Origin of the sequence: Rhizobium sp. CFBP 13644, from assembly GCF_014842165.1 — a bacterium.
Classification (GTDB): Bacteria; Pseudomonadota; Alphaproteobacteria; order Rhizobiales; family Rhizobiaceae; genus Agrobacterium; species Agrobacterium tumefaciens_C.
On the sequence record NZ_JACYVF010000002.1, the window covers coordinates 340,959 to 398,118 of the forward strand.

The 57,160-nt window shown below is 56.5% G+C and carries 53 protein-coding genes and 1 tRNA gene (2 of these 54 only partly in view); 26 read left to right on the plus strand and 28 right to left on the minus strand.

Features of this window, described 5'->3' with window-relative positions:
• Both IFT53_RS06760 and ureG read left to right on the plus strand, forming a co-directional pair.
• A protein-coding gene (locus IFT53_RS06760) for an urease accessory protein UreF (RefSeq protein ID WP_192064301.1) crosses the window boundary here: on the plus strand, positions 1-41 show its final stretch. The gene continues 631 nt to the left of window position 1, outside the view; only the last 41 of its 672 coding nucleotides appear in the window; its start codon lies off the left edge, out of view; the stop codon is at positions 39-41.
• 64 nt (positions 42-105) lie between these two features.
• Positions 106-717, plus strand: coding sequence for an urease accessory protein UreG (gene ureG, locus IFT53_RS06765; protein WP_042617430.1), 612 nt, complete (start codon positions 106-108; stop codon positions 715-717).
• Between the two features lie 24 nt (positions 718-741).
• Here the strand turns inward: ureG and IFT53_RS06770 are convergent, their stop codons facing one another.
• From IFT53_RS06770 to IFT53_RS06810, 9 genes are all read right to left on the minus strand, one after another.
• Positions 742-1,479 (minus strand): Crp/Fnr family transcriptional regulator, encoded by a 738-nt coding sequence (locus IFT53_RS06770; protein WP_236727930.1) that lies wholly within the window; start codon positions 1,477-1,479, stop codon positions 742-744.
• Positions 1,480-1,668: 189 nt separating this feature from the next.
• On the minus strand, positions 1,669-4,995 hold the full coding sequence (locus IFT53_RS06775; protein WP_192064300.1) for an efflux RND transporter permease subunit: 3,327 nt from the start codon (positions 4,993-4,995) through the stop codon (positions 1,669-1,671).
• 13 nt (positions 4,996-5,008) lie between these two features.
• Positions 5,009-6,124 (minus strand): efflux RND transporter periplasmic adaptor subunit, encoded by a 1,116-nt coding sequence (locus tag IFT53_RS06780; protein WP_446737663.1) that lies wholly within the window; start codon positions 6,122-6,124, stop codon positions 5,009-5,011.
• A 392-nt stretch (positions 6,125-6,516) separates the two neighbouring features.
• Positions 6,517-7,509, minus strand: coding sequence for an ABC transporter substrate-binding protein (locus IFT53_RS06785; protein WP_192064298.1), 993 nt, complete (start codon positions 7,507-7,509; stop codon positions 6,517-6,519).
• Positions 7,510-7,532: 23 nt separating this feature from the next.
• Positions 7,533-8,405 (minus strand): ABC transporter permease, encoded by an 873-nt coding sequence (locus IFT53_RS06790; RefSeq protein ID WP_192064297.1) that lies wholly within the window; start codon positions 8,403-8,405, stop codon positions 7,533-7,535.
• A complete protein-coding gene (locus tag IFT53_RS06795; protein WP_446737664.1) occupies positions 8,402-9,271 on the minus strand; it encodes an ABC transporter permease in 870 nt (289 codons plus the stop codon). The genes IFT53_RS06790 and IFT53_RS06795 overlap by 4 nt, the downstream gene beginning before the upstream one ends.
• Position 9,272: 1 nt before the next feature.
• Positions 9,273-10,067, minus strand: coding sequence for an ABC transporter ATP-binding protein (locus tag IFT53_RS06800; protein ID WP_192064295.1), 795 nt, complete (start codon positions 10,065-10,067; stop codon positions 9,273-9,275).
• Position 10,068: 1 nt separating this feature from the next.
• Positions 10,069-11,523, minus strand: a complete 1,455-nt coding sequence (gene hydA / locus IFT53_RS06805) for a dihydropyrimidinase (RefSeq protein ID WP_192064294.1) — start codon at positions 11,521-11,523, stop codon at positions 10,069-10,071.
• The gene (locus IFT53_RS06810) at positions 11,520-12,773 is read right to left on the minus strand and encodes a Zn-dependent hydrolase (protein ID WP_192064293.1); all 1,254 of its coding nucleotides are present in this window, start codon (positions 12,771-12,773) and stop codon (positions 11,520-11,522) included. Before IFT53_RS06810 ends, hydA begins: the two co-directional genes overlap by 4 nt.
• Positions 12,774-13,036: 263 nt before the next feature.
• Between IFT53_RS06810 and IFT53_RS06815 the strand changes: the two genes are divergently transcribed.
• Both IFT53_RS06815 and IFT53_RS06820 read left to right on the plus strand, forming a co-directional pair.
• A complete protein-coding gene (locus IFT53_RS06815) occupies positions 13,037-13,696 on the plus strand; it encodes a TetR family transcriptional regulator C-terminal domain-containing protein (protein ID WP_192064292.1) in 660 nt (219 codons plus the stop codon).
• A 96-nt stretch (positions 13,697-13,792) separates the two neighbouring features.
• On the plus strand, positions 13,793-14,206 hold the full coding sequence (locus IFT53_RS06820; RefSeq protein WP_192064291.1) for a DUF2325 domain-containing protein: 414 nt from the start codon (positions 13,793-13,795) through the stop codon (positions 14,204-14,206).
• Between the two features lie 3 nt (positions 14,207-14,209).
• Here the strand turns inward: IFT53_RS06820 and IFT53_RS06825 are convergent, their stop codons facing one another.
• The 3 genes from IFT53_RS06825 to IFT53_RS06835 all read right to left on the minus strand — a co-directional run bounded on the left by IFT53_RS06825 (position 14,210) and on the right by IFT53_RS06835 (position 16,493).
• Positions 14,210-14,578 carry a DUF423 domain-containing protein gene (locus IFT53_RS06825; protein WP_042617420.1) on the minus strand — a complete coding sequence of 123 codons (369 nt, stop codon included), beginning with the start codon at positions 14,576-14,578 and terminating at the stop codon, positions 14,210-14,212.
• The gene (locus IFT53_RS06830) at positions 14,575-14,976 is read right to left on the minus strand and encodes a group II truncated hemoglobin (RefSeq protein ID WP_192064290.1); all 402 of its coding nucleotides are present in this window, start codon (positions 14,974-14,976) and stop codon (positions 14,575-14,577) included. Before IFT53_RS06830 ends, IFT53_RS06825 begins: the two co-directional genes overlap by 4 nt.
• Positions 14,977-15,077: 101 nt before the next feature.
• Positions 15,078-16,493, minus strand: a complete 1,416-nt coding sequence (locus IFT53_RS06835) for a phosphomannomutase (protein ID WP_192064289.1) — start codon at positions 16,491-16,493, stop codon at positions 15,078-15,080.
• Between the two features lie 210 nt (positions 16,494-16,703).
• Between IFT53_RS06835 and IFT53_RS06840 the strand changes: the two genes are divergently transcribed.
• The gene (locus IFT53_RS06840; RefSeq protein ID WP_192064288.1) at positions 16,704-16,913 is read left to right on the plus strand and encodes a hypothetical protein; all 210 of its coding nucleotides are present in this window, start codon (positions 16,704-16,706) and stop codon (positions 16,911-16,913) included.
• Here the strand turns inward: IFT53_RS06840 and IFT53_RS06845 are convergent.
• The 3 genes from IFT53_RS06845 to IFT53_RS06855 are packed head-to-tail and all read right to left on the minus strand — an operon-like array spanning position 16,886 to position 19,259.
• Entirely contained in the window at positions 16,886-17,434 is a 549-nt protein-coding gene (locus IFT53_RS06845) for a hypothetical protein (RefSeq protein ID WP_192064287.1), read from the minus strand. The genes IFT53_RS06840 and IFT53_RS06845 overlap by 28 nt on opposite strands.
• A gap of 3 nt (positions 17,435-17,437) precedes the next feature.
• Entirely contained in the window at positions 17,438-18,469 is a 1,032-nt protein-coding gene (locus IFT53_RS06850) for an SAM-dependent methyltransferase (RefSeq protein WP_192064286.1), read from the minus strand.
• A gap of 1 nt (position 18,470) precedes the next feature.
• Positions 18,471-19,259, minus strand: a complete 789-nt coding sequence (locus IFT53_RS06855; protein ID WP_192064285.1) for a DUF1295 domain-containing protein — start codon at positions 19,257-19,259, stop codon at positions 18,471-18,473.
• A gap of 207 nt (positions 19,260-19,466) precedes the next feature.
• Between IFT53_RS06855 and IFT53_RS06860 the strand changes: the two genes are divergently transcribed.
• Genes IFT53_RS06860 through IFT53_RS06870 form a run of 3 tightly spaced genes read left to right on the plus strand, consistent with a single transcriptional unit; the run spans position 19,467 to position 21,300 of the window.
• Positions 19,467-19,811, plus strand: coding sequence for a DUF2147 domain-containing protein (locus tag IFT53_RS06860; protein ID WP_244656272.1), 345 nt, complete (start codon positions 19,467-19,469; stop codon positions 19,809-19,811).
• A 23-nt stretch (positions 19,812-19,834) separates the two neighbouring features.
• Positions 19,835-20,251 carry a DUF2177 family protein gene (locus tag IFT53_RS06865; RefSeq protein ID WP_042617413.1) on the plus strand — a complete coding sequence of 139 codons (417 nt, stop codon included), beginning with the start codon at positions 19,835-19,837 and terminating at the stop codon, positions 20,249-20,251.
• A 32-nt stretch (positions 20,252-20,283) separates the two neighbouring features.
• A complete protein-coding gene (locus tag IFT53_RS06870) occupies positions 20,284-21,300 on the plus strand; it encodes an alpha/beta fold hydrolase (protein ID WP_244656251.1) in 1,017 nt (338 codons plus the stop codon).
• Between the two features lie 46 nt (positions 21,301-21,346).
• On the opposite strand, the gene IFT53_RS06875 is transcribed toward IFT53_RS06870, so the two are convergent.
• Positions 21,347-22,135, minus strand: coding sequence for a DUF4394 domain-containing protein (locus IFT53_RS06875; RefSeq protein WP_192064283.1), 789 nt, complete (start codon positions 22,133-22,135; stop codon positions 21,347-21,349).
• Between the two features lie 201 nt (positions 22,136-22,336).
• Between IFT53_RS06875 and IFT53_RS06880 the strand changes: the two genes are divergently transcribed.
• Positions 22,337-22,879 carry a sigma-70 family RNA polymerase sigma factor gene (locus tag IFT53_RS06880; protein WP_244656250.1) on the plus strand — a complete coding sequence of 181 codons (543 nt, stop codon included), beginning with the start codon at positions 22,337-22,339 and terminating at the stop codon, positions 22,877-22,879.
• Positions 22,876-23,589, plus strand: coding sequence for an anti-sigma factor (locus tag IFT53_RS06885; protein ID WP_192064281.1), 714 nt, complete (start codon positions 22,876-22,878; stop codon positions 23,587-23,589). The genes IFT53_RS06880 and IFT53_RS06885 overlap by 4 nt, the downstream gene beginning before the upstream one ends.
• 20 nt (positions 23,590-23,609) lie before the next feature.
• Here the strand turns inward: IFT53_RS06885 and IFT53_RS06890 are convergent.
• Positions 23,610-23,686, minus strand: a tRNA-Arg gene (locus IFT53_RS06890).
• Between the two features lie 415 nt (positions 23,687-24,101).
• On the opposite strand from IFT53_RS06890, the gene IFT53_RS06895 reads away from it, so the two are divergent.
• Positions 24,102-24,611 (plus strand): MarR family winged helix-turn-helix transcriptional regulator, encoded by a 510-nt coding sequence (locus tag IFT53_RS06895; protein WP_244656249.1) that lies wholly within the window; start codon positions 24,102-24,104, stop codon positions 24,609-24,611.
• 73 nt (positions 24,612-24,684) lie between these two features.
• Here IFT53_RS06895 and IFT53_RS06900 read toward each other — a convergent pair whose 3' ends face one another.
• From IFT53_RS06900 to xylF, 3 genes are all read right to left on the minus strand, one after another.
• On the minus strand, positions 24,685-25,467 hold the full coding sequence (locus tag IFT53_RS06900; RefSeq protein ID WP_192064280.1) for an ATP-binding cassette domain-containing protein: 783 nt from the start codon (positions 25,465-25,467) through the stop codon (positions 24,685-24,687).
• Positions 25,468-25,487: 20 nt separating this feature from the next.
• Positions 25,488-26,801, minus strand: a complete 1,314-nt coding sequence (locus IFT53_RS06905; RefSeq protein WP_192064279.1) for a sugar ABC transporter permease — start codon at positions 26,799-26,801, stop codon at positions 25,488-25,490.
• A 136-nt stretch (positions 26,802-26,937) separates the two neighbouring features.
• Entirely contained in the window at positions 26,938-27,978 is a 1,041-nt protein-coding gene (gene xylF / locus IFT53_RS06910) for a D-xylose ABC transporter substrate-binding protein (RefSeq protein WP_042617407.1), read from the minus strand.
• 227 nt (positions 27,979-28,205) lie between these two features.
• Between xylF and IFT53_RS06915 the strand changes: the two genes are divergently transcribed.
• A complete protein-coding gene (locus tag IFT53_RS06915) occupies positions 28,206-29,423 on the plus strand; it encodes an ROK family transcriptional regulator (RefSeq protein ID WP_192064278.1) in 1,218 nt (405 codons plus the stop codon).
• A gap of 32 nt (positions 29,424-29,455) precedes the next feature.
• Positions 29,456-29,686, plus strand: a complete 231-nt coding sequence (locus IFT53_RS06920) for a hypothetical protein (protein WP_192064277.1) — start codon at positions 29,456-29,458, stop codon at positions 29,684-29,686.
• An 11-nt stretch (positions 29,687-29,697) separates the two neighbouring features.
• Here the strand turns inward: IFT53_RS06920 and IFT53_RS06925 are convergent, their stop codons facing one another.
• Together IFT53_RS06925 and IFT53_RS06930 are read right to left on the minus strand one after the other, a co-directional pair.
• The gene (locus tag IFT53_RS06925) at positions 29,698-30,150 is read right to left on the minus strand and encodes a hypothetical protein (RefSeq protein WP_192064276.1); all 453 of its coding nucleotides are present in this window, start codon (positions 30,148-30,150) and stop codon (positions 29,698-29,700) included.
• A gap of 96 nt (positions 30,151-30,246) precedes the next feature.
• Complete coding sequence (locus tag IFT53_RS06930; protein ID WP_244656248.1) at positions 30,247-31,221, minus strand: LysR family transcriptional regulator; 975 nt, start codon at positions 31,219-31,221, stop codon at positions 30,247-30,249.
• 282 nt (positions 31,222-31,503) lie between these two features.
• On the opposite strand from IFT53_RS06930, the gene chvE reads away from it, so the two are divergent.
• The 4 genes from chvE to araD1 all read left to right on the plus strand — a co-directional run bounded on the left by chvE (position 31,504) and on the right by araD1 (position 36,475).
• Positions 31,504-32,568: a sugar ABC transporter substrate-binding protein ChvE gene (gene chvE / locus IFT53_RS06935; RefSeq protein ID WP_192064274.1), complete on the plus strand. Its 1,065-nt coding sequence runs from the start codon at positions 31,504-31,506 to the stop codon at positions 32,566-32,568.
• Between the two features lie 85 nt (positions 32,569-32,653).
• Complete coding sequence (gene gguA / locus IFT53_RS06940) at positions 32,654-34,189, plus strand: sugar ABC transporter ATP-binding protein GguA (RefSeq protein ID WP_042617767.1); 1,536 nt, start codon at positions 32,654-32,656, stop codon at positions 34,187-34,189.
• Positions 34,189-35,385, plus strand: coding sequence for a multiple monosaccharide ABC transporter permease (mmsB, locus tag IFT53_RS06945; protein ID WP_192064273.1), 1,197 nt, complete (start codon positions 34,189-34,191; stop codon positions 35,383-35,385). Before gguA ends, mmsB begins: the two co-directional genes overlap by 1 nt.
• Positions 35,386-35,482: 97 nt before the next feature.
• Positions 35,483-36,475, plus strand: a complete 993-nt coding sequence (araD1, locus tag IFT53_RS06950; RefSeq protein WP_192064272.1) for an AraD1 family protein — start codon at positions 35,483-35,485, stop codon at positions 36,473-36,475.
• Positions 36,476-37,213: 738 nt separating this feature from the next.
• Here the strand turns inward: araD1 and IFT53_RS06955 are convergent.
• From IFT53_RS06955 to IFT53_RS06970, 4 genes are all read right to left on the minus strand, one after another.
• Positions 37,214-41,461 carry a beta strand repeat-containing protein gene (locus IFT53_RS06955; RefSeq protein ID WP_192096930.1) on the minus strand — a complete coding sequence of 1,416 codons (4,248 nt, stop codon included), beginning with the start codon at positions 41,459-41,461 and terminating at the stop codon, positions 37,214-37,216.
• Positions 41,462-42,286: 825 nt separating this feature from the next.
• Positions 42,287-43,102 carry a transglutaminase family protein gene (locus tag IFT53_RS06960; protein ID WP_192064269.1) on the minus strand — a complete coding sequence of 272 codons (816 nt, stop codon included), beginning with the start codon at positions 43,100-43,102 and terminating at the stop codon, positions 42,287-42,289.
• A gap of 24 nt (positions 43,103-43,126) precedes the next feature.
• Positions 43,127-44,068 (minus strand): alpha-E domain-containing protein, encoded by a 942-nt coding sequence (locus IFT53_RS06965; RefSeq protein WP_042617399.1) that lies wholly within the window; start codon positions 44,066-44,068, stop codon positions 43,127-43,129.
• Positions 44,069-44,071: 3 nt separating this feature from the next.
• Positions 44,072-45,481, minus strand: a complete 1,410-nt coding sequence (locus IFT53_RS06970; protein ID WP_042617764.1) for a circularly permuted type 2 ATP-grasp protein — start codon at positions 45,479-45,481, stop codon at positions 44,072-44,074.
• A 372-nt stretch (positions 45,482-45,853) separates the two neighbouring features.
• Here IFT53_RS06970 and IFT53_RS06975 point away from each other — a divergent pair, with 372 nt between their 5' ends.
• From IFT53_RS06975 to IFT53_RS06990, 4 genes are all read left to right on the plus strand, one after another.
• Positions 45,854-46,474 carry a L,D-transpeptidase gene (locus tag IFT53_RS06975; RefSeq protein WP_192064268.1) on the plus strand — a complete coding sequence of 207 codons (621 nt, stop codon included), beginning with the start codon at positions 45,854-45,856 and terminating at the stop codon, positions 46,472-46,474.
• 68 nt (positions 46,475-46,542) lie between these two features.
• Complete coding sequence (locus IFT53_RS06980) at positions 46,543-47,340, plus strand: class II glutamine amidotransferase (RefSeq protein WP_192064267.1); 798 nt, start codon at positions 46,543-46,545, stop codon at positions 47,338-47,340.
• 27 nt (positions 47,341-47,367) lie between these two features.
• Positions 47,368-48,576: an MFS transporter gene (locus tag IFT53_RS06985; RefSeq protein WP_192064266.1), complete on the plus strand. Its 1,209-nt coding sequence runs from the start codon at positions 47,368-47,370 to the stop codon at positions 48,574-48,576.
• A gap of 169 nt (positions 48,577-48,745) precedes the next feature.
• Positions 48,746-49,135, plus strand: coding sequence for a DoxX family protein (locus IFT53_RS06990; RefSeq protein WP_192064265.1), 390 nt, complete (start codon positions 48,746-48,748; stop codon positions 49,133-49,135).
• Positions 49,136-49,192: 57 nt separating this feature from the next.
• Here IFT53_RS06990 and IFT53_RS06995 read toward each other — a convergent pair whose 3' ends face one another.
• Positions 49,193-50,986 carry a response regulator gene (locus tag IFT53_RS06995; protein WP_192064264.1) on the minus strand — a complete coding sequence of 598 codons (1,794 nt, stop codon included), beginning with the start codon at positions 50,984-50,986 and terminating at the stop codon, positions 49,193-49,195.
• A 466-nt stretch (positions 50,987-51,452) separates the two neighbouring features.
• Here IFT53_RS06995 and IFT53_RS07000 point away from each other — a divergent pair, with 466 nt between their 5' ends.
• Positions 51,453-52,994 (plus strand): DEAD/DEAH box helicase, encoded by a 1,542-nt coding sequence (locus tag IFT53_RS07000; protein ID WP_192064263.1) that lies wholly within the window; start codon positions 51,453-51,455, stop codon positions 52,992-52,994.
• 50 nt (positions 52,995-53,044) lie between these two features.
• On the opposite strand, the gene mnmD is transcribed toward IFT53_RS07000, so the two are convergent.
• Positions 53,045-53,773, minus strand: coding sequence for a tRNA (5-methylaminomethyl-2-thiouridine)(34)-methyltransferase MnmD (gene mnmD / locus IFT53_RS07005; RefSeq protein WP_192064262.1), 729 nt, complete (start codon positions 53,771-53,773; stop codon positions 53,045-53,047).
• On the opposite strand from mnmD, the gene IFT53_RS07010 reads away from it, so the two are divergent.
• From IFT53_RS07010 to uraD, 4 genes are all read left to right on the plus strand, one after another.
• Complete coding sequence (locus IFT53_RS07010; RefSeq protein WP_192064261.1) at positions 53,772-54,965, plus strand: NAD(P)/FAD-dependent oxidoreductase; 1,194 nt, start codon at positions 53,772-53,774, stop codon at positions 54,963-54,965. The two genes, mnmD and IFT53_RS07010, sit on opposite strands and share 2 nt — an antisense overlap.
• Before the next feature lie 104 nt (positions 54,966-55,069).
• A complete protein-coding gene (locus tag IFT53_RS07015) occupies positions 55,070-55,777 on the plus strand; it encodes a DUF1045 domain-containing protein (protein ID WP_192064260.1) in 708 nt (235 codons plus the stop codon).
• Positions 55,778-55,852: 75 nt separating this feature from the next.
• Positions 55,853-56,776, plus strand: coding sequence for an allantoinase PuuE (puuE, locus tag IFT53_RS07020; protein WP_192064259.1), 924 nt, complete (start codon positions 55,853-55,855; stop codon positions 56,774-56,776).
• A protein-coding gene (gene uraD, locus IFT53_RS07025; protein ID WP_192064258.1) for a 2-oxo-4-hydroxy-4-carboxy-5-ureidoimidazoline decarboxylase crosses the window boundary here: on the plus strand, positions 56,776-57,160 show its 5' portion. It continues 149 nt past the right edge of the window; only the first 385 of its 534 coding nucleotides appear in the window; its start codon is at positions 56,776-56,778; its stop codon lies off the right edge, out of view. The genes puuE and uraD overlap by 1 nt, the downstream gene beginning before the upstream one ends.

Consider the following 57,160-nt stretch of genomic DNA (forward strand, 5'->3'; position numbering starts at 1 on the left):
TGCGGCATGAAATTCAGGAAACCCGGCTTTTCCGCTCTTAGCCGTTGAATGCGTCCGGTGGAAATCGCTAATGTCAGAACGATCTTGTTTGGAAGGAAAACGCGTATGAAATCGGGAAATGGCCCGCTTCGGGTCGGCATCGGTGGGCCTGTTGGCTCCGGCAAGACGGCGCTTACGGAAAAACTGTGCAAGGCCATGAGCGGTGATTACTCTGTTGCCGTGGTGACCAACGATATCTACACCAAGGAAGATGCCGAAGCGCTGGTGCGCATGCAGGCGCTGCCGTCTGAGCGGATTGTGGGTGTGGAAACCGGCGGATGTCCGCACACGGCGATCCGCGAAGATGCGACAATCAATCTTCAGGCGATTGCCGGTCTCAACGAGCGCTTCCCTGATCTCGACATCGTTTTTATCGAGTCGGGTGGCGACAATCTGGCCGCGACCTTTTCGCCTGATCTGGCGGATATCACCATCTATGTGATCTCCGTGTGCCAGGGAGAGGAAATTCCGCGCAAGGGTGGACCGGGCATTACCCGCTCAGACCTGCTGGTCATCAACAAAAAAGACCTTGCACCCTATGTCGGGGCCGATCTTGGCGTCATGGACACCGACGCAACCCGTATGCGCAAGGAGATGCCCTTCGTGTTTACGGATATGAAGCGCGGCGAAGGCGTGGACACGATTGTCGGCTTCCTGAAGCAGCACGGCGGACTGTAAGAAGCGGCCAACGCTGAAGCAGTTTTAAAACTGTTTCAGCGTGCCGACATCATTCACCTGAATGGTGCGTCCCCTGACGATCACGCCAGCATCCCTAAGGCTGGAGAAGGCGCGGGAAAGCGCTTCCGGTGCAAGGCCAAGCTTGCCTGCCAGAACGCTTTTCTGGAAAGGCAATCGCAGGGAATAGGATGTCGAATCGCCTGGCCCCTGCATAATGAGGTAATTTGCAACGCGCTGAGGTGCAGTTTGCAGCCGGTCATTGGCCACACAATCCATCGTGGTCAGTAGGCTCTTGGACAGGCACTGCACGACAGCTTTTGCGACCGACGGATCTTCCTCAATCAATGATCTGATGCGGCTGAGCTCTATCCGTGCCAGCGTACAGTTTTCGGCGACCTGTGCGCTGGACTGATAATGCTCCGAACCGAAGATGAGACACTCGTTGAATGTATCGCCCGGGCCGCAAATTCTGATATCGGCCTCGCGGCCATCCTTGCTCGTGCGATAAAGGCGGATATAGCCGCTCAGAACGCAAAACAGGTGCTCTGCAACTTCGCCTTCGCAAAAAAGCATTTGGCGGGCCGCCATGGTGAGGACGGTGGAAACCTCCATGAGTTTCCCCGGTGTTCCGTTATCGCCGCCACCCACCAAGGGGATCTGTAGGAGAATGCTCTTCTCTCTGCTGCTCAGCTTGACCATATCGTTCACGTCCGTCGCGCCCCCACGAAGTGCCATCAGAGCAGGGATGTGCTGTGCGGCCATGATTTCGCATGGCGCGAACGCTTCCAGTCTGAGGACAATGTTCCCATGACGCAGAGGATAACAGGTCCTGTCACATTGAACTTGATTTCAATCAATTCACTTGATTTTTTTGCTCTGGAAAATGGAGCGCGCCCACTATGTGAAAACGCCGGGGAGTGCCCGGCGCTTTTCAATGTAGATTGCGTGTTTTCACTCGGCTGCTAGCGGCGGCAGACGGAGCACGTTGTTGGAATTTCCGCCAGTTTTCTGGGCTGTTCCGGTTTTTTGTTCGATGTTCGCCACGCGCTCTTCCAGGCCAGCCAGCGCATCCTGATTGCTCCGTGCCGTTTCCGACAGTTCCTCATTTGACAGAACCGGATGCTCCTCTTCCTTCTTGCCGATGAAACGGCCGAAGAGGTGGGAGAGAAGCATCGATAGGTCATCCATGATGAGGAAGAAGGCCGGCACCACGATAAGAGACAGGACCGTGGAAACAATGATACCGCCAATGACCGCGATAGCCATGGGCGAGCGGAAGGAGCCACCTTCGCCAACACCCAGCGCAGACGGCAACATGCCCGCAGACATGGCGATGGATGTCATGATGATGGGGCGCGCGCGCTTGCGGCCAGCTTCCACCATGGCGTGAACCCGCTCCATGCCGTGGCGGCGCATTTCGATGGCGAAATCTACCAGCAGGATGGCGTTTTTCGTGACGATACCCATCAGCATCAGAATGCCGATGAGGACGGGCATGGAGAGTGCATTGTTGGTAAGGATGAGCGCCACCGCGACGCCCCCGATGGCCAGCGGCAGGGAAAAAAGAATGGTGAAAGGCTGGATCACATCCTTGAAGAGAAGGATGAGGACGACCAGAACCAGCAACAGGCCAAGCAGCATGGCGTTGGTGAAGCCTGACTGCATTTCGCCTTGCACCTTGGCATCACCGCTTTCGGCGAGACGCACTGTCGGCGGCAAATTCGTTTCCGCCACGATGCGCCGGAATTCCGCCGATGATGTATCGAGCGCCGTTCCGAAGGGAACATCCGAGCCAATGGAAACCACCCGGTTGCGATCATTGCGCTTGATGGAGCTTGGACCTTCCGAATAGTCGATGTCGGCCACGCTCGAAAGCGGAACGGTGGCACCCGTCGCTGTCTTGATTTTCAGCGCACGGATGGCAGCGAGATCGCGGCGGACATCCAGCGAGGCCTGAACGCGGATCGGGATCTGTCGGTCATCCAACGATATCTTCGTTAGCAGCGCATCGATATCGCCGATGGTGGCAACGCGCACGGTCTGCGATATCTGCTGTGGCGTGATGCCGAGGCGAGCGATCTCATCCTTACGCGGGCGAATTTGCAGCTCCGGGCGCGGCAAGGCACCTTCGGAGCTGACATTAGCGAGGATGGGCGATGCACGAAGCCGCGATTCCAGCATGCCGACGGCATTCTGCAAATCTTCTTCGCTGGATGACAGGAAGTTGAAGCTCAGTTCCCGTTCGGCGCGGTCATTCAGCTTGATGATGCGCACATCGGGGATGGTGTTCACCTTCGCGAAAATATCCCGCTCTACATCCCATTGCGGGCGTGTTCTGCCGGTGTCTTCGATCTTGGGAAGATGCGGGCCGATGAGAGGAATGGACCCAAGCCCTTTATTGACCAGCGTTTTCAAAAGCGAGTGGTCAATGTGCTGGAGAATGACGCGCACCGTTGCGCGGCGAAGCTCCAGATCACCCTTCGGCGATGCGCCGCCGAGAATGAACACGCTTTCCACGCCATTAATGTCACGGATCGCCTCATGGATTTTCGATGTCGTCGCGTCGGTTTCTTCAAGCGTGGCATTGGGTGGAAGCTCGATGGACAGGACGACGCGTGAGGCGTCATCCGGCGGCAGGAAGCTGCCGGGAACGCCGCTGAGCAGGATGATTGATGCCGCGAGGAAACCGATGGCACCGAGAAGCGTCAGGTAACGGGCCCACCATTTGCGGGTGGTTGCCGTTACCATGCGCGTATAGGACTTCATCAGCCAGCCATCATTATCGTGATGGTCATCGACCGCATCGTCGGAGCGCATCAGATAGGCGGCCATCAACGGTGTGATGAGACGCGCAACCATGAGCGAGAAAAACACGGAGAAGGCGACTGTCAGGCCGAACTGGATGAAGTACTGGCCCGGTACGCCGGGCATGAAGGAAACTGGCACGAAGACTGCGATGATGGTGAAGCTTGTCGCAATGACAGCAAGGCCGATCTCGTCGGCTGCTTCGAGCGAAGCACGATAGGGCGATTTGCCCATCTTGATGTGCCGGGAGATGTTCTCCACCTCCACGATGGCGTCATCCACCAGAATACCGGTTGCCAGTGTCAAAGCGAGAAAGCTGACAAGGTTGAGCGAGAAGCCCAGTACATCCATGACCCAGAAGGTGGGAATGGCCGATAAGGGCAGGGCAACAGCGGCAATCAGCGTCGCACGCCAGTTTCGCAGGAACAGAAGCACGACTATGACGGCAAGGATCGAGCCTTCGACCAGCGTGTGGAGTGCGGCCGTATAGTTGCCATAGGTGAAGTAGACGGCGTCGTCGACCATCTCGATCGAGACATTGGGGTGCGCTGCGCGGACCTTGTCCAGATTTTCCGCAACTGTCTCAGCCACGGAAACTTCGCTCGCGCCCTTGGAGCGGAATACCGCGAAGGTGACACCCGGATTGCCGTTGAAGCGCGAGAAGGACTTCGGCTCTTCATAGGTATCGGTGATGGTGCCTAGCTCCGACAGCTTTACGAAGCGGCCACTGGAGAGCGCAATAGTGGTGTTGGAAAGTTCGGCCACATTGCGGGAATCGCCCAGCGTGCGGATTGTCTGTTCGTTGCCCGCCACCTGGCCGCGACCTGACCCGAGATCGACGTTGGTGCCGCGCAATTGCTGGTTCACGTCGGCTGCCGTGATGCCATAGGCATCGAGCTTGGCGGGGTTCAGAGATACACGCACTTCGCGATCCGCACCGCCGTAACGGTCTATCTTGCCAACGCCTGACTGGCCCTGAAGCGAGCGCTTGATCGTGTCATCCACAAACCAGGACAGTTCTTCCAGCGTCATGTTGGGCGAGGAAACCGCAAATGTCTGGATTGCCTGTCCTTCGACGTCGATTTTGCTGACGATGGGTTCTTCAATATCCGAGGGCAACTCGCTGCGGATCTTGTCGATGGCGTCCTTGGTGTCCTGAACAGCTTCTTCGGTCGGCTTTTCGATACGGAAGAGGACTGTCGTCAGAGACTGACCATCGGTAACCGTGGATTGGACCTCATCGATGCCGCTGATCGAGGCAACCGCGTCTTCAATTTCCTTGGTGACCTGCGCTTCCAGTTCCGACGGGGATGCACCGCTCTGGGTTACGGTGATCGCCACCACGGGCACGTCGATGTTCGGAAAGCGGGTGATGGGCAGATCGTAAAATGCCTTGACGCCGAGAAACAACAGCAGGGCAAAGCAAAGCAGGGGCGCAATCGGGTTGCGGATGGACCATGCGGAAAAATTCATGGTTTGCTCTCAATCAGTTCGAGGCTGCGGCATCAGCCGGAACCGGGTTGATCTTGTCACCATCGCGCACGAATGCGCCTGCTTTTTCAACAACGACGTCGCCTGCGGAAATTCCGCTTTTGATTTCGACAAAGCCACTGTCCTGAATACCGATTTCCACGGCCACCTGCTTGACCACGCCATTTTCCACCCGCCGGGTGCTTGATCCATTGCGGCCCGAAGTGACTGCGGACAGCGGCAAGGCGAGAGCATTCGCGGATGAAATGACGACTTCGGCGCTGCCATACATGCCGGCGCGGGCAGGGCTGTCTGCGGGCAGAAGAATGTGCACGGAGCCAAGGCGGGTGGTCGCGTCAACGGTCGGCGAGACAAGCCGTACCGTGCCGTCGATCCTGTCGGTGCCGCCTGCAACCATGATGACAGCCTTTTGCCCAGCCTTGACCTTTTGAATATCGGTTTCCGAAAGATCGGCCACGAGTTCGATGGCGTTGTCCTTGATGACGGTAAAGAGCGGATTGCCGCTGCCGCTGGCAATGGCGCCAACGCGGGCATTCTTGGCGGAGACGATACCGGCAACCGGTGTCTTCACGCTTGTGCGGGAGAGTTTGAGATCGATATCGGCAATCTGAGCGTCCACGACCTTGATGTCTGCTTCGCCAACCGTCACGGATTGTCTCGCGGCTTGAAGGCGTGCCTGCGCCACATCTGCGGCGGATGCCGTTTGTTCCACCTGCGAGACCGAGCCGGAACCGGATTCGCCAAGACGGCCCGCACGGTCGCGCTGGCGCACCGCATCATCGTAATTGGCCTGCGCCTCGATAACCTGCGCCTTGCTTTGCGCCACGCCCGCTTCCGCCTTCGCCCTGTTGGCCTCAAGCTGGCTCTTTTGCAGGGTCAGGCTGTCTTTAGACAGTTCGGCAAGGGAGGCGCCGGCCTCCACCCTGTCGCCAATATCCACATTCAGCTGGTCAACCGACAGGCCTTCCACAAGCGGCTGCACGTAAATCTCATCCACCGGCTTAAGCGTCCCCGTTGCCACGACGCGGTCCACGAGATCACGGGTCTTGGCTTCGCTGACCACGATGGAGGGCAGGCCCTGGCGGTCTGCACCGCCCTGCGCGCTTGCCATTGCGGGCACAAACAAAGCCGAGGCCGTGAGAAGCAGGAGCCGTGTTGCGAGTGTGTTGCGGTGCATGTCTGTCCGTTCCAAGGTGCGGATCGCACGTCCACCACGCACATGCTGTGCCCTTGGAAAGTCATGCGACAATGAATGCAAGAAAATGTGCTGACAATCCGTTGCATTCACCTCGCAGAACACTGCTTCATCGGCGAGAATCTGACCCTTGGACTGGCCTTGTCTGGCGCGAGGTAAATATTCGAGTCTGTCGTTGCGGAATGTAAGTCGTAGCCCGGTTGAATTCAATCCAAGGAACGAATGGGTGACATATAGATTTGAATATAAGTAAAGAAAAATTTTAGGTAGCCGAGGTGCGCTGAATTGCGCACCTCGTTTCAATACCTCTATTTCAGAGCCGCATCCGTGATCTCTGAAGTGAATGCGCCTGTTGGCTCCTTGGTGATGACAGGGTCCGAGCCGCCGCCCATCAGGGTTTTGACCGTGCGGTCATAATCGGCCTTATCCAGCGCGCCGGTCGAGCCTGCGGTCAGCTTGGCGACCTCCGTCATCATGCCTTTCTGGTGGGCTTCAGTCTGTGCGCCGGAGGCATCGTTTTCCAGAATGATGTCAGCGGCATCGTTGGGGTTCTCTGCCGCCCACTTCCAGCCCTTCATGGAGGCGCGCACGAATTTGACCATGTTCTGCTTAAACTTGGCGTCCTTCAGCTTGTCTTCCAGCACATAGAGACCGTCTTCCAGCGTGGCTACGCCTTCATCTTCATATTTGAAGGTAACGAGGTCACTGGCCTTCACGCCGGCTTCCAGCACCTGCAAATATTCATTGTAGGTCATGGTGGAAATGCAGGCTGCCTGCTTTTGCAACAGCGGATCCACGTTGAAGCCCTGCTTCAACACGGTCACGCCATCGGCCCCGCCTGTTGTCGGGATTTTCAGATGCGCCATCCATGACAGGAATGGGTATTCATTGCCGAAGAACCAGACGCCGAGCGTCTTGCCCTTGAAATCCTCAGGCTTGGTGATGCCGCTTTCTTTCAGGCAGGTCAGCATCATGCCGGATTTCTTGAAAGGCTGGGCGATGTTGACCAGCGGTACGCCTTTCTCGCGGGTCGCAAGGGCTGAAGGGAGCCAATCTACAACGACATCCGCGCCGCCGCCCGCCAGAACCTGCGCGGGTGCGATATCCGGGCCGCCGGGCTTGATCTCCACGTCGAGGCCTTCGGCTTCATAGAAACCCTTGTCCTTGGCAACATAATAACCGGCGAACTGGGCCTGCGTGACCCATTTCAGCTGGAGTGTGACCTTCTCTGCGGCGTGTGCGTTAAACGCTGTCATCAGCGTTGCTCCGGCAAGAAGCATGGATGCAAGTTTGTTTCTCATCGCTGTTCCCTTTTTTTCTTTGTTTACGTTCGCCCACTGCGGACGGACGGATGCCAGAAGGTGACGGCGCGCTCTGCCAGCGCCACCAGACCATAAAAGCCGGAGCCCGCGATTGCCGCGACGGCAATCTCGGCCCAGACCATATCAACATTGCTCCGGCCCATTTCAGCCGAGATGCGAAAGCCCATGCCCACGATGGGCGTGCCGAAGAACTCCGCGACGATTGCTCCAATCAGAGCCAGCGTCGAATTGATCTTCAAGGCATTGAAAATAAACGGCCATGCGGCGGGAAGACGAAGTTTGACCAGCGTTTGCCACCATCCGGCAGCATAGGTGTGCATCAGGTCGCGCTCGATGTGGCTGGAGGCGGAAAGGCCCTGCACCGTGTTCACGAGCATCGGGAAGAAGGTCATGATGACGACCACGGCCACCTTGGACTGCCAGTCAAAGCCGAACCACATGACCATGATGGGCGCTATGCCGACCACGGGCAGTGCGGACACGAAATTGCCGATGGGCAGCAGGCCGCGTTGCAGAAACGGCGAACGATCAATGAGAATGGCAACGCCGAAGCCGAGGCCGCAGCCCAGCACATAACCCGTCAGTACGGATTTCAGGAATGTCTGGCGGAAGTCCGCCCACAGGATCGGCAGTGTGCTGATGAGGCGCAAGAAGATTGCGCTGGGGGCGGGTAGCAGAATGGAAGGCACGGAAAAGCCGCGCACCATGCCTTCCCACAGCATGATGAGAGCCGCACCGAAAATCAGGGGGACAGCGATGTCGTTGGCGCGTCTTGCCGCTAAGGCCTTGAAGCGGTGGCGCACCAGCCGCTCGTTCAAAGCCCATGCTGCAAGCCAGAACAGAATTGCGCCGATGACCCAGCCGGGATTGGTCATGGCCTTTCTCCCATTCGTTTCAACACGGCACCATGCGCAAGGCCGATGATGGAGACGAGGATCGCAGCCAGTGCCGCCGCCATGAAGAGGGCGGCCCATATCTGCACGGTTTGGCCGTAATAGGAGCCGGACAGCAGTCTGGCGCCAAGGCCAGCCACGGCCCCCGTTGGCAACTCACCGACGATAGCGCCGACCAGCGAAATGGCGATGGCGATTTTCAGCGAGGTGAAGAGGTAGGGCAGGGCCGATGGCCAGCGCAGCTTCCAGAAAATTTGGGAGGGTGATGCGTAATAGGTGCGCATCAAATCCAGCTGGATGCCTTCCGGGCTTCGAAGGCCTTTCACCATTCCCACCACGATGGGGAAGAAGCTGAGATAAGTTGATATCAGCGCTTTAGGCAGAAGGCCCGAGATGCCGATGGAGTTCAGCACGACGATAATCATCGGTGCGACCGCGATGATGGGGATCGTCTGGCTGGCGATGATCCACGGCATGACCGAACGATCCAGAGCACGGTTATGAACAATGGCGACCGCGATGAGAATGCCGAGTGCGGTTCCGATACCAAAACCCAGAAGCGTCGCCGAAAGCGTAATACCCGTATGGTAGATCAGGCTGCGTTTTGAGGTGACGGCCTTGTTGACGGTCGTATCCCAAAGCTCTGCGATGATCTGGTGCGGCGCCGGTAACACCGGACGCTCCTGCGCAAATGTCTGCGGCAGCAGTTCTGTGAAGCCCGGTTGCTCGCCAGCTCTTGCTGCCTGATCTCGTGCGAAGGGCATGTTGAGGTAGACGACCGCGACATGCCAGATGACGAGAATGGCGAAGATAATGGTGAGGACGGGAAGAACGCGTTGGCGCAACATGTCACCCGTCATAGCTGTGCCCCGCCTTCAGGCCTTCGCGGACTCGCTGGGCGATTTCCAGAAATTCCGGCGTTTCACGAATTTCGAGCGGACGCTCACGCGGCAGGGTGGATTCGATGATGTCGGTTACCCGGCCGGGGCGGGGAGACATGACGACGATCTTGGTGGAGAGATAGACGGCTTCGGGAATGGAGTGGGTCACGAAGCATATGGTCTTGCTGGTCGTGTCCCAAAGTTTCAGAAGCTGCTCGTTGAGGTGGTCGCGAACGATTTCGTCCAGCGCGCCGAAGGGTTCGTCCATCAAAAGCAGGTCTGCATCGAAAGCGAGCGCCCGGGCGATGGAGGCGCGCTGCTGCATTCCGCCGGAGAGTTGCCACGGGAACTTCTTCGCAAAGCCACCGAGATTGACGAGATCGAGCGTGCGCTCTATGCGCGCCTGCTGTTCAGCCTTGGTGTAACCCATGATTTCAAGCGGCAGCGCAATGTTCTTTTCAATGGTGCGCCACGGGTAAAGGGCAGCTGCCTGAAACACATAGCCGTAGGATCTGTCCTTGCGGGCGTTTTCCGGCGTTGTGCCGTTGACGCTGATGTCGCCCGATGTGTGCTTTTCCAGATCGGCGATGACCCGCAAAAACGTGGTTTTTCCGCAGCCGGAAGGGCCGATGAAGGAGACGAAATCGCCTTTCTTCACCTCCAGATCGACATTGGCGAGGGCGTGAACCGGGCCGTCTCCGGTCTCGAATGTCAGGCCGAGGTTTTTGGCTGATACGACGGAATAGGAAGTGTTCATCGTCATCTCAAACTCCGCTCGCCGGTATGCCGCTGCGTTCAACCTTGCGCGGCGCGACGAGTTCTTTCCATGTGGACAGCGCCTTGGAGACAGCGGGATAAGGCTGCCGCGCTACGAACTGCCCATGGCCTTCCATGGTTTTGATCGTACTCTCTTCAATTGCGACGACGCCGCGTGACAGGGTGAAGCGAGGCAGACCCTTAACGGTCTGACCTTCGAAGACGTTGTAATCGATAGCGGATTGCTGGCTCTTTGCGCTGATTGTCTTTTCAAGCGCTGGGTCCCAGACGACGATATCGGCATCGCTACCCACGAGAATGGCGCCCTTTCTCGGGTAGATGTTCAGGATCTTGGCGATATTGGTTGAGGTCACCGCGACAAATTCGTTCATGGTCAGGCGGCCCGTGGCAACGCCGTGCGTCCACAGAAGCGGAAGGCGATCTTCAAGGCCGCCGGTGCCGTTGGGAATTTTGGTGAAATCACCGATGCCGTTGCGTTTCTGCTCCGTTGTGAAGGCGCAATGGTCTGTTGCCACGCATTGCAGGGAACCGGCGGCAAGGCCTGCCCAGAGGCTGTCCTGATGCTGCCTGTTTCTGAACGGTGGTGACATGACGCGGCGGGCGGCGTGGTCCCAATCGGCATTGGCATATTCGCGCTCGTCCAGAATGAGGTGCTGGATCAGCGGTTCGCCATAGATCCGCATGCCGTTCTGGCGCGCACGGCGGATGGCCTCATGCGCCTGTTCGCAGGATGTGTGAACGACATAGAGGGGCGCGCCTGCCATATCCGCAATGATGATGGCGCGGTTGGTGGCTTCACCTTCGACGGATGCGGGGCGGGAAAAAGCGTGCGCTTCCGGCCCGTTATTGCCCTGCGCTAATAGCCTTGCCTGCATCTGCGCGACGATATCGCCGTTCTCGGCATGCACCATAGGCAGTGCGCCAAGCTCCGCGCAACGCGAAAACGAGGCAAACATCTCGTCGTCATTCACCATCAGCGCGCCCTTATAGGCCATGAAGTGTTTGAAACTATTGATGCCTTTCTCTTGAACTACAGTCTTCATGTCGTCGAAAACCTGCTCGCCCCACCACGTCACTGCCATGTGAAAGGAATAGTCGCAGGTTGCGCGTGTTGCCTTGTTGTCCCAGCGGCTCAGCGCATCCAGCAGCGATTGACCCGGCTCCGGCAGGCAGAAATCTACCACCATCGTCGTGCCACCGCTCAAGGCTGCGCGGGTTCCACTTTCGAAATCATCTGCCGAATAGGTGCCCATGAAAGGCATTTCCAGATGGACGTGCGGATCGATGCCACCGGGCATGACGTAGCAGCCGGTAGAATCCAGAACCGTGCCGCCGGAGAGGTCTGGCCCGATCTCGACAATGATGCCGCCTTCGATCTTGATGTCGGCCTTGTAGGTCAGATCGGCGGTCACGATGGTGCCGTTCTTGATAATGGTGGTCATTCCACGATCTCCGCAGTTTCGAGCACGGCATGCAGCAACACGTTGCAGCCGGCGGCTGCCCATTCAGGGAAAATGTCTTCGGCTTCATTGTGGGAAAGGCCGTCCACGCAAGGGCAGAAAATCATCGTTGAGGGTGCGACCCGGGCCGTCCAGCAGGCATCATGGCCCGCGCCGGATATGATATCCATATGGCTGTAGCCCAGTCTTTCGGCCGCATCGCGCACGCGACCTGTGAGGATGGGATCGAAGGTGACGGGATCGAAATGGCCGATGGCTTCAATGGTGCAGCCGACGCCAAGTTCGTCTGCAATCGCAGGCACTTCACGCTCGAAGATGGCCCGCATTGAATCGAGCTTTTCCTGCGAGGGCGTGCGCAGGTCGATGGTGAAGACCACCTTGCCGGGTAGCACATTGCGGGAGTTGGGCGAAAAGATCATCTGGCCCACGCCAGCCACCGCATCGGGCTGATGGGCCATCGCGACCTCCTGCACTTTCTCTATGATGCGTGCGGCGGCCAGCCCAGCATTGACGCGCATGGCCATTGGCGTGGAACCGGTATGCGCCTCCTTGCCGGTGAGGGTGACTTCCAGCCACCACAGGCCCTGACAATGGGTCACGACACCGATCTGCTTGTCATGCGCTTCAAGGATCGGGCCCTGCTCGATGTGATACTCGAAATAGGCGTGAATTTTGCGTGTGCCGACCTCTTCATCTCCGAGCCAGCCGATGCGCTTTAACTCTTCTCCATAGGTCTTGCCCGCCGTATCGGTGCGGCTATAGGCGTAATCGAGATCGTGTACGCCAGCGAAAACACCTGATGCCAGCATGGCCGGGGCAAAGCGCGCGCCTTCTTCATTCGCCCAGTTGGTAACAACAATCGGATGCCGCGTCTTGATATCGAGATCGTTGAGGCTGCGCACGACTTCCAGCCCTGCCAGCACACCCAGCACGCCATCGAACTTGCCACCTGTCGGCTGGGTATCGAGATGGCTGCCGATATAAACGGGCAAAGCATCCGGGTCGCTGCCGTGGCGGGTGGCGAACATGCTGCCCATGGCATCGACACCGACGCTCATGCCTGCCGCCTCGCACCAGTCCCTGAACAGTTCGCGCCCCTTGGCGTCGTCATCGGTCAGGGTCTGGCGGTTGTTGCCACCGGCAATGCCGGGGCCAATCTTCGCCATGTCCATCAGGCTATCCCATAGGCGATTGCCATCGATGGTCAGGTTTTTTCCAGGTACTTCCAGCATGCCAGTCTTTTCCTCACCTGTTTTGATGTTCATCATGCAAGGGGCGTGCCGTTCCCCTGAGGATTGAGCAAAATGTGCGGGAGAAGGGGTGGCCAGTTAATTTGACCGGCTGGTAAACATTGTGATTTCGGGGTTTGATGCCTAAAAGAAATAGGGGGAATTTCCCTGTGTGAAACCGATGTTTTCTGCTCGATTTTTCGCCACAGATTATTTTTTGCCCAGTCAGATCTGTCAATTGCATCCAAAAGAAACAGAGACCATCCATGGCCATACCCAGAGCGGCAAAAACACAGAAACGAACGCGGATTCAGGAAGAAAAAGAAGAGATCATTCTGGAAGCGGCTCTCGATGTCTTTTCCGTCAATGGTTTTCGCGGCACGACGATTGACCAGATCGCCGAGGTGGCGAACATGTCGAAGCCGAATGTGCTCTATTATTTCCGCACCAAGGAGGCCATGCATCGCGCCCTGATCGAGCGTGTGCTGGATACCTGGCTCGATCCGCTGCGGGCGTTTGATGCTGACGGTAACCCCGAGACGGAAATCAAATCCTATCTGCGCCGCAAACTGGAAATGGCGCGGGATTACCCGCGTGAAAGCCGCTTGTTTGCCAATGAGGTGTTGCAGGGTGCACCGCATGTGGAGGACGAGTTGAAAGGTCCTTTGAAGCAATTGGTGGATGAGAAAGCAGAGGTCATTCGTGCGTGGGCCAAGGCTGGACGCATTTTGCCATGCGACCCCTATCACCTGATTTTCTCCATCTGGGCCACCACCCAGCATTATGCCGATTTCGATGTGCAGGTGCGCTCCGTGCTTGGCTCCGCCCATGCGGGCGAGGGCCGTTTTGAAGATGCGGCACGCTTTCTGGAGCAGCTGTTCATGGGTGGTCTCGGCATCATTCCTGCCTTATCCAAAAAAACATGAGGCAAAGGATCAACTTTAATCTTTACTCTAATACTCATCTTTACTATTGTGCAGCGAGCCTGATCGAACAGGCGGCAATTTCTGTAAGGGTGAGGCATGGCGCGCAAAGAGAAGAAGAAGGCGGATAAGCACGGCAAGCGGGACGACCGCTCGCAGCAGGCAGAATCATCCGCCTCCCGGCCATCAGCGCCTTCTGTGCCCAAAAGCTTTCTCTATGTTGGCGGCCGTGACTGTCAGGTTGCGCATCTTCGCCAGATTGCAGGCAACTTCGATGCGGAACTGATCCATCACGATGGCGGTTTGAGAGAAGCGGTTTCGCGCATCGATACGCTTTTACCATCGGTGGATTGCGTGTTTTGCCCCATCGACTGTATCAGCCATGATGCTTGCCTGCGGGTCAAATCCGGCTGCAAGAAATTCGGCAAGACCTTCATTCCGCTGCGCAATGGCAGCAAATCCAGCCTTGAGCGGGCGCTTCAGACGATGAGCGACCGAAGAGCGGCAGACTGATGCCTATCGACGCGCGGCGCTGAAAAATGCCGCGCTTGCCAGCACCAGCCAACCCAAGATCATGCCAAGCCCACCCGCTGGTGCGGCCATGGGAAACAGGCTGGTTTCGGTAAAGTGCCGTGAGACGAGGTCTCCGGCAAACAGTGCCGTTCCCAGCCCAAGCAGGACTGCGGCGGGAGCAGCGGTTTTGATGCGGTCCCAACCCACATGAATGCCAAGAAGAATGGGCGCATGGGCAAGGCACATGGCTGAGGCATTGCCGAGCATTTGGGTTGCCCCGGTGTGTGTTGCCGCCGCCGCAAGCGCCACACCACCCGCGCCCAATGCGCCGGACAGGAAAAGAGTTGAAGGCCGCAGCCAAGTGTTGCTCATGCCGTTGCCTCTTCCTGATTTTGCATATGGAAGGCCAATCGCTCGACGGGCGCCCAGATGATCTCGCGCAGCTTTGGATTTTCGATGGTCTCATCCATCGCACGGCGGAAACACAGCAGCCACTCGTCGCGCTCGACAGAGCCAATTGGCGCAACAAAATGCCGCCTGCGCAGCATGGGGTGACCGTGCTTCTCCACATAGACAGGCGGGCCACCAAGATATCCGATGAGGTAATCGGTGAATTTCTCTTCGCTGCCTGAGATATCTGGTGGATGAATGGCCCGGCAATGTGCTGCTTCGGGCAGCGTATCCATCAAAACATAGAAACGCTTTGTCAGCGCGCGGACGGTCTGTTCGCCGCCAATTGCCTCGTAGAGCGTGATGGTCTCGTCTGCCAATTCATGCGGTCTCCATTTCCCTCGTTTTGCCGCTTTTGATTCGAAATCGCAACTGCAAAGGGCAGGTGCGGCAATTCGCTTCGCCGCACCTGAAGACGCTATCAGCCAAAATCGCGGATCAGGTTCAGCCCCTTCTCCAGCAGTGCTGCCGCCTCTTTCTCATTTTCGGCTTCCACATAGCAGCGCATTTCCGGCGCATTGCCAGATGGGCGGAAGTGAATTGTGCTGCCATCGGCAAGCGTCACGCGAAGGCCGTCAATATCGCTTGTGTCCTGCACTGTTCCCACAGGTGCCAGAAAGCTTTCCAGATTGGCGCGGGAGGAACGCAGATGGTCCATCAAGGCAGCGCTCTTTTCCTGCGCGAAATCCTGCAACCGGTCCGCAGCGGCAACCGGCAATTTGTAGGCGGCAGCGATGTCAGACAGCGGCTTTTTCTGGTCCGCCGTCAGCTTCAAGGCAGCCAGCAGCGGCAGGAAGCAGTCGCGTGTCGGGAGCGGCGAGATGGTTTGGCCATTGAGTTTAAATGGGGATGCCGTGAGGAAGCCGCCATTGGCTTCAAAACCGATGATGCCTTGCTTGCCTGCGGCCAGTGCCTCATCCATGCCTGCAATGACGAAAGGCGAGCCGACTTTGGTGCGCACAACATCAAAATCCCCGCTGGCTTCAATGCCGGAATTGGATGTTACGGGCGTGACGACCACATCGGCCTTTAGGAAGTTTGCGGTGATGAGGCCCAGAAGATCGCCACGAAGAGGCACACCCTTCTCGTCAGCAAGCAGGGGGCGGTCGCCATCGCCATCAGCGGAAATGATCGCATCGAAATGATGCTCGCGGGCCCAGGCTTCGAGCTTTCCCAGCGTATCAGGCGATACAGCCTCGGTATCGACGGGAATGAAGGTTTCGGAGCGGCCCAGTGCCACGACCTCTGCGCCATAATGTTTCAGGACATCCACGAACATGTCCCGCGCGACAGTGCTGTGCTGGTAGACACCGACCTTCAAGCCTGCGAGCGCCTTTGCGGGCAGAATCGCGGCGTTGCGCTGGAAAAACATGGCGGCGGTTTTCGCGGAGTGGTCTTCTGCTTGTGATGATTCCGTGTTGATGCCATCCGCTTCGACCTGCTTTGCAAGCTCGGCAATGGCCAGCTCGTCTTTCTTGTCGATCTCGCCATCAGGGCGATAGAATTTGATGCCATTGCGATCTGCCGGAATGTGCGAGCCCGTGATCATGAGCGCTGCGGCCTTCAACGAAAGACCGTAAAGCGCCAGTGCCGGGGTGGGCAGGGCGCCGCAATCTAGCGGAGTAAGTCCAGCGGCCTTCAGAGCGCCAATGCAGGTTTGCGCGATGGCCGGGCTGGAGTCGCGGAAATCCTGACCGATGAGCACCGGATCTCCCTTTTTTGCCAAGCCCGAAGTGAGCAGGTGTCGCGCAAAGGCGGTCGCGTAAATGGCGGATGCCTTGCCTTTCAAATCTTCAGAAAGTCCGCGAAGACCGCTTGTTCCAAACTTCAGGCTCATGGGAGATGCCTCCTTTATTCTGGCTTTTTTCATGCTGCGTCTATCACGACGACTGCCTTCATAACGCAAACAGGCCGTGCATTGATCCAGATGCGATCTGACTGTGGTTGTTAGCCGATCGGGAATCATCTCTCAAGTTTTGACAGAATGCTGGGCGCAAGACTATATCGTGCCCACGCCGCAGCCTGCGGTATGGTTGGAGAAGCAAGCGTGGACACTGTATCTATCGACAATCGCGGCGACTTCGGCCTCTGGGCCATTGAGCGCGCCAAGGCCATTATTTCGGCTGAGGGTTCAGACCTTGCCATTGCCGCACGGGGTGGCGACGAAAGCGCCATCCGCGAGGCAGCCAACAATCTTGGGACTGCGATTTCCGCCGCACTGCTGGAGGTTTACGACGGCCTTGTGCCGGAGGAGTGACCCTCACGCTGAAGGCCGGCATATCTCAACGCGATAAAGGCCGTGAGGCATGCGACAGCAAAAGCGTTGAGGTTGAGCAGCTTTGCAAGGTCAGGCGCGCTCCACATTTGCCACGCATCTCCGAGCAGATAGCGCGTGTAGAGAAATCCCGCAAAAACCACGCCGGTCATTCCCACTTGCCACAGCCTTTCGCTTTGCCGGAACGAGACTGCGACCAGCATCACGCAAGCCGCGAAAAACAGTTCCGTGCCTGACGCGACCCCGAAAAGCTTTGTCTCGAACACCGTATCGACGGTGCCGATGAGGGGTAGGGCGATGCGCGCTGCCAGTGGCGAGCGGCGCGCAAGGAAGGGGATGGCGAGGAAGAACAGCATCGAGATGACGCTGATCATGGATGCCTGAAAACCGTCTCCCAGAAGCCACCAGATCGTCGCGGGATAGAAGGGTTTGTTGAGGATGATAACCCAGGCAATGGTCACCGTCGCGGCTGTCAGGGGATCGTGTTTTCCATCCTGCACCATGGTTCAGGGCCTTGTCGGCGACAGAAGGTAGTGTCCTACACTCCACACTGTCCCGTTATCGTGTCCGAACAGGCCAGCGGTGGCCAGAAAGAACAAGCGCCAGCGGCGTCGCCACAGATTGGCATCTTTGCCATAGACAGCCTCCAAAATGGGTGTGATCCGCTCGGATTCCCTGTCGAAATTGGCCAACCAATCCATCGCGGTGCGCTTGTAGTGTTCTCCAGACCAGTGCCATTCCGCCTCTACGGTGTAAATCTCTTCAAAGCGATGCGGCAGATCGCGTGACGGCATGATGCCGCCGGTGAAGAAGTGGTGCGCAATCCAGTCGGCGGGGTCGCTCGGATCGAACCGATAGGAGCGGTCCTTGTGGGTGAAGACATGGATGAAAAGCTTGCCATCGTTCTTCAGCCAGCCGCGCGTTCGCTCAAACAAGGCGCGCCAGTTCGACATATGCTCGAACATCTCGATGGACACGATGCGGTCATATTGGCCTGATGGCGCAAAGTCGTTCATATCAGCCGTGATAACTGTCAGATTATGCACGCCCTGAAGCTGCGCTTCCGCCATGATGTAGGCGCGTTGCGAGGCTGAATTGGAGACGGATGTGATGCGGGCATTTGGAAACTGTCGCGCCAGATAGAGCGACAGGGAGCCCCAGCCGCAGCCGAGTTCCAGAATGTTCATGCCATCGACAATACCGGCATGTTTCACAGTTTCGGCAAGTGCTGCCGTTTCTGCCGCATCCAGGGTCGTTGCAGCACTTGGGTAATAGCAGCAGGAATATTTCCTCTGTGCGCCCAGAACCAGTGCGAAAAACTCTGCAGGCACCTCGTAATGCTGCCTGTTGGCTTCATCCGTGTGGGTGGCGACGGGGAAGTTTCCCATGTCCCGGACGAAAGCAAGTTCATCCTCGTGAGGCACTTTCTCCAGCTTTCGTTTCGTCCTGCGGCAGAGAAAATCAATCCCTGCCAGCGTAACGCCGTCGGACAGGGGTGCTTTTTCTACCTGATTGATCGCAAAAGCGAGCATGTTCATCCTAGACATCCTCTTTTCGTGGTCCGGGGAAAAATGCGTTGACGCGATGCTGCAAGGATCGGAATTTTTCGCCGCGAGAGCGCAGCATGTGCTCCTCAAGCGGTGGAATTCCCGATGCGTAGACCAGCAGCCAGTACATCATTGCAGGTGCTAAAAGGGTGGCCAGAAGCCAGAATGGCGAGCCCGTCAGCGCCAGCAGAGGCCATGTGCACCAGAACAGCCACTCGAAGAAATAATTGGGGTGGCGCGAATATCGCCAAAAGCCGACCTCGCAGACTTCGGTCTTGGCTTCCGGCGTTTTGCGAAACTGCGCGAGCTGACGGTCCGAGATGGCCTCTCCTGCCAAGGCAATTGCCGCTATCGCAAGGCCCAGAATATCGGCAAAGGTCGGGAAGGGCGTGCTGTTCGATGCGGCAATATAAATAGCGAGAACCAGAATAAAGGCCGCAAGCGCCTGTATCTGCAGGAACTGGAAGAGGCGACGACAGGCATTCTCGCCCCACTCCTCAACAAGCTTGGCATAACGCGGGTCTTCGCCGCCGCCCTTGGTGCGTGAACCAATATGGCTGCCCAGCCGGATGGACCATATCAAAATGATGATGAAGGCGGCGCAGCGCCGTTCAAAGGAACCGTCGGCAAAGACAATCGCTGCGATGCCACCCAGACCGACGGAAAAGGACCATATCGTATCGATCCAGCCGCTGGCTCCGGTTCTGCGTTGTATGGCCCAGGCCAAAACCATGATGAGGCTCAGGCCAATGGCGATGCCGATCAACAATCCATAATTCATCACAGTTACCTTCACCCGCACTGTTGCTGCTTGCGGTAGTCTACGGCGTGGTGAGGTAATCGGTTTCATTTGGCGCAGAAAAAAGCGGAACTGACGTTTTTTGTGATCCAACGCAACCTTAAAGCCGTTTAACCGTCTGCAACCGGGCTAGGTGAACGTCTCGGTGAGGAGATCGACATGAATTCGGGTTTGAAATACGCAATCTGCATGGTCGCCCTGTCGGCAGGTGCCGCGTCTGCTAATGATATCAACGGCGAATGGGCGCGTGGCGATGGAAATGCGAAGGTTTCGGTCAGCGCCTGTGGCTCTGATATCTGCGCAACAAATACGTGGATCAAGCCAGGCACGCCAAAGGAAAAAGCTGGCGACAAGCTGGTGATGAGCATCAAGCCGACAGCCGATGGCGAATATTCCGGCACGGCGTTCGACCCGCAACGCGACCTGACCTACAAGCTGACTGTCTCCGTAAAAGGCGACAGCATGACCACAAAGGGCTGTGTGCTGGCGGGTATTCTCTGCAAGGGCGTGAACTGGTCCCGCATCAAATCATAATCTGAAAACACAAAGGTCTGTCCATGAAAAAGAGCGCAATTGCCTTCATCTCAACACTGATCGTCTTTCTGGCGATCGATTTCGTCTGGCTGAGCCTGATGGCAAATGCGCTCTACCGCCCCGTGCTCGGAGACATGCTCGTCACCGAATTTCGCGTCGCGCCAGCGGTCATTTTCTATCTGCTCTATGCTGCAGGGCTGACCTTTTTTGCGGTTCGCGCAGGGCTGGCGACGTCGAGTTTCCGCACATCATTCGTCTATGGCGGCCTGTTGGGTTTGATGGCCTATGGCACCTACGACCTTACCAACCAGGCAACTCTCGCGAACTGGTCCACGACACTGACCGTCGCTGACCTGATCTGGGGCTCGACGCTCTCTGCCGTTGCCTCCTGCGCCGGGCATTGGATTACAGAAAAACTGTGTGGACGGGCTTCCCGTTGATCGTCCCGACGCAAAATGTCAAAGGTCTTCGAATGACTTATCTTGTGCCGGTGTTTGGTATTCTCGCTGCTTTGATGTTCGGAGAAAGTGCGTTGGCCTTGCAGAAAGCAGACAATGCTCAGTCATCAAGCCAAACCAGAACAGATGAAAAACGCATCGATGTTGGGGGCTTTGAGCTCAACAGTGTGTTGCTGCCCGCCAACAAGGGCGCAACGCTGCCGCCCATCGTGTTCATCCATGGTGCCAGCACCAGCCTCTATGACCCGATGTATGCGTTTCGGGAAAAGCTGGAGGGCAAGGCAACCCTGCTGTTTGTGGACAGGCCGGGACATGGCCGTTCCGATATCGGCCCCAAGGCCAATATCCTGCCGGATACGCAAGCCGACGCAATAGCCACGCTCATGAAAAAGCGCGGCATCAAGAAAGCGATTATTGTCGGGCATTCCTTCGGCGGCGCAATCACCGCAGCCTTTGCGGTTCGCCACAAGGAGATGGTTGAAGGCCTGGTGTTCCTCTCGCCAGCGCTTTACCCATGGCCAGGGGGAATTGCATGGTACTATAACGCCGCGCGGTTCCCGGTTACCGGCGTCCTGTTCAGCACGCTCATTGCGCCGGCTGCGGGTGCTATTGCCATTGATGGGGCGGTTAAATCCGTGTTTGCGCCCAATCCTATGCCGTCAGATTATATTTCCCGCACCCGTGCCTATCAGGCGCTGAGCCCGGTCGCATTCCGCCATAATGCGCAGGAAGTGGGTGGGCTGAATGGCTGGGCCAAGACCGCATCGCCTGCATTTCGCACCATCAAGGCGCCAACAGTGATCATTGCCGGAGATGTCGACGAGGTGGTTTCAACCGAGATCCATTCCCGGCATCTCGCACGCGATATCAGCGGTGCGGAATTGATCGTAGTGCACAATCTGGGACACAAGTCCGATTACGTGGCGAGTGATCTCGCCATTGCTGCAATGGAAAAAATTGCCGGTAAGCCCCGCAATCTCAAGGCCATTGCCAAAACGCTTGAAACGAAGATTGCAAATGACGGCCAGTAGGTGAGTGACGGCTGGCCGGTTTTACCTGGCCAGCCGCTCATCGCAATTACATGGCAGGCAGAACGGCGATGTCGCGCAGCGGCAGCTCAACGCCAGTGATGTCGCCAGCTTTGGTCGCTTTGCCGGTTTCCAGATTGACCGTGTAAAGGGCCGTACCAGCCACAAGCATGGCCGTATTCTTGCCATCCGCCGTCGTCTGGATGTCGAAGGCGTAGGTCGCAGGCTTGGTTTCGATGCCGAGCTTGCCGATTGACTTCAGGGTTCCATCATTGGGCTTGGTCTGCTGGATAAGAGCGCCGATTGTGGCGTCGATGTTGTACATCGCGGTCTTTTCCGGCTTTCCGTAGGAATTGGTATAGGCGGCAGCAACGATATTGGGCGTTTCACCCTTGTGCATGTCGGCATCTTCAAATGCCAATGTGCCGTCCACGGTCACTGCACCGGTATCAGGATGCACCCGGTGGTTCGTGGTTCCGGTCATGTAACGGAGACGGTCTGCCATAGGGTTGAAGTCTACGACAACAGGGGCCTGCGTCATGGTCAGCGGCTTGTCCATTTTTGCCACTTCGGTCGCGGCACCCGTTTCGAGGTTGATCGAGACGATTGTATTGTCAGCTGTTACGCCGACGACTATCTTGGTGCCGGGGCGAAAATCAATGCCGACGAGCTTTTCGACGCCAGTTACGTCCATGGTCTTGGTCACGGCTGGCTTATCGGTATCGAACATGACGAGCGTCTTGTCTCCCGCCAATCCTAGTACCGGCGCGGCAAAGGCGAAGGTGGCGCTTGTGGCAAGCAGGGCGGAGGCAATCGTTGCTGTGCGAAGAATGGTCATATCTTTCTCCCGTTTCTATCCGTTTCGAGAGGTGCCAGGCAATTTGCCGGTCAGTGCTCTCAAAGGTTAGACACATGGGGGTGGCTGTTTGGATGCAGCGGCCAAAATATTTTTTTGATTTGCATCTCGGCATCGATTCCGGGTGTATGTGTTGAAACGAATATGTGCGCCGGGAGAGGCTCTTTGGACGTCGGACAGACAATGGCAGATGATTTCGGTACAGCACTCAACGCCTGCGCCAAGGGGGACCGGAATGGCCTGCGGGTTATTTTCGATAAAGAGGCGGGCCGACTGATCGCTGTGGCGGAACGCATCGTACGACGACGCGATCTGGCCGAGGAAGTCGTACAGGAAGCATTCATCCGCATTTGGAAAAGCGCGCACCAATATGAGCCCGGACGAGGGTCAGCACGGGGCTGGATCTATGCCATCGTGCGCAACCGGGCGCTCAACATGCTGCGGGATGGCAAGCGTGAAGACCTGGTTTCGGACGATCATCTGGACACGTTGCAAGAGGCCAGCCACGTCGAGCACATCATGACATCCTGGCACAGGCTGGATCAGAACAGCAGGCTACGCGAATGTCTCTCCACGCTGGATGAAACAAGACGGCGCGGCATCATCATGGCTTATGTCGGTGGCTACACCCATGGCGAAATTGCCGGGCGATTGCAAATACCGCTCGGAACCGCGAAATCGTGGATCAGGCGCGGCCTTTCCTCGCTTCGGGAGTGCATGGCATGACCCAGCCCAAGCTCATTCAAGACATTGCGCTAACAGCAGATGAATATGTGCTGGGTCTTCTCGATGAGGAAAGTTATCAGCGGGTTACAGACCAGATCGATCAGAACGCGGAACTGCGTGCTGCCATCGCATCAAGCCGGGAACGGTATCTGCCGCTGGATATCTCGGTGGATGCGGTTGAGCCAAGCGCCGATCTCTGGTCGCGGATCGACCGCCGCTTGGCCGATGCCCCGTCGGCCGAAACTCCTCGACTGCGGCAACCCGCTTCCAATGACAACAGCCGGTCCCTCTGGAAGCGGACGGCCATTGCTTCGCTTGCAGCATCTGTGCTGTTGACGGCAGGTCTGGGCTGGTCGCTGATGCGTACCGCAGATCCCGTCGTCATCGCAATATTGCTGAATGAAGCGGGCGAGCCCCAGGCGATTGTGGAAGACTTCAGCAATGAGCACGCCAGAATTCGCCTGCTTGCAGATTTCACGGTACCGGAAGGAAAGACCATGCAGGTTTGGACATTGCCGAACCGCGACATGGGCCCCATCTCGCTCGGTCTTCTCGATGAGCACCGCTCCGCGAGCCTTGAAACGCCACGGCTGCCAACGCCAACAGACAAGCAGCTTTACGAGATCACCCTCGAACAGACCGGCGGTTCCCCGACTGGAAGACCGACAGGGCCGATACTCGTGAAAGGCTTGGCAAGCGCGGTTAGGTGATGTGAGCTTAGAAAGTGAATTGGCGCACCCGACAGGATTCGAACCTGTGACCTTTGGAATCGGAATCCAACACTCTATCCAGCTGAGCTACGGGTGCATCCGTATGTGCGACGAGTCGCATCTGGCAGTGGCTCGTTCTTTAACCTAGCTTGCCCTGCGCTTCAATGTGTAAAATTACTTCATGAAGTTGTGCTCGGACGATTTTTCCGAGTTTGCGCCGTGACTTTATCAGCATTCTCTTAGAAATTGCATATCGCGGTGCGTCGACGCGAGAATCTGACTGCTTATTAAGCGTTTGATTATTCCCGTTGCATTTGCATCTCGGAATTTGCGCGGCTGGCGGATTCTTTGCGTCCGACCGGCGTGATGCCGCGTTTTCATCTATTTCGTATCCGTCAGTGAATAAAAAATGGAAGTTTAAAGTCAGGCATTATTCATTAATAAATCTTGTTCTAATTAAGCTGGTTAGCTAGTTTATAAAGTCCGCGGGGGCGAATCAGAGGGGGCTAAAGATGATGTCAAGTCTCGGACTTGAGCAGGGCATGGATAAGGTGTTCCCCAGGGAGCCTGAAGTCCCGTCTCTGCTCTCAAGGGTAGAAGTAAATTATTCAATATTGTCAGACGCCGTCATTTATAGTCTTCGGCGCGCTCAGCTATCGGTTGTGAATGATTTCAACGAAAGCCTTCTGGCTTTTTCCCTCAGGCCGACCGATTTTCCGGTTCTCGTTCTCGTGGCGAACAATTGTAGCCTGAAGCAGAGCGATGTTGCCGAGGCACTTGGCATTCAGCGTGCCAACTTCGTGGCCATCATCGATGCGCTGGAAGACAAGGGACTGTTGCAACGCCGTCGCTCGGAAGCGGATCGCCGGGTTCATTATCTGGAAATAACGGAAAGAGGCAGGACTGTTCTGGAGGAAATTTCTCAGGTGTGGCGTGCGCATGAAGGTAGACTGATTGATCGGCTTGGTGGCGAGACGGCACGTGACCAGTTGGTGAGCCTGTTACGCTGCATTCAGGACTGATCGCCGTCGCGACTTCATGCTTCATAAAAAACAGGTGCGGTTTGGCCGCACCTGTTTTTGCTTGTGGCACTAATCAGGCGCGCATCGCGCCGGGGCCGGGGGTGGCGCCTGGAGGGACTTTTCCCAGAATGATCATGCCCAGAACCTCATCCTTGGTCACATCCTGCGTTCTGGCATGGCCGACCACCTTGCCGTTTTTCATCACGAAGACGCGGTCTGCGAGATCGAAGACGTCATGAATGTCATGGCTGATGAGGAAAATGCCGATCCCTTCCTTCTTCAGTTCCTTGACCAGATCACCCACCTGCGCGGTTTCCTGCGGGCCGAGTGCAGCCGTCGGCTCATCCATGATGAGAATGCGGGCATCGAACAGAATGGCGCGAGCGATGGCAACCGATTGGCGCTGTCCACCGGAGAGTGCCTTGACCGGCTCCTTGAAGCGCTTGAAGTTGGGGTTGAGGCGGCCCATCACCTCGCGGGCGGAGGCTTCCATGGCGACATCATCCAGCGTGCCCCAGGGAGTGCGCAGTTCACGGCCAAGATAGAGATTGGCCGCAGCATCAACATTATCTGCGACGGCAAGCGTCTGATAGATGGTTTCGATGCCGAACTTCTTGGCATCGCGCGGATTGCGAATATCGACATCCTCACCATTGATCAGGATGTCTCCGCCATCACGACGATAGGCGCCTGAGAGGATCTTGATCAGGGTCGATTTGCCTGCACCATTATGGCCCAGCAACGCCACGACTTCGCCGCGATGGAGATCGACCGAGGCGTTTTCCACCGCGTGGATGCCGCCGAAGGAGATGGAAATATTGCGCATTTCCACAAGCGGAGTGGTTTGGTCCGTCATATCGGAAACTCCTCTTATTCTTACTTGGCTCTGGCGCGGTAAACCGTATCCAGCCAGACGGCCAGAACGAGCACCATTCCGATGACAATGCTTTGCAACGGGGTATCCATGCCAAGCAGCACCATGCCGGAGTTCAGAGATTGCATGACCACGGCACCCAGGATGGCACCGGCGATGGTTCCAGCACCGCCCGCAAGCGAGGTCCCGCCGATGACGGCTGCGGCGATGGTGTAAAGCTCATCCAGCGTGCCCTGCGCGTTGGTCGCAGCATTGAGACGCGCAGTTGAGATGGCCGCGGCGATGGCGCAGAGTATGCCCATCAGCGCGAAAATGCGCACCGTCACCCACCGTGTCTTGATGCCGGCAAGAACGGCTGCTTCGGGGTTGCCACCAATGGCGAAAACATAGCGGCCGAAGCGGGTACGGTTGGTGATGAAATTCATGACAATGGCGATGCCAAGCGCAATCAGCACAGGTATGGCCACGCCAAGTGAAATTTCGAGACCCGTGTCAGGCCAAGCCATGTTGTTGGCTTCAGCGTATTTGCGTGCCAGATTGACCGGCATGTAATAGCTGTTGAGAACCTTGACGGAGCCCAGCACGATGCCGCAGCCCACCAGGCCCACAAAATATTCAGCCCAGATGGGCTTGAGTGGAAAGCCGAAGCGTTTTCTCTGCCTACGCGAATTGACGATGGAGAGAACAATCAGGACACAGGCTATGATGCCGACCACCCAGCTTGCCGTTGCGCCGATTGAGCCATCGGCACCGCCGCCCATCAGGCGAAAGCGGGTGTCCATGGGCGCGACCGTTGCGCCGCTCGTGACCATCCATGCGGCGCCGCGCCAGACCAGAAGGCCGCCCAGCGTCACGATGAAGGATGGTACATTCATGAAGGCGATGATGACACCCTGAAACGCGCCGATGGCCGCGCCCAGTGTGATACCGACGGTGAGTGCCACAATCCAGGACATCTGGTGGTCATAGCCCAGCCAACCGGGCAGGAAGCGGGTTTGCGTAACCGCCATGATCATACCCACGAAGCCGAGAATGGAGCCAACCGAAAGATCGATGTTGCGCGTCACGATAACCAGAACCATGCCGGTTGCCATGACGGAAACGGACGCGGCCTGAACCGAGAGGTTCCACAGGTTTCGTGATGTGAGGAAGAGGCCGCCGGAAAGGATGTCAAACCCAATCCAGATAACCAAAAGTGCCACGACCATGCCCAGAAGGCGGGTATCGATTTCCGTCGCGTTCAAGAAACGTCGCAACGGGTTTCCCCGTTCTGCCCGGGCCGCGGGTTGCGATGCGACAACGGTTTGGTCCGCCATATCTGCTGTTCTCCCTGAAATATTTCATGCCGCCCATCACGCCGGTGCGCCGCAAGGTTGCCCCTGCGGCGGTGCCGGGTAGACTGGCGAAACTCGAGGCCTAAACCTCGAGAATCTCGCTGAGCCTGATGTTGGCTTATTTGCAAGCGGCGACTGTGCCGCCCTTCACGCCCTGGCAAAGCTCACTTTTGGTGATCCACTTTGCATCCAGAACAACGTTCAGATTATCCTTGGTGATGGCCTGCGGCTCGAGGAAGTACGAGCTCATTTCCACACCCTTGGTGCCGCCCTTGAACTTGATGGTGCCTTCCAGCTTGTCCATCTTGGTGCCCTTGGCCAGAGCAACGGCCACTTCGCCGGCCTTCTTGCCCAGCTTGCGGCTGTCCTTCCAGACGGAAACCGTCTGGGTGCCGAGCGCTACGCGGTTCAGCGCGGCCTTGTCGCCATCCTGTCCGGAAACTGGAACGGAACCAGCAAGACCCTGGGCTTCGAGTGCTGCGACCACGCCGCCTGCCATGCCGTCATTGGACGAAACCACGGCATCGACCTTGTTGTTGTTGGCGGTCAGGAACTGCTCCATGTTCTTCTGGGCAATTTCCGGCTTCCAGCCGTCCGTATAGGCTTCGCCGACATTCTTCACCTTGCCGGATGCCATTGCGTCTTTCAGCACTTCCATCTGGCCAGAGAATACGAAGTCTGCATTCGGATCGGTCGAGCCGCCCTTGATGAAGACGTAGTTGCCCGTTGGCTTGATCTTGAAGACTTCCTTGGCCTGCAGGCGGCCGACTTCCTTGTTGTCGAAAGTGATGTAGTAGGTGCTTGGATTTTCGATCAGTCGGTCATAACCCACGACCGGAATACCTTCAGCGGCAGCCTTTTCGATGGCTGGGCCAATGGCGCTGCTATCCTGCGCCAGAACGATGAGGGCGTTCGCGCCCTGGGCAATCAGGCTCTCAATGTCTGTTAGCTGTTTTGCAGCCGAGGTCTGCGCATCGGCAGAGATGTATTTTGCGCCAGACGCTTTCAGTGCGTCCTTGATTGCCGCCTCGTCGGTCTTCCAGCGTTCTTCCTGGAAGTTGGACCAGGACACGCCGACGACAAGTTCGGCAGCCACGGCAACCGTGTGCAGAGAAACGAGTACGGCTGTACCCGCCAATAGCTTGGCAAATGAATTCATGATGTCCTCCCGGGTAACGACGAAACGCGAGGCACCTCCATGCCTCTACGAACGCCTGAAAATCTGCCGAAAAACTAAAAAAGCATTTTTTCTCGACAGTCGAGAAATTAAATGTCAGAGAATCCTGACACTGTCAACAGAACTTGAAGCCGCTTTTTGCGGTCTTGGTTGCGGGCAGGCTTCACAGGGTTTATGGCGGTGAAAACAGGCGAAGGAACAGATTTGAAATGCCGGGGATAGCGAGCACAGAGCTGGTCCGGCAGCAAAACAGTTTGCGTGTTTTGAGCGCCTTGCGCCGCCACGGCAATGTTTCCCACACAGACCTTGCGGCATTGACCGGCCTTGCCTCGGCCACGGTTTCCGTCATCACCGCGGACCTTGAGCGTTTTTCCCTCATCGAACGGACCGAGCAACAGGCGGCGTCGGGCAGGGGGCGTCCGCGTGTTCTGTTCCAGCCCAACAGGCAGTACGGCTATGTGGCGGTGGTGGTCATCTCGTCGGATGCCGTCCAATATTCTCTTGTGGATTTTACCGGCAAGCTGATGGACCGTTTCGGTGAAAGCCGCACCACCGGCAAAGCCTCCGACTTTGCGCAATCGGTCCTGGCAGGGCTGCTCCGCCTCGTTGCCCGCTCCAAGATTGCCGCGAGTGCTGTCTTGCACATATCGATCAGCAGCAAGGGGTTGGTTGATCCGCCAAGCGCTACGCTCATCTGGTCACCGGTTCTGGGTGAAGGGCAGGTGGATTTTCGTGAGACTCTATCAGGGCATTTTCGCGCGCAGATCTATCTCTATAACGAGACGTTGCTGGTTGCCGAGGCATTGTGGATGCGGGAAAGAGCAGCGACGCCACCGCTTGGAGCTTTGTCGGCGCTTTCCTTGGGCCATAGTATTGGGCTGGGGGTTGCTCGCGATATGGGCGAAGGTCGCGCCGCTGTCGAGGCTCCAAATTTCGGCCATATGCTGCACATACCGGATGGTGCGCTTTGCCGATGCGGTGCGAAAGGCTGCGTTGAAGCCTATTGCGGCTTCTACGGGATTCTGCGCACGGCGTTCGAAGTTCCGACGAATACGATCCCGGCCAAATTCGTTCCTCTCGGAGAGGTGGAAAAGATCGCCGCATCGGCGCGCTCGGGAAATCGCATGGCGGCATTCGCCTTCCGCCAGGCCGGGCTCGCGCTTGGCAACGGGCTTTCGCGCCTGTTCAGCCTGCACGGCCCCATGCGGGTCTTCGTGACCGGACCCGGAACGCGGTTTTTTGATCTGCTGGAAGCCAGCATGCGTGAGGGCATGATGCAGACGAATGCCGTTCGCATCGGCGGAATGCCGCTCATCACAATTGAGCCAGATGAGCAGCGTTTGGTTTTTGATGGCCATATGGGGCTTGCATTGTCGCGTCTGGACGGAGATATCCTGATGTCTGGCACGGCTGCGCAGGTGACCTGACCGTGCGCGCCTGCACCGCCTAAGGAGACACTATGCTGAACATCGACACAAGCCACCCCATCTACCGGCCTCTCTGGGCGCGGCTTTTAATTGTCGGGTTCACCACCGCTTGGGCTGTCATCGAGTTCATCAATCACGAAATTTTCTGGGCAACCGTTGTCGGCGGCATCGCTGCGTATTCGGCCTATGTCCTGCTATACGCTTTCAAGCCCGCAGCTGATAAAGTTGAAGAGAAGGCTCCAGAACCTTCCGACGAAGCTTAAGGTCGTAGCGTTTATTGTTTACCCAGAAAGCGAATCGCCTGATCGATCAGCAGATTGGCGGCGGTCATTCGCAAGGCGGCATTTTCGCGAAACTCCGCATCTGTCGTATCGGGGTGGTTCAGCTTGGCAAAACTGCGGCGCTTTTCGCCAAGCGTCTCAACCGTGTCGCTGTCGGAAATTGCCAGCTCATCTGACACATCAGATAATGATGTCCGCGCAAGATGGGACGGCATTGTTTTCGGCTCGGGCAGGGGCTCCACGACGGCTGGCTCATCCTCCAGAAATCCCAGATAGGAATCGAGTGGCACATTGGCGGATGATGGTCCGTGCGTGGCTGTCTCGAACACTAAACTGGAATTGAATGCGCGAACGCCGGGCGGCATTTTCTTGACGGGTGGTTCGTCCTCCGCCTCTCGATCAAGGCGCTCCACCACTGACTGAAAAACGGACTGTCCGAACAGCATAGGAATTTCCCGGTTGGTTGGCGAAGATAACCATATGAATGTGGCGTCTGGCTTGCGTTGTCTTCGATATAGGTGGAATTCTTCTTTCCACCAACATTAGCCCATCAGATGCTGACTCTCCTCCAGCACAAGATCATAAAGCAGTTGCGCGCTGGGGGGTAGCACCCGGTCCTTGGTAATGATGAGGCTATAGGGCTTTACGCTGAGCTCGAAATCTGTGGGAAGAATACGGATGTCGCCCATTGGCGAATGCTGCCCCGAGACGAATTCCGCCATTTCATATGCCAGCGGCGCAATGGCGTTTGTTTGCGTCACGATGGCCAGAGTGAGCACAACCGAGGGCGTGTTGATGATGTTGCGGGGCAGCGCCACGCCGTGGGAGAGAAACACATCTTCCATGCTTCGCCGCAGCAGGGCACCAGGTGGCTGAAAAACCCAGTCATATTGCGAGAGATCTTCGAGCCTCACCTGAGGGTTCTCCAAAAGTGGATGATCCTTGCGCACGAGAAGGCAGGCCCGTTCAATGCCGATTTCATGCGCATTGAACAAAGCCGGGTCTATATCGTCAGGAATACGTCCAATGACGAAATCATGGCGAGCCGCCAGCAATTCTCGCGCCAGCACATTGCTCGTCTCAACCTGCACATTCACCTCTATGCCGGGATAGGTATCCATCGCCTTGCGAAGTGCGGGAACAACGAGGCTGATGGCCGGAGCGGTGACGGAGCCGATGAACACCGAGCCGCCGCTACCCGATTTCATCTGGGCCAATTCCCGGCCAGCTTCGCGAAGTTCAAGAAGAATCTTCTTTGAGCGCCTCGCCAGCGCCTCGCCAAAACGGGTCAGCACCACCCCGCGGGATGCGCGTTGACACAGCGGATTCTTGACGATTGCCTCCATCTCCGCAAGCATTCGCGATGCTGCAGGCTGCGTCATGTTCAAGGCTGCCGCCGCCGCGCTGACCTGCCCGTGTTCCTCTATCGTCACCAGCATGCGCAAATGCGACATTTTCAACCCCGCCCGCAACAGGGGGTTGTCTTCTGTCAGGGACTGAAATTCGAACGAATTCATTCCATTTCGTTCCATTGCGACCACTCCAATTCGTCCTGAAAATGAGCCTCAGGCAATTATATCGATTTAATATATCAAAAATGATATAGTTCTGGCAATTTATTCTATTTGACAGTTATATGGATTCAGAACAGTTTGCGCCTGTGCCGGGGAGGAGCGCCAAAAGTTCGGATTGCGTCTTTGCAGTCAGATCGAGTAAGCTAAACTCCTAATGCTCGGGCGTGAATTTGCAGGCGATTGTACGGAACAACGCCTGAAAGAAGGTTCCAAGGGAGAGAGTTAATGAAATCCATTATTTCGATGTTTGCTGCCTGTGCCATCGGCGCTGCATCATTTGCTGCACCTGTATGGGCGCAGGACAAGGGAACCGTTGGCATTGCCATGCCGACAAAGTCGTCTGCCCGCTGGATCGATGATGGCAACAACATCGTCAAGCAGCTCGAGGCAGCTGGCTACGCGACCGATCTGCAGTACGCAGATGACGATATTCCGAATCAGCTCTCCCAGATCGAGAACATGGTCACCAAGGGCGTTAAGGTCCTGGTTATCGCATCGATCGACGGCACGACGCTGTCGGACGTTCTCAAGCAGGCTGGCCAGCAGGGCATCAAGGTCATCGCTTATGACCGCCTGATCCGTAACAGCGGCGACGTCAGCTACTACGCGACCTTCGACAACTTCCAGGTTGGCGTTCTGCAGGCAACGTCTATTGCCGACAAGCTTGGCCTGAAGGATGGCAAGGGTCCATTCAACATCGAACTGTTCGGCGGTTCGCCAGACGATAACAACGCGTTCTTCTTCTACGACGGCGCAATGTCTGTTCTGAAGCCATACATCGACAGCGGCAAGCTCGTTGTTAAGTCTGGCCAGATGGGCATGGACAAGGTCGGTACGCTGCGTTGGGATCCTGCAACTGCGCAGGCTCGCATGGACAACCTCCTGTCTGCCTTCTACACAGACGCAAAGGTTGACGCTGTTCTGTCTCCTTATGATGGTATCTCCATCGGCATCATTTCCTCGCTCAAGGGCGTGGGTTATGGCTCCAAGGATCAGCCACTCCCAATCGTTTCCGGTCAGGACGCTGAAGTTCCTTCCGTGAAGTCGATCATTGCTGGCGAACAGTATTCCACAGTCTTCAAGGACACTCGCGAACTCGCTAAGGTTACTGTTGGCATGGTCAACGCTGCGATGCAAGGCAAAGAGCCAGAAGTTAACGACACGAAGACCTATGAAAATGGCGTCAAGGTTGTTCCTTCCTACCTCTTGAAGCCAGTCGCAGTCACCAAGGAGAACTACAAGCAGGTTCTCGTTGATGGCGGTTACTACAAGGCAGACCAGCTGAAATAAGACTATGATCGCGGCGGGGATGGACATTGGTCCATCCCCGCTTCTTCAAATAAGAACGCCGGATTGTACGGCGCTGGATTGCGATATGGATAATACCCTCCTCGAAATGCGGAATATCACCAAGACATTCCCGGGCGTGAAAGCTCTGGAGAATGTGAACCTGAAGGTTCGGCAAGGTGAAATACACGCACTTGTCGGCGAAAACGGTGCGGGAAAGTCGACCCTGATGAAGGTCCTTTCGGGTGTTTACCCTGCCGGCACCTATGATGGCGAAATTCACTATGAAGGTCAGCTGCGAAACTTCCGCGCGATCAATGACAGTGAAGAAATTGGCATCATCATCATTCACCAGGAATTGGCACTCGTTCCGCTTCTCTCGATTGCCGAAAACATTTTCCTCGGAAACGAAATCGCCACCAATGGCGTCATCGGCTGGCAAGAGACGTTCAACCGCACGCGCGAGCTGCTGAAGAAGGTTGGTCTCAAGGAATCGCCGGAAACGCTGATCACCGACATCGGTGTGGGCAAGCAGCAACTCGTGGAAATTGCCAAGGCATTGTCCAAGAGCGTGAAGTTGCTTATTCTCGACGAACCCACGGCATCGCTGAACGAAAGCGATTCGGAAGCTCTGCTCAACCTGTTGATCGAGTTCCGCAAGCAGGGCCTGACCTCAATCATCATTACGCACAAGCTGAATGAAGTGCGCAAGGTCGCTGACCAGATCACGGTTCTGCGTGATGGTATGACGGTCAAGACGCTCGATTGTCACAATGAAGAGATCAGCGAAGATGTGATCATTCGCAACATGGTCGGCCGCGATCTCGAAGACCGCTATCCGCCACGCGATGTCGCGATCGGCGAAACCATTCTGGAAGTGAAGAACTGGAACGCGTTTCACCAGCAGCACAGAGATCGTCAGGTTCTCCACGATATCAACGTCAACGTCCGCAAGGGCGAGGTTGTCGGTATTGCGGGACTGATGGGCGCCGGGCGTACCGAATTTGCAATGAGCGTGTTCGGCAAGTCCTACGGACACAAGATCAGCGGTGACGTTCTGGTCAATGGCAAGCCCGTCGATGTCAGCACTGTTCGCAAGGCGATCGATGCAGGCCTTGCTTATGTGACCGAAGACCGCAAGCATTTGGGTCTCGTGCTCAACGACAATATTTTGCACAACACCACGCTTGCCAATCTGGCCGGTGTTTCGTCCGCTAGCGTCATTGACGACATCAAGGAAATGTCTGTCGCAAATGACTTCCGCAAGCGTCTGCGCATTCGGTCGTCTGGCATTTTCCAGGAAACTGTCAATCTTTCCGGCGGCAACCAGCAAAAGGTTGTTCTGTCGAAATGGTTGTTCTCCAATCCTGACGTCCTCATTCTGGACGAGCCGACGCGTGGTATCGACGTTGGCGCAAAATATGAAATCTACACCATTATCAACCAGCTCGCCGCCGAAGGAAAAGGCGTTCTGATGATCTCATCGGAAATGCCCGAACTGCTTGGCAATTGCGACCGCATCTACGTTATGAACGAAGGACGGATTGTCGCCGAATTGCCGAAGGGAGAGGCGAGCCAGGAAAGCATCATGCGCGCTATCATGCGCTCAGGGGAGAAGAACTGATGAGTTCGGCCAATACATCCACCGAAGAGAGCAACGTCGTTTCAGTCGGCTCGTATATCCGGTCCAATATCCGTGAATACGGCATGCTGATTGCGCTCGTCGCCATCATGGTTTTCTTCCAGTTTTATACGGGCGGCATTCTGTTTCGCCCGGTTAACCTGACGAACCTGATTCTACAGAACTCCTTCATCGTCATCATGTCGCTCGGCATGCTGCTGGTTATCGTCGCTGGGCATATCGACCTTTCGGTTGGTTCCATCGTCGCTTTCGTCGGAGCAATTGCGGCTATTCTGACGGTCCAATGGGGTATGAACCCGTTGCTGGCAGCCCTGATCTGCCTTGGCGTCGGCGGCTTGATTGGTGCCGCGCAGGGTTACTGGATTGCCTATCACCGAATTCCGTCGTTCATCGTCACGCTGGCAGGCATGCTTGTTTTCCGTGGTCTGACGCTGTTTGTACTCGGTGGTAAGAACATCGGTCCATTCCCGGTTGACTTCCAGGTTGTCAGCACGGGCTTCCTGCCTGACTTGGGCGGCATTGAGGGCTTCAACACCACCTCAATGGTGCTTACACTGGCCATTACAGCTGTACTGTTCGTGCTTGCGCTCCGTCGTCGTCAGGTGAATGTGCGTCACGGCATCAGTGTCGAGCCGTTCGGCTTCTTCATGGTGCAGCACCTTCTGATTTCGGGCGCTATCCTGTTCCTCGGATATCAGCTGTCGACCTATCGTGGTCTGCCAAACGTGCTGATCGTGATGCTTCTGCTGATCGCGCTTTACAGCTTTGTCACGCGCCGCACGACCATCGGTCGCCGGATCTATGCGATGGGCGGTAACGAAAAGGCCACAAAGCTTTCAGGTATCAACACCGAGCGTTTGAGCTTCCTCACCTTCGTGAACATGGGCGTGCTCGCTGGATTGGCCGGCATGATCATCGCAACGCGTTTGAACTCTGCAACGCCAAAGGCTGGTGCAGGCTTTGAGCTGGACGTCATCGCGGCATGCTTTATTGGCGGCGCATCGGCATCCGGCGGCGTTGGCAAGATCACCGGTGCGGTCATTGGCGCCTTCATCATGGGCGTTATGAACAACGGCATGTCGATTGTCGGTCTCGGCATCGACTTCCAGCAAATGGTCAAGGGCCTTGTGCTTCTGGCTGCTGTGTTCTTCGACGTCTACAACAAGAACAAGGGCTGACCTTTCGTTCGGCTCATCTATCTGAATTGACTAAAGTGGCCGGTTTCCGGCCACTTTCATGAGATGTAGGCGTCAAACGTCTTTGAAAGGAAATATCGTGCTGATTTCTCAGATCAAGAATGCAAGCGGGATCATCGTCGCCGTTCGCGAAGAAGGCGGCCTAGCGCGCGCCGTCAACAATGCTGGTTCCGTCTATGCGCTGGCGCTCGAAGCGGCCAATAGCGGCAAGACGCTGGCGCAAGTTATCGAAGCGCGCGGCTATGGTGAGGTTGTCGACCTTGAAGAAGCCTATGCGGAAGGCAAGTTCCTCCCACCGATCACGCACCCCGATCCAGCGCACCTGCACCTGACAGGGACTGGGCTCACCCATCTTGGATCCGCCGCCACCCGTGACAGCATGCACAAGAAGACCAGCGAATCGTCTGAAGAAAGCCTCACGGACTCCATGAAGATGTTCAAGATGGGCCTTGAGAACGGCAAGCCGAAGGCTGGTGAAAAGGGCGTTCAGCCTGAGTGGTTCTATAAGGGCAATGGTCATGTGGCCACGGCACCGGGCGCTGCTTTGGTGTCGCCATCCTTCGCTCTCGATGGTGGTGAAGAGCCTGAAATGGCTGGCATCTACGTGATCGCCGATAATGGCCAGGCATTCCGCGTCGGCTTAGCGGTTTCCAACGAGTTCTCGGACCACGTGACAGAGCGGATGAACTATCTTTATCTCGCACACTCCAAGCTTCGTCCTGCGAGCTTCGGCCCAGAGATCCGCGTCGGCGCACCGCCATCGGATATCCGTGGAACATCGCGCATCTTGCGGGATGGCAAGGTCATCTTCGAAAAGCCATTCCTGTCTGGCGAGGACAACATGTCCCACACCTTCGCTAACCTCGAATATCACCATTTCAAATACGGTCTCTTCCGCGCTCCCGGCGAAGTTCACGTCCATATGTTTGGAACAGCGACGCTGTCTTTTGCCGATGGGATCAAGCCGGAGGCGGGCGACGTGTTCGAGATCGAAGCCGGTGGTTTTGGTCTTCCGTTGCGCAATGCGCTCAGAGTGGAAATGGAAGAACCGATCGTCATCAACCAGTTGTAAGGTTGGACATCAGTGATGAGAAAAGCCCTGGACTTCGGTCCGGGGCTTTTTTGTTGGTAGGTTAGATTCGACGATCTCCTTTGCCAGGTTTTTTTGTCCCAGGCTCGCGATCCATGATTCGGACCCGTATGAGCAGGGGCTGCGATGAGCATTGCCGATAGGATGGCGTGACCGCATGGTTGCGTTGCGTCTCCAATCTTTGATCCTGCCGTATGTTCCCGATACAATACTGGTGCCTATCAAAGACTTTGTCGTCATCGGCCGGGGTTCGTTATGCTTGCGTGCTGAATGCCGCTGTATTTCAATTCGATGGAGATGCGATTCAAATTCCTGGGCTTTGGGCCGGCGCCCGAGCAATTGCTCGGCACACTGATAGCCGTTGGCCTGCCCCCGAATGAGGAAAAAGTGCCAAGTGTCGCTGACGGCGTCCAGCTCTAGCGCAGGCCAGGGAGACGTTGGATGTGTTGGCAGGGCGTCCTGATGCTGCTTCACCTTGCGCCTGAAGGCGTTGAGGGCTCTAGGCTTCTCCCTAGCTGGATAGAGCGTGTGCAGCGCACTCACAGACTGGTGACGGGGAGTGGTAGCTGCTGACTAGATGACTAGCGATGCATGGAGATGCGTCCAGCCATGCCGTCTTGAATCAACAACAGGAAATTTAGGCCTGCGGAGTCCCGCAGTCACAAAAAAACGGCGCGACAAATGTCGCGCCGTTTTCATTCTTGGCAGTGCCTACAGCTATCAGACGTTGTTGTAGGCAGTCATAACTGCTGCGACCTGCTGGTCGTTAAGAGCTTGCACCTGCTTGGAAGAAAGTGAGTTCAGTGTCGCGTCAGTCAAACCGACGATTGCGGTGGTGGTTAGTCCTGCAAGAGCAGGGATGGCCAAAGCGGCAATCTCGGCTGTCGCAAAGCTATTAAGCTCTGCGGAGTTCAGTGTCGCTACCTGCGCAGATGTCAGGGCAGCGGCCTGGGTTGTCGTCAGCGCAGCGATGTTGTTTGAGCTGAGTGATTCGAACTGAGCGGTTGTCATTGCAGCAATCAGGGCTGGTGTGAAGGCTGCAACCTGGGTGGTGTCCAGTGCTGACAATGCCGTCGTTGTGATCGTCTTGACCTGTGCTGCTGTCAGTCCGGCGATCTGGCCTGTGGTCAGAACGTCAACCTGTGCAGATGTAACGGCACCGATCTGGGTGGTCGAAAGCTTGGCGATCTGTGCGGCGCTGAGGGCTGCAAAGTTGGCTGTCGAGAGGCTTGCGAGCGTTGTGGAGCTGATGCCTGAGAGGGCTGCCACATTGATCGCAGCAATCTCGGCAGTCGAGAAGCTGTTAAGCTCTGCGGAGTCGAGTGTTGCCACCTGTGCAGAGGTCAGTGCGCCAGCCTGTGTTGTGGTGAGTGCCGCAATGTTGGCTGATGCGAAGGCCTGAAGTTGCGTGGTGGACAATGCGACCAGCTGCGCGTTGGACAGTGCCACAACCTGTTCGGACTTCATGTTTGCGATAGATGCTGTGGTAATGGCCGCAACCTGAGCAGCGGTCAGTGCCTTGACCTGGTCTGTTGTCAGTTCCCGGATCTGTGCCGACTTGAGGGAAGCGATCTGTGTTGTGCTCAGCTTTGCAACCTGTGTTGCGCTGAGGGCTGTCAAAGCAGCCGTGGAGAGACCTGCGACCGCATCGGTGGTCATGCCAGCCAGTGCAGCAGCGGTCAATGCCTTGATCTCGGATGAGTCAAAGGTGTTAAGCTCTGCGGAGCTGAGTGTTGCGACCTGCGCAGAAGTCAGTGCAGATGCCTGCTTCGACGTCAGGGCGGCAATGTTGGCCGAGTTCAACGACTGAAGCTGATCTGTTGTCATTGCAGCAATCAGGGTTGGAGCGAAAGCAGCAACCTGAGTGGTGTCCAGTCCCGACAATGCTGTTGTTGTGATCGTCTTGACCTGTGCTGCTGTCAGTCCGGCAATCTGGCCTGTGGTCAGAACGTCAACCTGTGCAGATGTAACGGCGCTGATCTGGGTTGTCGACAGCTTGGCGATCTGTGCGGCGCTGAGGGCTGCAAAGTTGGCTGTCGAGAGACCTGCCAGTGTCGTGGAGCTGATGCCTGCAAGGGCCGTCACATTGATCGCAGCAATCTCGGCAGTCGAGAAGCTGTTAAGCTCTGCGGAGCTGAGTGTTGCGACCTGTGCAGAGCTCAGTGCGCCAGCCTGTGTTGTGGTAAGTGCGGCAATGTTGGCCGAGTTCAACGACTGAAGCTGATCGGTTGTCATTGCAGCAATCTGGGTGGCAGCGAAAGCCGCAACCTGGGTGGTGTCCAGTCCCGACAATGCTGCTGTCGTGATCGTCTTGACCTGTGCTGCTGTCAGTCCGGCGATCTGGCCTGTCGTCATAACGTCAACCTGTGCAGATGTAACGGCACCGATCTGGGTTGTCGACAGCTTGGCGATCTGTGCGGCGCTGAGGGCTGCAAAGTTGGCTGTTGAGAGGCTTGCGAGTGTTGTGGAGCTTATGCCTGAGAGGGCTGCCACATTGATCGCAGCAATCTCGGCAGTCGAGAAGCTGTTAAGCTCTGCGGAGTCGAGTGTTGCCACCTGTGCAGAGGTCAGTGCGCCAGCCTGTGTTGTGGTGAGTGCCGCAATGTTGGCTGATGCAAAGGCCTGCAGTTGAGTGGTGGACAATGCGACCAGCTGCGCGTTGGACAGTGCCACAACCTGTTCGGACTTCAGGTTTGCGATGGATGCTGTGGTAATGGCCGCAACCTGCTTGGCGGTGAGGGCCTTGACCTGATCTGTTGTCAGTTCCCTGATCTGTGCCGACTTGAGGGAGGCAATCTGCGTTGTGCTCAGCGTTGCAACCTGTGTCGCTGTGAGGGCTGTCAAAGCAGCCGTCGAGAGACCAGAGACCGCATCGGTGGTCATGCCAGCCAGTGCAGCAGCGGTCAATGCCTTGATCTCGGATGAGTCAAAGGTGTTAAGCTCTGCGGAGCTGAGTGTTGCGACCTGCGCGGAGGTCAGTGCAGCTGCCTGTTTCGTCGTCAGGGCAGCGATGTTGGCCGAGTTCAGCGACTGAAGCTGATCGGTTGTCATTGCAGTGATCTGGGTTGGAGCGAAGGCTGCAACCTGCGTTGTGTCCAGTGCCGACAATGCCGTCGTTGTGATCGTCTTGACCTGTGCGGCTGTCAGTCCGGCAATCTGGCCAGTGGTCAGAACGTCAACCTGTGCAGATGTAACGGCGCTGATCTGGGTTGTCGACAGCTTGGCGATCTGTGCGGCGCTGAGGGCTGCAAAGTTGGCTGTCGAGAGGCCTGCCAGTGTTGTGGAGCTGATGCCTCCGAGGGATGCCACATTGATTGCAGCAATCTCGGTTGTCGAGAAGCTGTTAAGCTCTGCGGAGCTCAGTGTTGCGACTTGAGCAGAGCTCAGTGCAGCAACCTGGCTAGACGTCAAGGCAGCGATGTTGCCAGAGTTCAGCGACTGAAGCTGATCGGTTGTCATTGCAGCAATCAGGGTCGGAGCGAAAGCCGCAACCTGGGTTGTGTCCAGCGCCGACAATGCCGTTGTTGTGATCGTCTTGACCTGTGCGGCTGTCAGTCCGGCGATCTGGCCTGTGGTCAGAACGTCAACCTGTGCAGATGTAACGGCACCGATCTGGGTTGTCGACAGCTTGGCGATCTGTGCGGCGCTGAGGGCTGCAAAGTTGGCTGTCGAGAGGCTTGCGAGTGTTGTCGAGCTGATGCCTGCAAGTGCCGCTACGTTGATCGCAGCAATCTCGGCAGTCGAGAAGCTGTTAAGCTCTGCGGAGTCGAGTGTTGCCACCTGTGCAGAGGTTAGTGCGCCAGCCTGTGATGTGGTGAGTGCCGCAATGTTGGCTGATGCAAAGGCCTGCAGTTGTGTGGTGGACAGTGCGACCAGCTGCGCGTTGGACAGTGCCACAACCTGTTCGGACTTCAGGTTTGCGATAGATGCTGTGGTAATGGCCGCGACCTGCTTTGCGGTGAGGGCCTTGACCTGGTCTGTTGTCAGTTCCCTAACCTGTGCCGACTGGAGGGAAGCGATCTGAGTTGTGCTCAGCGTTGCAACCTGTGTCGCGGTGAAGGCTGTCAAAGCAGCTGTGGAAAGACCTGCGACCGCATCGGTGGTCATGCCAGCCAGTGCAGCAGCGCTCAATGCCTTGATCTCGGATGAGTCAAAGGAGTTGAGTTCTGCGGAGCTGAGTGTTGCGACCTGCGCGGAGGTCAGTGCAGATGCCTGCTTCGTCGTCAGGGCTGCGATGTTGGCTGAGTTGAACGACTGAAGCTGGGAGGTGGTCAGCGCCGTGATCTGGGTTGCAGCGAAGGCTGCAACCTGAGTGCTGTCCAGCGCAGACAATGCTGTTGTTGTGATCGTCTTGATCTGTGCGTCTGTCAGTCCGGCAATCTGGCCAGTGGTCAGAACGTCAATCTGTGCGGATGTAACGGCACTGATCTGGGTTGTCGAAAGCTTGCCGATCTGTGCGGCGCTGAGGGCTGCAAAGTTGGCTGTCGAGAGGCTAGCAAGTGTTGTGGAGCTGATGCCTGCAAGCGACGCCACGTTGATTGCAGCAATCTCGGCAGTCGAGAAGCTGTTAAGCTCTGCGGAGCTGAGTGTTGCGACCTGCGCTGAGGTCAGTGCAGCAACCTGCTTGGTATCCAGCAGCGCTATGGTGCCGGATGACAGCGCGTCAAATTGGGTGGTGCTCAAAGCACTGACTTGGCCTGCGGTAAGGCCAGCAAACTGTGCTGATTCAATGGCCTGCAGCTGCGGTACGGTCAGTCCGATCACTGCCTTGGCAGTGATAGCACTGATTTGCGCGCTGTTCAGGGAGTTGACGGCGCTCGTGGTCAGCGCGTTCAGTTGCGTTGACGAAAGCGCGGCGATTTGGCTGCTCGACAGTGCATCCACGTCGGTGGACTTCAGGAGCGCTATACTGCTGGTCGATAGTGAAGAAATCTGTTTGATGGAAAGCGAAGAAATAATAGAAGTCATGGACGCGTGCCCCCGTTGATTACTGACCAAAGCGCCACTCGCCGCACCAATCCGACGCAGCATGCCCATGAGGCCTCATCCGATACCGGATAAGCTGCGCGCAAATTGATAGAGCGTCTCAATCTCGTCGATATCATCGATCGGTTGAGCGTCCATTTGGACAATAGCATGTTAAGCAGAACATGGCTCGTGTGAGCCGGCGCATTGGGGGGCATCATGCGTTCAGAACATTGAGTTCTGGTCCCTCCGCCATCATCCACTAGAGCTTCTTTTTTAAAAGCTTTCGGCGCTCAACTCGCACTAAAGGCCGTGCAAGCAAGAACACCTCATATGAACGGTGTGACTATCTACCAGCAGATGTAAAATTTCAGTTAATGCGCTAGTCTGACTCATGTTTGATCGAAGTTATATTCGATTTTCAACAGGCCAAATCATCTGAAGCACGGAAGGTGCTGCGCCAGATTGGATTAAATCGAAATCCGAACTCAAGTTTCGAAATAATGTTGGCTGACATTAGTTGTTTCTGAAATAGAAAATTGACATGATTCTCTATATCACGACTATTTTTGGCCTTGTCAATTTCGTGGATGTTTCTAGCAGTAAAAAATTTATCTAAAATCGTCATTTCTTATAAATAAAGCAGTTCTTTCTAATATTCTTTCGCGCGAATTGAATGCATTTCTTGGACTAACGCGAATTTGAGATGTCTAGCCTGAAGATCCTTTTGTAGCGCTATAGATAAGGCATCCCCCAAACAGAGCAAAGACCAGATGGAAAGACGGGGTAGGGTGCTGTTGACGAGGGCAGGCGCCTCTAAGCGAGATCTCAGCTCTGCGACTGGCTCTGCGCGTGCTCTACCTTTACCGATACCGTCAGGCTTTCATCGGAAAACCCCACGCGCATGCCGGAGACTGGTGCGCAATCGCGGTAGGAGAGGCCGCTGGCGATACGAACGTAGCGTTCATCCGGGCAGACTTTGTTCGCTGCATCGAAACCGACCCAGCCGAGGCCGGGAACATGGGCTTCCGCCCAGGCGTGGGTCGCGATCTGCTCTGCCACGTCTTCCATCATTAGATAACCGGAGACGTAGCGTGCTGGCAGGCCCATGTGCCGCGCGGCGGAGATGAAGATGTGGCTGTGGTCCTGGCAAACACCTTTGCCAGCTTCCAGAGCCTGTTCCGCAGTTGTCTCGGTGCCAGTCGATCCGGTCTCGTAGGCCACTTCGAGATGCACGAGCGCCATCAACTCGTGAAGTCTTTCCAGGGGCGTATCGCCCGTTGATTGCCGCACGAGTTCTCTGATCAGCTTGCCAGGCTTTGTCAGCGGCGTTTCGCGCATGAAAAGCCAGAGCGGCGCGTTGCCAATGTGGTCACCGAAGACGCCCGCCTTATCAAGCGTGTCAACCTCGCCGCAGGCGATGACCTTGACGGCCTTGCGTGGTCCTTCTGTTTCGACAAGTTCAACACGGTTGCCGAAATGGTCGTCGTACCGGACTTCCAGTGTGGCTCCATCGACCGTGACTTTCCAGTCGATGACTGTCTGCGTTGGCCCGGTTGCGGGCGTCAGTCGCAGTCGCTGCAAAGAATAAGGGACCGGCTCATCATAGAGATACTCGGTCGTATGGTTGATCTTCAAGCGCATGTCTTATCCCCGCGTCACGTCCGCTTACTGATAGAAGCGGTAGCCGTCCGTGATTTCCTGGCCCAACTGGGCGTTCTTGTTGACGAAAAGCTCGAGAAACTCGTGCAATCCCTGGTCCATCACCCGGCTTATTGTTGTTTTCTGTAGCGTTGCCAGAATAGTTGCAGCCGTGTCATGGGCTGCGTGCTTTTCGCCGTATTCTTCGCCAAGATGGCCAAGGTTGCTGACGATCTTCTCGTAACAATAGGCGAGAGAACGTGGCATTCGTCCGTTCAGGATCAAAAAGTCGGCAATGTTGGATGGTTTGTACTCGGCATCATAAACCCACCCATAGGAACGATGCGCAGAAACCGAACGCAGGATCGATTCCCATTGTGCGTTATCCAGCGAGGAGCCGACCTGGGCTGCCGCAGGCAACAGAACATAGTATTTCACGTCAAGAATACGGGCTGTGTTGTCTGCTCGTTCGATGAACGTGCCAATTCTCGAGAAGTTATACTGATCATTGCGCAGCATGGATCCGTGAAACGCACCCCGCACAAGACCAGCCCGATGCTTGATGACATCAATGACCTGCGGCAGTTCCGCCGCCTTGACCTTGCGGGCGAGGAGGCTCTTGAGTTCGATCCAGAACTCGTTCGTTGCTTCCCAGGTTTCTCGCGTCAGCGCTGTGCGCACCATGCGGGCGTTGTTTCTGCCAAATTCGATGCAGGACATGACGCTGGACAGGTTTGACTTGTCGCGCAGCATGTAATCGATGGCATCTGCCGATGTAACCTTATCATGCTGCTGGAGAAACTCTTCCCGTGCACCGGCGCTTTGCAGCACGCCGTCCCAGTCCTCGTCAGCATTGCCGCTGCGGGTGAGGGAGACGCGCATACCGGCATCAACCAGCCGCGCAATGTTTTCGGCGCGCTCAATGTAGCGGAACATCCAGTAGAGTCCGTTGGCCGTTCTTCCCAGCATGGCTTAGTCCTCCAGTACCCACGTATCTTTGGTGCCGCCGCCCTGGCTGGAATTCACCACGAGTGATCCCTGCTTGAGTGCGACGCGCGTCAGTCCGCCCGGAATGATCTTCACCTTATCGGACACCAGAACATAGGGCCGAAGGTCGACGTGACGTGGAGCGATGCCGTTTTTCACCATGATTGGCACTGTGGAAAGCGAAAGCGTGGGTTGTGCGATGTAGTTCGATGGCCGAGCACGGAGCTTGTCCGCAAAAAGTGCGCGCTCTTTCTTCGATGCCGTCGGGCCAACGAGCATGCCGTAGCCGCCGGAGCCATGAACTTCCTTCACGACGAGGTCAGCTAGATTGTCCAGCACATATTTCAGGCTGTCCGGCTCCGAACAGCGCCATGTCGGCACGTTTTCCAGAAGCGGTTTGCGGCCGGTGTAGAACTCAACGATTTCAGGCATATAGGAATAGATCGCCTTGTCGTCGGATATGCCAGTGCCGGGTGCATTGGCAATAGTGATGTTACCAGCGCGGTAGACATCCATGATGCCCGGAATGCCCAGAGCAGAATCTGGGCGGAAGGTGAGGGGATCAAGGAAATCATCATCGACGCGCCGGTACAGCACATCGATGGCCTCATATCCACGCGTCGTGCGCATCTTGACCTTGCCGTCCATGACGCGCAGATCCGAGCCTTCGACAAGCTCGACGCCCATCATGTCTGCCAGGAACGAATGTTCGTAATAGGCGGAGTTATGGATGCCGGGGGTGAGAACGGCAACGCGCGGTTTTCCCTTGCAGCCGGGAGGCGCCAGCGAAGCCAGCGAATGGCGCAGCTGATACGGATAATCCTCGACGCGCTGAACCTTGTTCTCGTGAAACAGTTCAGGAAACATCTGCATCATCGTTTCGCGGTTTTCCAGCATGTAGCTGACACCGGACGGGGTGCGGGCATTGTCTTCCAGTACGTAGAACTGGTCTTCGCCGGTTCGCACGATATCGGTGCCGACAATGTGCGTATAGACGCCGCCCGGTGGTTTGAACCCAATCATTTCGGGCAGGAAAGCCTCGTTACGTTCAATCAGCTCGCGTGGGATGCGTCCTGCGCGGATGATTTCCTGCTTATGATAGATGTCATCCAGAAACGCATTCAGCGCCAGAACGCGCTGTTCAATGCCTTGAGCCAGCTTGCGCCATTCGCGGCCGGAAATGATGCGGGGAATAATGTCGAACGGAATGAGCTTTTCAGCGCTGTCTGCATGCCCGTAGACGGCGAAGGTGATGCCGGTCTTTCGGAATATGTTTTCAGCATCGCGGGATTTCTGGATCAGGTGTGATCTGTCCTGCCTGCTGTACCATTCATTGTATTTTTCATACGGGCTGCGCGGCGTTGAGTCCGCATTTATCATTTCGTCAAATGCCAACTTTAGGTTCCCCATTTTTGTCCATTTGATTACAAGCACGCTCGCAATGCAAGAACCCAGCGTGATCTCGGTTCAGAATTTTTTCAACATAAACCGGTGCTAAGCACACAAAAAATAAGCAGTTTTGATAGTTGCTGCACGAAAATGCGGCAGAGGGTGAATTGGTTTCATCGTAAAATACGATTTGCTCACATGTCTTTATGGTTGCAGGCATACTCCTGCTTAATTTCCCGCCATTTTTTTCTGCCCCGCTCCTTTAACAGTAACGGGACGAGGTCGTGGCTCGTTAAGTGTTAGAGCCTGCGATTAGGGGTTTGTTAACCATAAAACCATACTCCTTGTTAATCGAAAGATCTATGAGCCGGGGGTAATATGTCTATTTCGCGTCGGGGCGTCCTGTTCGGGCTTCCACTTCTTCTTGCGGGTTGCGCGAGCACCAACTTCGTTCAACAGAAGACCAATTATGCCGCCTTGCCGAACGAAAAGTTCCCAATGGGTGCCATGCCGCTGGACAAGATCAGCCCTGAACTTCGCCGCCAGGAAGTCGCCTATGTGACAACGCACCCGGCAGGAACTGTCGTGGTGGATACACCTGCAAGACGCCTCTATTATATTATGGGCAACGGCCGGGCGATGCGCTACGGCGTTGGTGTTGGACGCCAGGGTCTTGCGCTGAAGGGCGATGCCTATGTAGGTCGCAAAGCCGAGTGGCCGAGCTGGACCCCGACAGCCAACATGATCCGCCGCGAGCCTGAGCGGAACCGGAAATATGCGGGCGGCATGCCGGGCGGTCCGAACAATCCATTGGGTGCACGCGCCATTTATCTCTACCGCGGTGGCAACGACACGATGTTCCGTCTGCATGGAACCAACCAGCCGCAGTCTATCGGTCATGCCATGTCCAGCGGCTGCATTCGCATGCTGAACCATGACATTGTGGATCTCTACGAGCGCGTACCAGTGGGTGCTCGCATCGTCGTCCTACAGGCCTGATCACCCAACAATTGCCTTGATCCAGCAGTTTGAAAGCTGGATCGCCCCTCCATTGCAACGGTACCATCATGTGTCGTTTTCTCGCCTATACCGGCTCTCCCGTCTGGCTCGACAGTCTCCTGATCGAGCCGGAAAGCTCGCTCATCACCCAGTCGCTGGCGGCGAGGGAGGCGAAAACGGTGGTCAATGGCGATGGGTGCGGCATTGGCTGGTATGGTGAAAGGGGAGAACCGGGTATCTATCGCGGCATCTTGCCCGCATGGTCGGATCGCAATCTCACCTCGCTGTGCCATCAGTTGCGCTCCAGCATGTTTCTGGCCCATGTGCGCTCAGCCACCACGGGCGGCGTATCCATGGCCAACTGCCATCCTTTCGGCTTTGGTCGCCACCTTTTCATGCATAACGGCCAGATTGGCGGCTACGAGAGGGTCAAGCGCGCCATCGAGGCGCATATCCAGGATGAGGTCTATTGTTCTCGCGCCGGGAATGGTGATAGCGAGGCGATCTTCCTGATTGCAGCGGGTCTGGGACTGGATAGCGATCCTGTCGATGCTTTGAAAAAGACCTTGCAGATATGTCTGGATGTGGTGGTTCGGGCCGATATTGACCAGCCGGTGAGGTTCAGTGCCATTCATGCGGATGGCGATAAGCTCCACGCATTTCGATGGTCGAGTGATGATCGTCCGCCGACGCTCTACTGGCGCAATATCGGCGCGGGGATAGCGGTCGCATCCGAACCCTTCGGAACCGGCGTGGAGAGATGGGACATCATCCCGGCCAACACCGTCGCAACGATTGTTGGTACGGATATTAGTTTTGAACCGTTCAACCCCGTTGAACAGCCCAGAATGGTAATGTCTGCCTGAACGGCAGAGCACATTCTATAGAATTGGATGCCTCGGTTGCTGACATTCCCGCGCGAAAACCTTCGGTGGCTGAGCGCCGGTTTTGCAATGCTCTTTGCGTCGTCCTTCGGTCAAACCTTCTTCATCTCGCTGTCAGGCGGTGAGATACGCCGTGACCTGGGCTTGAGCGATGGAGAGTTCGGCCTTCTCTATATGGGTGTCACCCTGGCATCTGCCGTTTGTCTTGTCTGGCTCGGCAAACTTCTGGATGTGAAAACGCCGCGCTTCGTTGTTGCCATCGCAACAATTGCGCTGGCACTGGGAGCAATCAGCCTGGCCTATGCCACCTCGCTGGCTTTGTTGATTTTTGGTCTGTTTCTCCTGCGTCTGTTCGGCCAGGGAATGATGGTGCACATAGCCTACACCACAATCGGGCGCTGGTTTGCAGCCGAGCGCGGGCGGGCCGTATCGATTTCAGCGCTGGGTCTGAATCTCGGACAGGCCATTTTGCCGCTGCTAGCCGTGGCGGCTATTGCCGGGTTCGGCTGGCGAACTCTGTGGGGCATGGTCGCGGCATTCATCGTATTTTTGTTGCTGCCATCACTCCTCGCACTCACGAAAATCGAACGTGTCCCGGTCGTTGCGTCGTCATCGCAAAACGCGGTCGTTTCCCGCAGCTGGACGCGGGGCCAGGTGTTACGCGATCCGTATTTCTACCTGCTTCTTCTGGGCATGCTGCCGCCTGCCTTCATCAGCAACACCATTTTCTTTCATCAGGTGCACCTGTCGCAATCCAAGGGATGGCCGGTCGAAACCTTTGCCTCAGCCTTTCTGCTCTATGCTGTCACGGCTGTTTTGAACTCGTTGCTTTCAGGATATCTGGTCGACCGGTTTTCAGCGCTTCGCTTGCTGCCATTCTACTTGTTGCCATTCGGTGGTGGCTGTGTGCTGCTTGGCACCGTCGATGGCCCCTGGGTCGTTTTCGCCTTCATGGTTCTTTACGGAATATCCGATGGCTTCTCGCTGACACTTTTTGGAAGCCTCTGGCCGGAAGTGTACGGCGTAAAATTTCTGGGGGCCATCCGCGCCGTCATCGTCGCCATCATGGTTTTTGCCTCAGCGCTTGGCCCCGGTCTTGGTGGGATTCTGATCGATTCCGGCGTTTCCTTCACATCTCAAATCATTGTCATGGGCGCCTATTGCATCCTGATTTGCGCGGTTTTGCTGCCGGTAACACGCCAAGCGCGTAAGCGGTGAAGCGGGGCATCGCGCCCTGCTTGCGGTCCTCTCCGATATGTGATTGCACAGGCGGTGAAGAGGTCGCAAGCCGTGTTGTTATTGGGCTTGAAACGTGTATTTCAAATGCTGCCTGTATTAGTCATGTTTAACTTTCAACAGTTCGCATTTACGCCTCGAGGACACACCTATGGTATTTTTTGAAAGACTGTCGCGCTATCAGCCCTACGCTCTGGCTGCGCTGCGCATCATCACAGCGCTTCTGTTCATTGAGCATGGCACACAAAAGCTCTTCGGCTTTCCCGTATCTCAGATGGAAGGCGCGCTGCCGCCCATGTTGCTGATTGCCGCCATTCTGGAGCTGGTCGGCGGATTGCTCATTCTCGTGGGGCTTTTCACCCGCCCGACGGCATTTGTGCTGTCCGGTTTGATGGCCTTTGCCTATTTCATCGCGCATGCACCGAAAAGCATTTTCCCGGTCCTGAACGGCGGCGATGGCGCCATTCTGTTCTGCTTTGTCTTCCTTTATCTGGTGTTTGCAGGCGCCGGTGCACTGTCGGTTGATGCAAACCGCCGCTAATTCATTGCCGATCTGACATCAACGCCGCTTGAGCCCACCTCAAGCGGCGTTTTGTTTTCAGTTCGCCAGCCTTGCCAGCGACTTCATCAGCCATGTCTGAATTTTGGCATTGAGCAGTTCCGGGCTGATCGGTTTTGACAGATAGTCATCCATACCGGCTGCGAGACAGAGATCGCGGTCGCTTTCCTGCGCGTGTGCCATGACACCTATGATCGGCACCCGGCTGGCATTCAACATACGATCTTCTTCCGCGCGGATGGCCTGCGTCGCGCGATATCCGTTCATGACGGGCATGGAGATATCCATCAGGATGATCGATGGACGAAAGGCTCGCCATATCTGGACTGCCTGTTCGCCATTGTCGACAATCCGGTATCTGAGGCCGGTCTGCTGAAGGATCTGGTTGAAAACGATCTGATTGACATCATTGTCTTCTGCAATCAGCACATCCAGCGAACTGGTAGTCCTGTTTGGTGCCAGCGTCGGAACATGGCTGACGTTGGGTGTTGCTCGCGTCAGGTTGAGCGGAGGTTGGGTCTCCGCGACAGTGCTTTTGGACGTGTCTTGAGCTGCTGAACGTCTCGCACGGTTCTTATGAACAAGTTCCGTCAGTGTTTTTCTCAGCAGTTCTGCCCCTACCGGTTTCATGAGTTGAACATCGAGTGCGTCGTGGTCTGCACTGGCCATGTCCGTCGAGGTCAGTGCGATCATCGCCGTGTCGCTCAGGCGCGGGTCTTGTCTCATCGTGAGGGCCAACTCCATGCCACCCAGAACCGGCACGGTATGGTTCAGGATGATGGCATCGATGGCAAAGCCGATGCTGGCTGCTTCCTTTAAAATTGCAAGCGCAGTCGCGGTGCTTTCTGCGGCGTAGGCGTCAACGCCCCAGCACGTCAATTGCTCGCTGAGGGCACCTTGAGCAGCGGCGTCGTCAATGACCAGCACGCTCAACGTGACGTCCTGGGCAAGTGCCGGTTCCTCCAACATGACCTGCGCTTCGGTCTGCGTGTTTTCGCCAACGGGCTCCTGCTCCTTCGGTGCCGCGTTGCTCTCGCGTTCACGCGCGATAATGTCGGTGCAGTCGAAGGCGGTGATGAGGATCTTGTCACCGCCGATGCGTTGCTCGAACAGGATGATCGGCCGTCCAGACTTGCTCTCGATCTGTTCCGATGTGGGGCCGTCTATCAGCTTGAGATGCTCGACGCCCTCTTCAACGCGCAGATTGTCGACATCGGAGCTGTCAAAGGCATTCTCCAGATAAGCACGATAATTCTGGCCTGCGAGGTCGATCTCTTCACTGATATCCCACAGCGTGTGAAAACACCCGTTGGCATATTCGATTGTCAGGTCCGGCCCCACAAGCATGATGCCGACTGGCAGAGAGTCCAGAATGGATTGAGCGTCCGGTTGCGGGTTTTCAGCTGCACTGGCTTGGGCGAGGGGGATGGGCAGAACATCGGGCTTCGGAGATGTGGAAGTCTCTTCATTGTGCTGGGCCGGAGGCATCGCCTCGAAAACCTCAAAGAGAAACAGGCTGCCATCTTCGGTTTCAAACCGTTCGCATTTTATGGCCGGGGCCTCGCCCGGACTAAAGCCTGCGCATTTCAGCGTTTCATCGGTTGCAAAAACGAGGCAGCGCCGTTCCTTATCGTCCCGGTCACCATCATCGGCCATGCCGTGTAATTGACGGGATGTCTTGCCGGTAAAATCTTGGCGGGATCGCCCGGCAAATCGCGCATAGGCGTCGTTCACGCAGATATATCGAAGCTGGCTATCCTTGATGCAGGCGGGCAGATCCAGCGTCATGACGCCGTCCCGCGCTTTCTCAAGCAATCCACCAGCAGCTATCAAGTCAGTCTCCGTCTATTCTGCGGCTTGCAATGGAATCAGCTTTAACGTGCAATGTCGTTCACTGTATAAACTATTGTAGAATGGTGACATTGGCCATGCAGCCTCAGTCGCATTAAGGTCTTTTTAACCGTCATTTTTAACCAATTATTCACTCTCTACTCTGGCTACAGCACCTGTGGCTTGCGCAACAATCAAAACATTCACTTGACTTTCCGAGCAAAAAAGACCAAATCCCCGTCAAGCTTTCCCCTTTAGGCGGCCGCGTGAGCCGCAGCGTCGAACAAACTAGATGATGCATGAAGGAAAAGCGCATTAATGCAGGAGCCGGCGAAACCGCCGCACTGAAGCGCAGAAAGTCATTCCAACCCACAAGTTCCCAATTCACGCGGGGTTCTTGACGCCAAGACAACCGGACCAGCAGGGCTGATCCGGGTTCAAGCGTTTTGGCGCCCCGAAAGGTATACTATTGACCAGTTTTAGCGAACTCGGCCTCTCCGAAAAAATCGTGGCCGGCGTCACCCAGCTCGGTTACACCACACCTACGCCGATCCAGGAAAAAGCGATCCCGCTTCTTCTTCAGGGTCGTGACGTTATTGGTCTTGCACAGACCGGCACAGGCAAGACGGCTGCTTTTGGCCTGCCGCTCATCGAAATGCTGTTGAAGCAGCCTGATCGTCCTGCAAACAGAACGACACGCACGCTTATTCTCGCTCCGACACGCGAGCTGGTGAACCAGATTGGCGAAAGCCTTCGCGGCTTCGTGCGCAAGACGCATCTGAAGATCAATCAGGTCGTTGGTGGCGCGTCCATCAACAAGCAGCAGATGCAGCTGGAAAAGGGCACAGATATTCTGGTTGCCACGCCCGGTCGCCTGCTTGATCTGATCTCGCGCAATGCGATTTCCCTGTCCAAGGTGACTTTCCTTGTGCTTGACGAAGCCGACCAGATGCTGGACCTTGGCTTCATCCATGATCTGCGCAAGATCTCTCGCATGGTTCCTGCCGAGCGTCAGACTTTGCTGTTTTCAGCCACCATGCCTGCTTCGATTGCAGATCTGGCCGGCAGCTATCTGAAGAACCCGGTTACCGTACAGGTTACGCCTCCGGGCAAGGCCGCCGACAAAGTTGAACAATATGTTCACTTCGTTGCTGGCAAGAACGACAAGACCGAGCTTCTCAAGAAGTCTTTGACCGAGAACCCCGATGGCCGCGCCATCGTGTTCCTTCGCACCAAGCATGGCGCTGAAAAGCTGTCCAAGTATCTGGAGCACATCGGCTTCAAGGTTGCCTCGATCCACGGCAACAAGAGCCAGGGTCAGCGCGAACGCGCTCTCAAGGGCTTCAAGGACGGCGAATTCAAGGTTCTGGTTGCCACAGACGTCGCAGCACGCGGTATCGATATTCCAGCCGTGACGCACGTCTTCAATTACGATCTGCCTGAAGTGGCTGACGCTTACGTGCACCGTATCGGTCGTACGGCACGCGCCGGTCTCGATGGCATCGCAATCGCATTTTGTGCACCGGACGAAACCCGTCTTCTGCATGATATCGAAAAGCTGATGAAGATCGAAATTCCTGTGCTGTCGGGTGAGCGTCCAGCTGGTCTGGTCAGCCCGTCGCGTGGCGGCAACAACAACCGTGGTGCTGGCAACCGTGGCAACGCCAATGCCAACGGTCCTCGCCGTCAGGGCGGAGAACGTGGCGAACGCGCCCATGGTGACCGCCCGCAGCGCGGCCCCCGTGATGGTGCTCCGCGTGATGCCGGTCGTCGCAATGGCGATTTCCGTGGCCAGCGCGCTGGTGAATTTGCACCGGTCGAGCGTGACAACGATCTTGAAAGCACATCGGATTTCAAGCGTCCAGCCGTTGAAGGTGGCGCTGGCAAGCCAGCTGCAAGCCGCAACCACCGTGGTGGCCAGGGTCGTCCAGCCCGCAAGGCTGGCTCGTTCGCGCCAGCCGGTCAGGGTCGTCCTGCCGGCAACGCGGGTCGCGGTCGCAAGCGCGGCTGATCAGATCTGATCTGAATATGGAAACGCCCGGATCTTTGTCCGGGCGTTTTTTATTGCGCGGGCTTCACGCCGCAGAGCATTTCTCGTTTGCCCGCAAAGCCGGGCCGACGCTCGACGGTAAAGCCTGCCGCACCCAGATTGCGCCGCACGAAACCAGCAGCGGCAAAGGTGGCAAATGTTCCGCCGGGTGCTGTCTTTGCAAACAGCGCCGACATGATCTCCAGCGACCACATATCCGGGTTCTTCGAAGGCGCAAAACCATCGAGATACCAGGCATCGAACATATCCCTGCTTTCGATGATGCCCTGCATGGCATCTCCGCAGAAAACGGTGAGACGTGTCTGCTCGTCCAGCGTGATATCGATCCACCCTTCCGGGTTTTGGGGCCACTGCGCGACGAAAGCCTTGCGCTCTGCGTCCAGTTGCGGCCAGTGGGACAGGGCGCGGTTCAGCTCGCTCGGGCTCATCGGGTAGAGCTCGAAGGAGACGAAATGCAGCGTGGCATCGGCGGGGCGGTGGAGTTTCCACTGCCGCCACGTTTCACACAGATTAAGCGCTGTGCCGAAGCCGAGTTCGCCGATGCGGAATGTGCCTTGCGCCGTTTCCCAGCGTTCCGGCAAGCCATTTCCAGCCAGCGATACGTGGCTGCATTCCTGCCGACCATCGGTCTGGCAATAAAAATGGTCGCCAAAGGCCAGCGAATAGGGCATATCGCCCTCTCGCCAATCCAGCATATTAGAGCCGGCTCGTGCCGGCATGTTTTCGTCGGGATGTGTCATGGTTCAAGCCGATAGTCTTCCCCGGCAAACAGGTCAATCACCTTTGCCCTCAAGCATCCCGTTGCTCATCATCGGCGGTGGTATTATGGGGCTGTGGGCGGCGGTGAAGGCGGAGAGGCTGGGTATCGACACTTTGCTGGTCGATGCAGGCAGGATCGGCAGTGGGGCAAGCGGTGGTCTCCTGGGTGCGTTGATGCCGCATATGCCGGACCGGTGGTCGGACAAGAAGCAGTTTCAGTTCGATGCCTTGCTGAGCCTTGAAGCGGAGGTTGCGCAGGTTGAAGCCGAAACGGGCCTTTCGGCAGGTTATCGCCGGTGCGGGCGCATCATTCCGCTTCCCAAGCCGCATCTGGTAGACATCGCAGAGCGACACCAGAAGGATGCGCTGATCAACTGGAACAAGGACGGACGGCAGTTTCACTGGCATCGTCTGGATGCGCCACTTGTCGATGGCTGGGTGGCTGCCGAAGCCGGGGATGCCGGTTTTGTCCACGACACGTTTGCTGCCAAGGTTTCTCCGCGCGCGTTGATGGCTGTGCTGGAACATTCTCTGCGCCAGGCCAGACATGTGCGCGTGGTTGAGCAATGCGGTGTTTCAAAACTCGACCCCGGCGGTACAGCGACCCTTTCGAACGGTCATCAGATCCGTTTTGGTCATGCCATGGTATCGGCGGGGCATCATTCATTCCCGATGCTCACTAACGCACTGGTCCTGCCCGCAACGCCAAGGCTTGGTCAGCCCGTTAAGGGGCAGGCGGCCGTGCTGGATGTCGGTGTCGATCCGGCAATGCCCGTGGTGTTTCTCAATGGCCTCTATGTCGTGCCGCATGAAGATGGCACGGTTGCTATTGGCAGCACCAGCGAGGAAGAGTTCGACGATGCCAATGCCACGGATGGAAAACTGGATGCGTTGATTTTGCAGGCGCAGCAGATTGTGCCACAACTTTCGGGCGCTAGAATCATCGAGCGTTGGGCCGGTTTGCGCCCCAAGGCTATCGGGCGGGAGCCCATGGTGGGTTGCCTCCCGGATCATCCGAAAATTATCGCGCTGACAGGCGGTTTCAAGGTGAGTTTCGGTTTGGCGCATCGTCTTGCAGACGCCGCGCTGAACGCTTTGATGGAAAAGCCTCTGGATGTGCCGGTCAGTTTTACGCTTGATGAGCATATCAGCGTTTTCAACGCAAAGATGTGAATTTAGGGCGTTCCACGTCGTCAATCTGTCACGCAAATCACCTAACAGCTTAGTTCATGCAATATAGCTGATGAAAACCGTTTCGGACGGCGAGGTGACCACGCATGCGATACGCAATTCATTTTACGCCATCCCCAAATGACCCGCTGACCCATGTTGCAGCTGCCTGGCTGGGGCGTGATGTCTATTCCGGCCAGACCGTGGAGCCACCTGCGGTTTCGAGCCTTGGCATGCAGGAAATCTCCTATCACACGGCCCTGCCGCGTCGTTATGGTTTCCACGGCACGATCAAGGCGCCGTTTCGGTTGTTGAATGATGTCAGCGAAGCCGCACTTCTGCGCGGGCTGATGCATTTTGCCGGAACCCATCAACCTTTTTCACTGCCACCGCTGGAAATTGCGAAACTGGGCAATGTCTATGGTCTGGTACCATCATGGCCATGTGAGATGCTGAATTTCCTTGCCGCCAGTGTCGTTCAGGAATTTGATCACTACCGCGCACCCTTGTCCGATGCCGATATTGATCGTGCCGACCCGGATCGCCTTTCGGCCACTCAACTCACGAACCTGCATCGCTGGGGCCATCCCTATGTCATGGATGAGTTTCGCTTCCAGATGACGTTGACCGGTGGGGTGGCGCCCGCAGATTGCGCGCGCGTGGAGCGGGCAGTGCGCAGCGTCTTTGCGCCAGCGCTTGAACGGCAGATCGAGTTTTCCAATCTGGCACTGTTTGTCGAGGATGAGCCGGGTGCGCCTTTCAGGGTCCATTCGCTGCATCCCATGGGGCGTGTGTCTGCCCGCAAGAGTGCATGACGCTGCTTTTGAAAATGCTCTCGACTTTCCGGCCCGCGATGTTACCGTTCACGAAATTTGCGTGAAGGTGATTTGATGATTTCCGCTGACTATCCCCGTAATCTCATTGGTTACGGCCGCCACACCCCTGATCCGAAATGGCCTGGTGATGCAAGAATTGCGGTGCAATTCGTGATCAATTACGAAGAAGGTGGCGAAAGCTGCATTCTCGATAGCGATAAGGCTTCAGAATCGCTTCTGTCGGAAATTGTTGGTGCGCAACCCTGGCCGGGGCAGCGCAACCTCAACATGGAATCGATCTATGAATATGGGTCGCGGGCCGGTTTCTGGCGGCTGTGGCGCATGTTTACCGATCTTGGAGTGACGGCAACCGTCTATGGCGTTACCTCGGCCATGGCGCGTAACCGCGAAGCAGTAGCCGCGATGAAGGAAGCCGGATGGGAAATTGCCAGCCACGGTTATCGCTGGCTGGAATATAAAGACTTTTCCGAGGAAGACGAGCGTAAGCATATTCTCGAAGCGGTGCGCCTTCATACGGAGCTGACGGGCGAACGCCCCTACGGCATGTATCAGGGCAAGCCATCCGACAACACGCTGCGGCTTGTGATGGAGGAGGGCGGCTTCCTCTATTCGTCCGATAGCTATGCGGATGATCTGCCGTTTTGGGTCAGGGGCCTGAAAGACGATCCGTTCCTCATCATTCCCTACACGCTCGACGCCAATGACATGCGCTTTGCAACGCCGCAGGGCTTTAATTCCGGCGATCAGTTCTTCACCTATCTGAAGGACACGTTTGACGTGCTCTATCAGGAAGGAGCAGAGGGTGCCGCCAAGATGATGAGCATCGGTCTTCACTGCCGCCTCGTTGGCCGCCCCGGTCGCGCAGCAGCACTGCGCCGTTTCATCGAATATGTGCTTGGCCATGAGAAGGTCTGGATACCGCAGCGCGTCGAAATCGCCCGGCACTGGCATGAGCATCATAGACCGGAGGCGCTGTAATGGTGGACCGAGTTGAGTTTATCAGCCGTTTCGGCGGTGTGTTCGAGCATTCGCCTTTCATCGCCGAACGCGCTTATGATGCCGGGGACATTCATGAACCGCTGACGGCGGGGGGTGTCCATTCCGCGCTTGCCAAGCAGTTTCGTGCCGCGAGTGACGAGGAACGGCTTGGCGTGTTGCGCGCCCACCCTGATCTTGCTGGAAAGTTGGCGATTGCGGGTGGCTTGACCGAAGACAGTCGCAACGAGCAGGCGGGGGCAGGTCTTGATCGTCTTTCGCCAGATGAACATGCACGCTTCACCCAGCTTAATGCAGCCTATGTTGAAAAGAATGGCTTCCCGTTTATCATCGCCGTCAAAGGCTTGACGAAGGATGACATTCTGC

Coding starts and splice junctions, on each gene's coding strand:
- IFT53_RS06880 (WP_244656250.1), top strand. CDS start 22,337: ATGGCAGATGATTTCGGTACAGCACTCAACGCCTGCGCCAAGGGGGAC.
- IFT53_RS06870 (WP_244656251.1), top strand. CDS start 20,284: ATGACTTATCTTGTGCCGGTGTTTGGTATTCTCGCTGCTTTGATGTTC.
- IFT53_RS06930 (WP_244656248.1), bottom strand. CDS start 31,221: ATGAATTCGTTCGAATTTCAGTCCCTGACAGAAGACAACCCCCTGTTG.
- mnmD (WP_192064262.1), bottom strand. CDS start 53,773: ATGACACATCCCGACGAAAACATGCCGGCACGAGCCGGCTCTAATATG.
- IFT53_RS06900 (WP_192064280.1), bottom strand. CDS start 25,467: ATGACGGACCAAACCACTCCGCTTGTGGAAATGCGCAATATTTCCATC.
- IFT53_RS06985 (WP_192064266.1), top strand. CDS start 47,368: ATGCCTCGGTTGCTGACATTCCCGCGCGAAAACCTTCGGTGGCTGAGC.
- IFT53_RS06800 (WP_192064295.1), bottom strand. CDS start 10,067: ATGACGATGAACACTTCCTATTCCGTCGTATCAGCCAAAAACCTCGGC.
- IFT53_RS06825 (WP_042617420.1), bottom strand. CDS start 14,578: ATGAGCAACACTTGGCTGCGGCCTTCAACTCTTTTCCTGTCCGGCGCA.
- IFT53_RS06865 (WP_042617413.1), top strand. CDS start 19,835: ATGAAAAAGAGCGCAATTGCCTTCATCTCAACACTGATCGTCTTTCTG.
- IFT53_RS07015 (WP_192064260.1), top strand. CDS start 55,070: ATGCGATACGCAATTCATTTTACGCCATCCCCAAATGACCCGCTGACC.
- IFT53_RS06850 (WP_192064286.1), bottom strand. CDS start 18,469: ATGAACATGCTCGCTTTTGCGATCAATCAGGTAGAAAAAGCACCCCTG.
- IFT53_RS06875 (WP_192064283.1), bottom strand. CDS start 22,135: ATGACCATTCTTCGCACAGCAACGATTGCCTCCGCCCTGCTTGCCACA.
- IFT53_RS07010 (WP_192064261.1), top strand. CDS start 53,772: ATGGTTCAAGCCGATAGTCTTCCCCGGCAAACAGGTCAATCACCTTTG.
- hydA (WP_192064294.1), bottom strand. CDS start 11,523: ATGACCACCATTATCAAGAACGGCACCATCGTGACCGCCGATCTGACC.
- xylF (WP_042617407.1), bottom strand. CDS start 27,978: ATGAATTCATTTGCCAAGCTATTGGCGGGTACAGCCGTACTCGTTTCT.
- IFT53_RS06775 (WP_192064300.1), bottom strand. CDS start 4,995: ATGAATTTTTCCGCATGGTCCATCCGCAACCCGATTGCGCCCCTGCTT.
- IFT53_RS06920 (WP_192064277.1), top strand. CDS start 29,456: ATGCTGAACATCGACACAAGCCACCCCATCTACCGGCCTCTCTGGGCG.
- IFT53_RS06975 (WP_192064268.1), top strand. CDS start 45,854: ATGTCTATTTCGCGTCGGGGCGTCCTGTTCGGGCTTCCACTTCTTCTT.
- IFT53_RS06790 (WP_192064297.1), bottom strand. CDS start 8,405: ATGACCAATCCCGGCTGGGTCATCGGCGCAATTCTGTTCTGGCTTGCA.
- IFT53_RS06955 (WP_192096930.1), bottom strand. CDS start 41,461: ATGACTTCTATTATTTCTTCGCTTTCCATCAAACAGATTTCTTCACTA.
- IFT53_RS06860 (WP_244656272.1), top strand. CDS start 19,467: ATGGTCGCCCTGTCGGCAGGTGCCGCGTCTGCTAATGATATCAACGGC.
- IFT53_RS06990 (WP_192064265.1), top strand. CDS start 48,746: ATGGTATTTTTTGAAAGACTGTCGCGCTATCAGCCCTACGCTCTGGCT.
- puuE (WP_192064259.1), top strand. CDS start 55,853: ATGATTTCCGCTGACTATCCCCGTAATCTCATTGGTTACGGCCGCCAC.
- IFT53_RS06905 (WP_192064279.1), bottom strand. CDS start 26,801: ATGGCGGACCAAACCGTTGTCGCATCGCAACCCGCGGCCCGGGCAGAA.
- chvE (WP_192064274.1), top strand. CDS start 31,504: ATGAAATCCATTATTTCGATGTTTGCTGCCTGTGCCATCGGCGCTGCA.
- IFT53_RS06925 (WP_192064276.1), bottom strand. CDS start 30,150: ATGCTGTTCGGACAGTCCGTTTTTCAGTCAGTGGTGGAGCGCCTTGAT.
- ureG (WP_042617430.1), top strand. CDS start 106: ATGAAATCGGGAAATGGCCCGCTTCGGGTCGGCATCGGTGGGCCTGTT.
- IFT53_RS06810 (WP_192064293.1), bottom strand. CDS start 12,773: ATGCTGGAAGTACCTGGAAAAAACCTGACCATCGATGGCAATCGCCTA.
- IFT53_RS06895 (WP_244656249.1), top strand. CDS start 24,102: ATGATGTCAAGTCTCGGACTTGAGCAGGGCATGGATAAGGTGTTCCCC.
- mmsB (WP_192064273.1), top strand. CDS start 34,189: ATGAGTTCGGCCAATACATCCACCGAAGAGAGCAACGTCGTTTCAGTC.
- IFT53_RS06855 (WP_192064285.1), bottom strand. CDS start 19,259: ATGAATTATGGATTGTTGATCGGCATCGCCATTGGCCTGAGCCTCATC.
- IFT53_RS06815 (WP_192064292.1), top strand. CDS start 13,037: ATGGCCATACCCAGAGCGGCAAAAACACAGAAACGAACGCGGATTCAG.
- IFT53_RS06915 (WP_192064278.1), top strand. CDS start 28,206: ATGCCGGGGATAGCGAGCACAGAGCTGGTCCGGCAGCAAAACAGTTTG.
- IFT53_RS06835 (WP_192064289.1), bottom strand. CDS start 16,493: ATGAGCCTGAAGTTTGGAACAAGCGGTCTTCGCGGACTTTCTGAAGAT.
- IFT53_RS06795 (WP_446737664.1), bottom strand. CDS start 9,271: ATGTTGCGCCAACGCGTTCTTCCCGTCCTCACCATTATCTTCGCCATT.
- IFT53_RS06785 (WP_192064298.1), bottom strand. CDS start 7,509: ATGAGAAACAAACTTGCATCCATGCTTCTTGCCGGAGCAACGCTGATG.
- IFT53_RS06885 (WP_192064281.1), top strand. CDS start 22,876: ATGACCCAGCCCAAGCTCATTCAAGACATTGCGCTAACAGCAGATGAA.
- IFT53_RS06980 (WP_192064267.1), top strand. CDS start 46,543: ATGTGTCGTTTTCTCGCCTATACCGGCTCTCCCGTCTGGCTCGACAGT.
- IFT53_RS06770 (WP_236727930.1), bottom strand. CDS start 1,479: ATGGCCGCACAGCACATCCCTGCTCTGATGGCACTTCGTGGGGGCGCG.
- IFT53_RS06845 (WP_192064287.1), bottom strand. CDS start 17,434: ATGGTGCAGGATGGAAAACACGATCCCCTGACAGCCGCGACGGTGACC.
- IFT53_RS06960 (WP_192064269.1), bottom strand. CDS start 43,102: ATGCGCTTGAAGATCAACCATACGACCGAGTATCTCTATGATGAGCCG.
- IFT53_RS06780 (WP_446737663.1), bottom strand. CDS start 6,124: ATGGCAAGCGCGCAGGGCGGTGCAGACCGCCAGGGCCTGCCCTCCATC.
- IFT53_RS06965 (WP_042617399.1), bottom strand. CDS start 44,068: ATGCTGGGAAGAACGGCCAACGGACTCTACTGGATGTTCCGCTACATT.
- gguA (WP_042617767.1), top strand. CDS start 32,654: ATGGATAATACCCTCCTCGAAATGCGGAATATCACCAAGACATTCCCG.
- IFT53_RS06820 (WP_192064291.1), top strand. CDS start 13,793: ATGGCGCGCAAAGAGAAGAAGAAGGCGGATAAGCACGGCAAGCGGGAC.